The sequence below is a fragment of the Rhizobium sp. ERR 1071 genome (assembly GCF_007828675.1).
Lineage (GTDB): Bacteria > Pseudomonadota > Alphaproteobacteria > Rhizobiales > Rhizobiaceae > Rhizobium > Rhizobium dioscoreae.
The window spans coordinates 851239-906690 of the sequence record NZ_VITM01000001.1; the positions used below are offsets into that span (position 1 = coordinate 851239).

The window sequence follows — 55452 nt, forward strand, 5'->3', positions numbered from 1 at the left end:
ATTGGTCATGACGCGTTTGGGGAGCGCCGCCCCAAAACCGCGGACTATTGAACGGATCATTCTGCGTATACCCCGTCTCTCATGCCGCTTCCGGCCCGATAGGGGGCAGCCGTTTGGCATGATATCTCTTCAAATCGTTTTCGATTTTCTGCGTGAGCCCATTCTTGGCCATATCGTAGCCGACATCGATGGCAGCTGCGAAGGCTTCGACATTCGCACCGCCATGGCTCTTAATGACGATGCCGTTCAGGCCAAGGAAGACGCCGCCATTGACTTTGCTGGGATCGAGCTTTTCGCGCAGCAGGTCGAAGGCGCCCTTGGCAAAGACATAACCGATGCGTGCAAGCAGCGTGCGCGACATGGCGGCGCGCAGATAGGCGCCGATCTGCTTTGCCGTGCCTTCGGCCGCCTTCAGCGCGATATTGCCGGAGAAGCCTTCCGTGACGACGACGTCGACCGTGCCCTTGCCGATATCATCGCCCTCGACGAAACCGGAATATTCAAGCGATTCGAGATTGGCTTCGCGAATGAGGCGGCCGGCGTCCTTGACTTCCTCCTGCCCCTTGATTTCCTCGACGCCGACGTTCAGCAAGCCGACGGTGGGGCGCTCGATCTCGAAGAGCGCGCGTGCCATGGCGCCGCCCATCAGGGCAAAGTCGAGCAATTGCTGGGCATCGGCGCCGATCGTGGCGCCGACATCAAGCACGATGCTTTCGCCACGCAGCGTCGGCCAGATCGCCGCGATTGCCGGGCGTTCGATATTGGCCATGGTGCGGAGGCAAAATTTCGCCATCGCCATCAGCGCGCCGGTATTGCCGGCGGACACGACGACATCAGCATCGCCCGTCTTCACCGCCTCGATCGAGCGCCACATGCTGGAGACGTAGCGGCCGCGGCGAAGCGCCTGGCTCGGCTTTTCATCCATGCTGATGGCAACCTCGCATTCGTGAAAGACCGATTTTTCGCGAAGCTTGGGATATTTGGCGAGGACCGCCTCGCAGCGTTCTTTCTGTCCGTACATGACGAATGTGATATCGGGATGCCTATCCAGCGCCTTGGCCGCGCCGGGAACAACAACCTCAGGGCCGAAGTCGCCACCCATTAGGTCAAGAGAAATTCTGATCACGCGTCCCTAGTCCTTTTTCTTCGCCGCGACGGGCGAATTTGGCGTCAAAATACCGTTTTCTCCCCCGGTTACAACTGAATTGTGCTCGAACGGCACCGGGGCCTATTCCTTTTTCCAGTCTTTCAGAACAGCGAAGGGCGACGGTTTTCTGTCATCTTCGCCCGTGTCTTCAATATGCGCTTCGAATTCGACGCCAGGCTTGCGCGGATAGGGATCAATGGCGAGAGCGGCAAATTCCGCAACGACCGCGCCGGCATCAATCGTGTCACCGGTAAAGGTCTCCGGAAGATCCGGACCATCGGGATCAAGTATCATTTCTCCGGCATCCACAGAGGGCGCACGCGCCAGTTTGGAATCCTCGGGCACGAAGATGTGCTCGAAGTCCTCGTCGATATCAGATTCGACCGGCTCGAGTGTGACAACGCAAGCCTGAACGATCTTTGCCTTCACATTGCCCTTGATGCGCACGCCGTCGCGCTTCCAGCGAGAAATCTTGAGGTCGGCTTCGAGCTTGCCGACCGAGAGAACATCCCAGAGAGCAGCGAGCCCGGCCAGTTCGCGATCGTCAGCCTCGAGGTGCACATCCACCGGATTGGCGGAGATATGCCCCACCTTCACCGGATAGGAGAACGGCGTTTCATCGGAGTCGTGTCTTTTCATTTTTATCTCCTAACGGCCCGTTGGCCGACTTTATCTGGCACTGGCAGCGTCGCCGAGCCCGTAGCGATCTGATTTTCGGTTATGGTCGCCAAGTGCGCTTCTGCGATCATCATCCAATCGGCCAGCGAACGCATGGATGCCGCATTTTCATTCGCCTTGGGATAGATGTTGCGCTGTAGCGCCGCGGCAAGCGCGGTGCGATCATCGCTATCCATGGCACCCGCATAGCTTTCGAGCCGTCCATAAAACATGCCGGCCAGCTTCTTCATGCGCTTCGGCACGCTGTTGTCGCCTATACCGAGCTCGCGGATCGAATAATCGATATCCTCGAAGAAGGCATCCACGATTTCCTGCGCCAGTTCCTGGCCGCTTGTTGCCGAAGACCGCGTACGGCGAAAGAACAGGATCATCATGACAGACAGCAATTCGAAGCGCCCCATCACCGTATCAGGCACCTCGTAGTCCGTATAGAAAACCGGCTGCCGCGCCATGGATGTCAGGATCTCATACTGCCTGACCACGATGATCTGATTGTGATTTCTTTTACGGAAGAGCCCAAAAATCATGAAAATTCCCGGAATTGGCTCCCTCAGAGCGCGCCGTTTTTGCTTGGCCTTGTTGCATCCACGCAAAAGCTGGTTTACCGAAGCAAGCGCGAATTGCAATGCCGTTTGTGCCCGCTTCGAGGCTCCAGCCCTTACCGTCGTCACGTTGTGCATGATCGGTGACGAAGAGTGCCGAACAACATGATTGTGCCTTTTGCCATCGCGGAAAGGCCACAATGATGTGCACAGCAAGGTCATATCGGCCGTCCGGCCATCGGATTGATTCATTAGGGGAGATGAGATGTCGTTGACCAGACGGTATTTCAAGTCTGACATTACTTTCAGCAGCGCTGCCGCCATCGCCCTGGTGATTGCGACCATGGGCCTTTCGGGATGCAAGACCAGTGAGGTCATGAACAACGGCTACATCTTCGACCCGCAGTCGCTGGCGCTCGCGCCGGTCGGTTCGAGCCGCGAACAGGTCCTGCTGTCGCTCGGCACGCCTTCCACCACCGCAACCTTCGATGGCGAGGTCTTCTACTACATCTCCCAGAAGCGTACGCGCGCCGTCGCCTTCATGAAGCCGAAGCTGGTCGACCAGAACATTCTGGCGATCTATTTCGACAAGGACGGCGTGGTGAAGCAGGAAGCCAACTACACGCTGAAGGACGGCAAGGTCTTCGACATGATCAGCCGCACGACCCCGACCGGTGGTCGCGACATCACCTTCCTGCAGCAGATCCTCCAGGGCAGCGGCAGCGGCGTCAACGGCGCAAGGAACTTCCTCAACAACCTTAACCCGGGCCAATAAGATCGGGACGGTATCTCAACGAAAAACCCGCGGGGCGCTGCGCCCCGCGGGTTTTCTTTTTGCGTTCGGTCTGCTTCGCTTAGCCGGCGAGAATCGCAAGTAACAGCAGGGCGACGATATTGGTGATCTTGATCGCCGGATTGACGGCCGGACCCGCCGTATCCTTGTAGGGATCGCCGACGGTGTCGCCCGTCACCGATGCCTTGTGAGCTTCCGAGCCCTTCATGTGGCGCGTGCCGTCCTTGTCGACGAAACCGTCCTCGAAGCTCTTCTTGGCGTTATCCCAGGCGCCGCCGCCCGACGTCATCGAGATGGCGACGAAGAGGCCGTTGATGATCACGCCGAGCAGCGAGGCGCCGAGAGCGGCAAAGGCAGAGGCCTTGGAGCCGGACAGCAGCAGGACGCCGAAATAGACGACGACAGGCGCCAGAACCGGCAGCAGCGACGGGATGATCATTTCCCGAATGGCAGCCTTGGTCAACAAATCGACGGCGCGGCCATAGTCGGGACGCTCCGTGCCCTGCATGATGCCGGGCTTTTCACGAAACTGCCGGCGCACCTCTTCCACGATCGAACCGGCGGCACGACCGACGGCCGTCATGGCGATACCGCCGAAGAGATAGGGGATCAGACCGCCGAACAGCAGGCCGGCAACGACGTAGGGGTTTGAAAGCTCGAACGAAATCGTGCCTACATTGGCGAAATACGGGAACTTGTCGCCGTGCGCCGCGAAATATTGCAGGTCGTTCGAATAGGCGGCAAACAGCACGAGCGCACCGAGACCGGCCGAACCGATGGCATAACCCTTGGTGACGGCCTTGGTGGTGTTGCCGACCGCGTCCAGCGCATCGGTGGATTTGCGCACTTCCGGCGGAAGATGCGACATTTCCGCGATGCCGCCGGCATTGTCCGTCACCGGACCGAAGGCATCGAGCGCGACAATCATGCCGGCAAGGCCGAGCATGGCGGTAACAGCAATACCCGTGCCGAACAGGCCGCCGAGCTGGTAGGTGGCAATGATGCCGCCGACGATGACGATCGCCGGCAATGCCGTCGATTCCAGCGAGACGGCAAGGCCCTGAATGACGTTGGTGCCGTGACCGGTAACCGACGCCTGGGCGATGGAATTGACCGGCCGCTTGTTGGTGCCGGTGTAGTATTCGGTGATGACAACGATCAGCGCCGTGACGATGAGACCGACGATACCGCAGGTGAAGAGCTTCGTGCCGGTGATGTCGAAGCCGCCAACGGTGCCGATCGAACCCCAGCCTATGGTGAGCGAGGTGGCTGCGGCCAGACCGACGATCGACAGCACGCCGGTCGCGATGAGGCCCTTATAAAGAGCGCCCATGATCGAACCATTGACACCGAGCTTGACGAAGAAGGTACCGATGATCGAGGTGATGATGCAGGCGCCGCAGATCGCCAGCGGATAGACCATGGCAGAACCGAGGATCGGGGAGCCGGCGAAGAAAATGGCGGCCAGAACCATCGTGGCGACGACGGACACCGCATAAGTTTCGAACAGGTCGGCTGCCATGCCGGCGCAATCGCCGACATTGTCGCCGACATTGTCGGCGATCGTGGCGGGATTGCGCGGATCGTCTTCCGGGATGCCGGCCTCGACCTTGCCGACGAGGTCGCCGCCGACATCGGCCCCCTTGGTGAAGATACCGCCGCCAAGACGGGCGAAGATCGAAATCAGCGAGGCGCCAAAACCAAGGGCGACAAGCGCATCGATCACGTCACGCGAACCCGCTTCGTGACCGAGGATGCCGGTAAGCACATAGAAGTAGATGGAGACGCCGAGCAGGGCGAGACCTGCAACCAGCATGCCGGTGATGGCACCGGACTTGAACGCAATGTCGAGGCCTGCAGACAGGCTCTGCGACGAGGCTTGCGCGGTACGAACATTGGCGCGCACGGAGACATGCATGCCGATGAAACCTGCGGCGCCTGAGAGGATTGCGCCGATCAGGAAGCCGAAAGCGGCTTCGGCCGACAAGAGGAGCCAGGCCGCGATGAAAACAATGATCCCGACGATGGCGATGGTTCTATATTGGCGCGCCAGATAGGCTTGCGCTCCTTCACGAATATACCCGGCAATCTCCTGCATGCGGGCATTGCCCTGATCGGCAGCGAGCACCGACCGGGTTGCCCATACGGCATAGATGACCGAGAGCAGTCCGCATGCGATCACTCCTAAAAGAATCGACATTTCGCTTTTTCCCTCCAAAAAAGCCGGCGGTTTACTCCTCCCCCGGCCGCCTGCGACAACGATCGGTCCCCTCCTCCAGGAGATCGGCTGATGTGCAGTTGCGAGATTGATGGCGGGAAAACGTCGCGTCAAGACCGTCCGCAGGTAAAACACCCGCAGGAGGTTCAAAAGAATATTCGAAGATGAAATCAGGCGCGAACGAAGAAAACGAAAATGCGTTACATCGCGATCTGAACGTCCGGCGAAGCCTATTTCTTCGCTTCGCCGCGAACCTGCTTGGCGATTCGGTCGAGCACGGCATTCACGAGCTTCGGCTCGTCCTCCTCGAAGAAGGCATGCGCAATCTCGACATACTCGGTGACGATGACCGGGACCGGCACGTCCTTGCGGTCGATAAGCTCGAAAGTGCCGGCGCGCAGGATAGCGCGCACGGTGCTGTCGAGACGCGACAGCGCCCAGTCATCCTGAAGCGCGGAACCAATCAGCGGATCGAGCCGGGTCTGCTCACGCACGACGCCCGACACGATGGAGCGGAACCAGGATGCGTCGGCCTTCAGATAGGTCTCGCCATCCAGCTCCTGCCCGAGACGGTGGGCCTCGTATTCAGCCACCACCTCCAGAACGCCGGTTCCGCCGATATCCATCTGATAGAGCGCCTGAACCGCCGCAAGACGTGCGGCACCCCGCTGGTTGGCGGGCTTGGCCGGTCGCTCGTTATCCTGATTGCTCATCTATTATGCACCCAACTTCTCTTTCAGCGCGATCATGGTCAGCGCCGCACGGGCAGCGAAACCGCCCTTGTCCTTGTCCGAACGGCGCGCACGCGCCCATGCCTGCTCATCGTTCTCGACGGTGAGGATACCATTGCCGATCGCAAGAGATTCGCTGACGGCCAGGTCCATCAGAGCCCGCGAGGATTCATTGGCGACGATATCGAAATGATAGGTCTCGCCGCGGATAACCATGCCGAGAGCCACATAGCCGTCATAAACCACATTACCATTGTCGCCGCCATCGAGCGCCATGGCAATTGCCGCAGGGATCTCCAGCGCGCCGGGGACGGTAACGACGTCATAGGTCGCGCCTGCCTCATCGAGAGCGGCCTTGGCGCCGTCGAGCAGGGCATCGGCCATATCGTCATAGAAGCGAGCTTCGACGATAAGGATATGAGCGTTGGAAGAGCTGGTCATACATCACCTGCAATTTGAGAGGGCGCGGCACCTTGTTAGGCCCGGGTCAAATCACGGCGAGCCTCGCTTGGCAAGTGTTTTTCAATGGCGCGGGCCTGATTCCGACCCTATTTGGAAATGATCGGCGCACCGCGGAAATTGTGGCTTTCGCACACGCAACCGCTTCGGTAATAATTTGCAACCTGCGAGGGGGAGGTTCATGACAGAGAAATCCACACCCGCCATCAATGTCGGCGAGCTTGAACTGGAACATTGGCAGCAAGGCAGCTTCTTTGCCGGCAGCGACACGTCCTTCGGAGCGAAGCTCGGGCTGAAGCAGCTCGGCATCAGCTACAACGAGGTGCCCCCGGGCAAATCCGGCTGTCCATTTCACAATCATCATGTCGAGGAGGAGATGTTCGTCATTCTCGACGGCGAAGGCGAATACCGCTTCGGCGACCGGCGTATCACGGTCAGCAAGGGCGATGTTCTTGGAGCTCCGGCCGGCGGCCCGGAAACGGCACATCAGCTGATCAACATCGGCCCCAGCGTGCTCACCTATCTCGCCATTTCAACGAAGGCGCGGACCGAGATCGTGGAATATCCCGATTCCGGCAAGTTCCTGGCCAAAACCTATAGCGGCGGCAAGACGGCGTTCCGCGCCATCGGCCGCGCCGCTGCCACCAACCTCGACTACTGGGACGGCGAGCCCGGCGCCTCGGACGACTGACCATCACCAAAAACATTTTCGGCAAAGACCTGACCCGATGACCCACATTCCAACATTGACGACTGACCGGCTTCTGCTGCGCGGCCATACGCTTGATGATTTCGATGAATTCCTCGAGCTCTGGAAGCACAAGGAGATTGTCCGCTTCATCGGCGGCGAGATGCCGACACGCGAGCAGGTTTGGGCCCGACTGTTACGCTATGCCGGCCTATGGCATCATCTCGGCTTCGGTTTCTTTGCCGTCGAGGAACGCCAAAGCGGCCGGTTGATCGGCGAAGTGGGATTCCTCGACCTGCATCGCGACATGACGCCGATGACGGAAGGCACGCTGGAGGCCGGTTGGGGCATTACGCCGCCGATGCAGGGCAAGGGCTATGCTACGGAAGCCATGAATGCGGCGATTGCCTGGGCGGACAGACCGTTCGCAGGCCGTCGCATGACCTGCATCGTGGATTTCGAGAACCTGCCGTCGATACGGGTTGCCGAAAAGATCGGCTTCCGCCGTATCGGCGAACTCGTGCTCAAGGACAGGTCCAACGTCCTATTCGAACGTTAGGCGTTGCGGGGAGAACTATCATGCCGGCTCTGCAGGACAGGTTTTCCGTCCGACCTTACGAACCGGATGACGCCGAAGCCACGATCAATATTTTCCTGAGAGCCATTCGCGAGGTGGCGTCCAAGGACTACAACCCGGCCCAGATCGCTGCCTGGGCGAAAGTCGATGATGCAGAAAAATGGGCACAATATCGAGCGAGCCGGCCGACCTGGCTTGCGATGGACGGTTCGAAACCCATCGGCTTTACCGATCTGAAATCGGATGGTTGCCTGGATATGATGTTCGTTTCGCCCGATTATCAGGGAAAAGGCGTCGCCAGCCTGTTGCTTGCAACCGTCGAAAATGCGGCCCGTGAACAGGGTCTTCAACGGATCTTCACGGAAGCGAGCCTGACGGCCCGCCCCTTCTTCGAACGCAAGGGCTTTGTCGTCGTGACCGCGCAACAGGTAGAAAAGCGCGGCCAGATCTTCTCGAACTTCCTGATGGAAAAAATGCTCGCGTAAGTCGCCGAGGCGCGGCCGGCGCCCTGCCGCAGCGAGCCTGTAACACTCAGTCCTCACGGACGACAGGGAATTCCGCCAGACGAGCGGCGTAGCGGGCCATGGTGTCGACTTCGAAATTGACGAAATCGCCAGCCTTGCGCTCGCCCCAGGTGGTGACCTCCAGGGAGTGGCGGATCAGGAGAACATCGAATTCCGTACCCTCGACGGCATTGACCGTGAGCGAGGTGCCATCAAGCGCGACCGAGCCCTTCGGCGCCACGAATCTTGCGAGATGCTCCGGCGCGCGCAGGCGGAAGCGGGTGGCCTCGCCTTCTGATGTCACCGATAGGATTTCCGCCTTGCCGTCGATATGGCCTGACACGATGTGGCCGCCAAGCTCGTCGCCGATCTTCAGGGAACGCTCGAGATTGATCTTAGCCCCGGGCTCCCAGCTGCCGATGGTCGTCAGGCGGAGAGCCTCTTCCCAAGCCTCGACCTCGAACCAGCGTCCATTGCTGCCCTCTTCCGGCAATCCGGTCACCGTCAGGCAGACGCCTGCGTGCGAGATGGATGCGCCCATGTCGATCGTCGCCGGATCGTAATTGGTGGCAACGCGCAGCTTGATGCCTTCCTGCATCGGGGAAATGGATTCGACCGTGCCGACGTCGGTGACAATTCCGGTAAACATCAAAAACCTCTCTCGTATTCGTCGCAGAGATCGTCGCCGAAGCGGCTCTCGCCGACATGCATAAAATTAGCTGGGATATTGGACTTGAGGACCGGCGATTCAATACCGCCCTCGCCGATATCGGCCGGCCCCCGGAACAGCAGAATGCGATCGACGAGCCCGGCGTCGAGAAAGCGCTGCGCCGTCCTGGCGCCACCTTCCACCAGCAGGGACGAGATGCCGCGCGTACCCAGCGCCTCCAGCAGCTCTCCCGGCTCGCTGGAATTGGATTGCAACACCTCGACGCCAGCAGCATCGAGCGCCGCGCGCCGTCCGAGGAACGCAGCATCGGTATGGTCATCGAAGGACGGCGGATGGCCGGCAACTGCGATCACCGGATACTGCCGGGCCGTCCGGACCAGCTTGCTGCCGAGGGGCAGCCGCAGTTCGCCATCGATGACGATACGGAGCGGCGAACGATCCTCCAGGCCGGGAAGCCGGCAAATCAACTCCGGATCATCTGATATCGCCGTGCCTATGCCGACGAGAATGGCGTCGCTTTCGGCGCGCAGCATCTGGACCTGCGCGCGCGCGATATCGCCGGTAATGCGCACCTGTCCCTCGCCCGACTTGCCGATCATGCCATCGGCGGAAACGGCAAGCTTGAGAGTCACATAGGGCCGGTTTCTCGTCTGGCGCATGAGATAGCCGGCGAGAGACCGCCTGCCTTCCGCCTCTAGAATGCCGGCGTCGACCTCGATGCCCGCATCGCGCAGCATGGCGATGCCACGCCCGGAAACGCGCTGGTCGGGATCAGTGACGCTGATGACGACGCGTGCCACGCCATAGGTAATCAGCGCCTCGGCGCAGGGCGGTGTCTTGCCGTAGTGAGAACAGGGTTCCAGCGTCACATAGGCGGTAGCGCCCCGCGCCGCCTCCCCCGCCTCGGCCAGAGCCTGAGGTTCGGCATGCGGCCGCCCGCCAAGCGCTGTCACAGCGCTGCCCAAGACTACGCCATCTTTGACGATGATGCAGCCGACGGACGGATTGGTGGAGGTCAGTCCCAGATGCCGGCGCGACAGGCGGATGGCCGCGGCCATGAAACGCTCGTCTTCAGGCCGCAACACCATGGTCAAGGGTCCAGCGGATCGCGGGCGATCTTGGCGTTGATCTCGTCGATCACGTGCTCGAAATCCTCCGCATGCGAAAAATCGCGGTAGACGGAGGCGTAGCGCACGAAGGCGACGTCATCGAGACTTTTCAACGCTTCCAGCACCTGCAGACCGATCTGCTCGGAGCTGATTTCGGTTTCGCCCGAGCTTTCGAGGCGGCGGACGATACCAGACACGGCACGCTCGATCCGGTCACGATCGACCGGACGCTTGCGTAGCGCGATCTCGAAGGAGCGCACCAGCTTGTCACGATCGAACGGCACCTTGCGGCCTGTCTTTTTGATAACCATGAGCTCGCGCAGCTGCACGCGCTCGAAGGTGGTGAAGCGGCCGCCGCAATCCGGACAAATGCGCCGACGGCGGATGGACGTATTGTCCTCCGCCGGGCGCGAGTCCTTGACCTGGGTATCTTCTGAGCCGCAGTAAGGGCAGCGCATGCGCTCTCCTTAGCCCATGTAGCCGTACATCGGGAAGCGGTCGGTGAGCTTGACCACCTTCTCACGCACGGCAGCCTCGACGGCAGCATTGCCTTCGTCGGAATTGGCAATCTTCAGGCCATCGAGCACTTCGATGATCAGATTGCCGATCTCGCGGAATTCGGCTTCCTTGAAGCCGCGCGTCGTGCCGGCCGGCGTGCCGAGGCGAACACCTGAGGTGACGAAGGGCTTTTCCGGGTCGAACGGAATGCCGTTCTTGTTGCAGGTGACGTAAGCGCGGCCGAGAGCTGCCTCGGCGCGCTTGCCGGTGGCATTCTTCTTGCGCAGATCAACCAGCATCAGGTGGTTGTCGGTGCCGCCAGAGACGACGTCGACGCCGCCGGAAATCAGCGTTTCAGCCAGAGCCTTGGCGTTCTTGACGATCTGGGCGGCATAGTCCTTGAAATCGGGTTGCAGCGCTTCGCCGAGGGCAACGGCCTTGGCGGCGATGACGTGCATCAGCGGGCCACCCTGGAGACCAGGGAAGACGGCCGAGTTGAACTTCTTCGCCAGATCCTCGTCATTGGTGAGGATCATGCCGCCGCGCGGGCCGCGGAGCGACTTGTGCGTGGTCGTGGTGGCAACATGGCAATGCGGGAACGGCGACGGATGCTGTCCGCCGGCGACGAGACCGGCAATGTGGGCCATGTCGACCATCAGATAGGCGCCGACGCTGTCGGCGATCTCGCGGAAGCGTTTCCAGTCCCATATACGGGAATAGGCTGTGCCGCCTGCAATGATGAGCTTCGGCTTGTGCTCTTCGGCCTTGCGCTGCACTTCATCCATGTCGAGCAGGTTATCGCCTTCGCGCACGCCGTAGGACACGACGTTGAACCACTTGCCGGACATGTTGACCGGCGAACCATGCGTCAGATGACCACCCGAATTCAGGTCGAGGCCCATAAAGGTATCGCCCGGCTGCAGAAGCGCGAGGAAGACGGCCTGGTTCATCTGCGAACCGGAGTTCGGCTGAACGTTGGCGAAGTTGACGCCGAACAGCTTCTTGGCGCGCTCGATGGCGAGTTCTTCGGCGATATCGACGAACTGGCAGCCGCCGTAGTAGCGCTTGCCCGGATATCCCTCGGCATATTTGTTGGTCATGATCGAGCCCTGCGCTTCCAGAACGGCGCGCGAGACGATGTTTTCCGAGGCGATCAGTTCGATTTCGTGCCGCTGGCGACCGAGTTCCTTGCCGATCGCGCCAAAGATTTCCGGATCGGTGTCGGCAAGCGAGCGATTGAAGAAGGGTTCGGTGGACGCGTTGGTCATCGTGAAAGCTCCTGAACGGGCCGGAACGGCAATGCAGACGGTATTAGCGCCCGGGTCGCCGGAGAGCAATACGACCAGCGACATTTGCTGGGCAAACTACGATAGCTGACACCGACACACGAAAAAGCCGCGTCCGAAAACGCGGCTTCGATAAGAATTGCAATTGGAATGCCGATTATTGAACCGGCTGCTCCATGCCCTCAGTCGTATTGAGCGCCAACTGGGAATTGCCGTCGAGATTATAGATGTCGTCACGGAACTGGACGATGCCGTCGCGGGCGCTCCAGGCCGAAATATAAACGAAATAGACAGGCACTTCGGTCGCCAGCTTGATCGGCGTGTTGACGCGGGTGGAAATGACCTGCTCGATGTGCTGACGCGGCCAGCCTGGCGTTTCAGCCAGCAGCCAGGTTGCGAGGTCGCGTACGTTCTGGACGCGCACGCAGCCCGAGCTGTCGAAACGCATTAGCTTGTTGAAGAGGCCCTGCTCGGGCGTATCGTGCATGTATTCGTTATTGGGATTATAGAAGTTGATCTTCGTGGATGCCATGGCATTCGTCTTGCCCGGGTCCTGACGGAACATCAGGTCCGGCGCCTTGTCCGAATTCCAGTCGATCGTCTCGGGGGCCACTTCCTGGCCCTTGCCGTCGAGAAGGCGAATGTTGTTCTTCGTCAGGTAGGTCGGGTCCTTGCGCATCAAGGGCACGATGTCCTTGACGACGATGGAGCGCGGCGCCGTCCAGTACGGGTTGAGGATGACCTCATAGATCTTCGAATTGATGATGTGCGTCGGCCGCGATTCACGGCCCACGATCGCCTGGTGGCGCAATGCCACTTGGCCATCCTCGACGGCTTCGACACGTGTCGCCGGGATGTTGACCATGACGTGACGACGGCCGAGGTCGGACGGGAACGTCTGGAGGCGAACAAGATTGGTGTTGAGCTGCTGCAGGCGAACATTGGCGGGGATGTTCATCGCCTTCAGCGTGAAATCGCCCAGGACGCCATCTGCCGGCAGTCCGTGACGGGCCTGGAAGCGCTTGACCGCACCGTCGACATAAGAGTCGAAGGCAGAGGAGATACCAGCCTCACGCGGCAGGTCGCCGGTGATCATCAAATGCTGGCGCAGCGACTGTACCGCCGGATCGGTCACACCGAGCTGCAGCGGCTGCTGGCTTGTCGGATTGATCTGCGGCCATCCGCCGTTGGCGGCAATACTCTGATATTGCGCGATCGCCTGCTGAATATTCGATACGGAATCTGGCCCGAGAATTGGCGTGTTCGACTGAACAGCAGCGGCGGTGCGCGCCGCAGCCTTGGCGTCGAACTGATCATCCCAATTGCCGCGAGAACGGTCGTTGATCAGCGCTTCCAGTGGGGTCGCGTTTTGCGCGAGAGCCGGAGCAGCCAGTGCAGCAGCGCCAAGAGTTGCAGCCGACCGCAGGAAAGCGCGGCGCGAAAAGGGTTCAATTCCGTTTTTCTTCGACATATCCTAACCGTTCAACGCTGCGATCCAATCATGCGCAGCCTAGAGAGGAAGCAGTAAATAGCGCAAGCTTGCGCCAAGTAACGTGGCTCAGTATCAATCCGTTCCCTTAATGCACCACCAAAAACTTGGCCACGAACTATCACAATATCGCGAAGCCAAGACCTTCAGGTCGGAAGATCGTATTTCGAGAACGCTGCCTGCAGTCGATTTCCGCTGTCATAGCAATATGGCCAATTCGTGTCTCACGGCATGAAACTTGCTTTGCCGCGCGAGTGCGAAAGAAAAGCCAAACTGCATTTGCTAAAATACCACAGCTGCGCGTGGTTCATAGCGTGTCCTGATCTTGCGTCAATGGCTTAGCCGCCCGGGACGTTACATGTGACGGAAGGTGAAGCGCGGACGTGGCAAAAAACGCACAACGGCCGAACCGTCAACGCGTTCAAGCCGGACACGCAGGGAACGTGTCCAGCTTGCTTTGACTGGAAGGCCCTGGGATCTGTCCCTGCCCGCTACTTACAGGCGATAGAGGATCTGATCGTTCCAGAAGCGGTCCAGACGCTGCAGGAGCTTGTTCATCTGGGTGAACTCGTCCGTGCCGATGCCGCCGACCTTGTCGATCGAGCCGATATGGCGCTCATAGAGCTTGGCGACGGTTTCGGCGATATCCTGGCCGGTTTCCGTCAGGCTGATGCGGACCGAGCGACGGTCGATGCGCGAGCGCTGATGGTTGATGAAGCCCAGGTCGACCAGCTTCTTGACGTTATAGGAAACGTTGGAGCCGAGGTAGAAACCGCGGGAGCGCAGTTCGCCGGCCGTCAGCTCGGAATTACCGATATTGAAAAGGAGAAGTGCCTGTACGGCGTTGACATCGTCGCGACCCTGGCGGTCGAACTCGTCCTTGATAACATCAAGCAGGCGGCGGTGCAGACGCTCGACCAGGTGAAGGGATTCCATGTAGAGGGCCCGGATGTCATCAACCTGCTGATCCCGAGCGTTTGCAACTGCCTGCGGCTTGATTTTCGTGTTCATCATGACTTGGCCTCACTCTGTTTTGTTTGGCGGTGTCGTTTTCTTCCCGCCTTGAGTGAGACCCTATCGAATACACATAAAATTCTACTTAAACTGCAGGCTTAACAGCACCTTACCAGGAAGTGTTGCTGTCTCAGGGTAAATCAACCATTACCTGCTGCCGACGACGCCGGCGTTTCTCCTGCCACAGCAGGACGCGGAAAGCGCAATAAATCACCGCGACACAGGCATGCAAGATCATGATCAGCGGATTGGATCCGAATATCTCCGGCCAGACGCCATACATCAGCCCCTGCCCGCCTGCAGCCAGCACCCACATGACCGGCCCCCAGGAAACTGTAAGCCATAATCCAAGGGCTGCGACCGGAAAAACCACGGCAAGCCCGGCACCCGCGACCTTCCATGGCAGCGCCAGCAGATCGAAGCGGGCATGACCATCCAGCGAGTAGCCGACCAGCATCGCCCAATATTGCAGGCCAAGCCAGAAGCAGGCGATTGCGATCAGCCGCAGGAACAGCACGAACAGGATGTCCGTCAGCGTATTCTTGGGTACGGTCGAAGAATCAGGTTCCATGCGCGAACAATACGTAGGAGGCACGTGCCTCGCCAGAATATAATGGCTGCGGCCTTTCGCCTTGTTTTGAATCCTGGGGACGGCGTGATAGGTACGCGCCCCATAGAGAATGCCATAAATAGACGAAGAAGGATGGCGGCATCATGGAGAACAAGACGCATCTCGTTGACGAGATCACCGGTCATCGGCGCATGCGGCGCAACCGCAAGGCCGATTGGACGCGCCGTCTCGTGCAGGAAAACCGGCTGACGGTCGACGATCTGATCTGGCCGATCTTCGTGATCCCAGGCACCGGCATCGTCGAGCCCATCCCGGCCATGCCCGGCGTCAACCGCATGACCGTGGACAAAGCTGTGGAAGCGGCCAAGGAGGCAGCCGATCTCGGCATTCCCGCGCTCGCGACATTCCCCAACATCGAGATGGAACTGCGCGACGAGACCGGCTCCAACAGTCTCGAGAAGAATAATCTCATCAATCTCGCCACGGCCGCAATCAAGAAGGCCGTGCCGAACATTGGCGTCATCACAGACGTCGCGCTCGACCCTTTCACCAGCCACGGGCATGACGGCATCCTTCGCGGCAACGAGATCGTCAATGACGAGACGGTCGAACAGGTGGCGCGTGCCGCAGTCTACCAAGCGGATGCCGGAGCAGACATCATCGCGCCTTCGGAAATGATGGATGGCCGCATCGGCGTGATCCGCCAGGCACTCGATGCAGCCGGCCACCAGAGCGTCGGCATCATGAGCTATGCGACGAAATTCAGCTCTGCCTTCTACGGCCCCTACCGCGAGGCGATCTCGACCGGTGGCCTGCTGAAGGGCGACAAGAAGACCTATTATATCGACCCCGCCAACGGCACCGAGGCCGTGCGCGACGCGACGCTCGACGTCGAGGAAGGCGCCGACATGCTGATGGTCAAGCCCGGCCTACCCTATCTCGACATCTGCTGGCGGCTGAAGGAAGCCTTCGGCCTTCCGACCTTCGCCTATCAGGTCTCGGGCGAATACGCTATGATCAAGGCTGCCGCGACCAACGGCTGGATCGACGGCGAGAAGGTAATGCTCGAAACCCTGCTCGCCTTCAAGCGCGCCGGCTGCGATGGCATCCTCACCTATTTCGCTGTCGAGGTGGCGAGACATCTGGCGAAGAAATAACGTCACGCCGCTCTCTTATTGTATTTGCTGAAGCCGATACCATATGTTCGGCAAATGTTTCCTCGCCGCGACTTTTGCGTGCCCTACCGGTCGCACAAAAGTCGCAGAGGGATCTTTAACTGGCATTGGCCCCTTGCGGATCTGAAGAATTGACGGGGGCTAGTGCGAAGGAGCAAAACGATGAGCCTGAACCCAAGCCCGCTCTATGCAGCACCGGATGACTGGCGCGCCTATAGTGGCGTGCTGAGCCGGCGCATCTTCGCCTTCATCGTTGACTACATCATCGTCGCGCTGCTGTGCATTCCCGCGGCCGTACTGCTGTTCTTCGTTTCAATCCTGACACTGGGGCTCGGCTTCTTCCTTTATCCGGTGCTGTTCGTTCTCGTTGCCGGCCTCTACTTCGGGTGGACGCTTGGCGGCCCCTATCAGGCGTCGCTCGGCATGCGCGCCATGGGCCTCACCATGGTTCGAGTCGACGGCCGGCGCATGGATTTCCTGACCGCGATCGTCCATCTGGCCCTGTTCTGGATCCTGAACTCCGTCCTGACGCCGCTTATCCTGCTGGTAGGTCTCTTCACCGACCGCAGCCGGCTTGTGCATGACCTACTGCTCGGCACGGTCATCGCCCGGACGGCCTAAAACAACGCATAAGCATAGGGCACCCCACGATTTCCCACGGGCCATGGCGCGCGCGGGAGATATTTCTGTGCATGGTCAATTAGGAAACTTCGATCTTTAGCGAAGGACGTAGTTGACGTTTTCTAAACTTGGGCCATGCTTGTAGAAAACGGGTGCCGAGAGAAAGGTCAATCAACGGCAGATGAACACGCAGTCGACGCCATCTCCGCAGTTTTATCTGACGGCACCGGCTTCCTGCCCGTACCTGCCGCACGAAATGGAACGCAAGGTCTTTACGCACCTTGTTGGTCCGCGCGCCGCCGAGATGAACGATATTCTGACCCAGGGCGGCTTCAGGCGCTCGCAGAACATCGCCTATCGTCCCGCCTGCGAATCCTGCAGGGCCTGCATATCGGTACGCATCCTCGCCCAGGAATTCGAGCCCACCCGATCGATGAAACGGGTACTGACCGCCAACAACGACATCATCGCCACCGAATTTCCGGCGCAGCCCTCCAGCGAGCAATATTCGCTCTTCCGTCGCTATCTCGATTATCGTCATCAGCAAGGCGGCATGTCCGACATGACCGTCCTCGATTATGCGATCATGGTCGAGGACACACATGTGAACACGCGCATCATCGAATATCGCCGCCGCGAAGAGGGTTCGGGGCTGGAACAGCGCCCGAAGGGCGAACTGCTGGCCGCCGCCCTGACCGACGTCATGAGCGACGGGCTGTCCATGGTCTATTCCTATTTCAATCCCGATCTCGATGCGCGGTCGCTCGGCACGTTCATGATTCTGGACCACATCAAGCGGACGAAGGCCCTGGGGCTGCCGCACGTCTATCTCGGCTATTGGGTCAAGGGCTCGCGCAAGATGGACTACAAGACGCGCTTCCAGCCTCAGGAGCATCTCACCCCACGCGGATGGGAGCGCTTCGATCCGGCCGCCGACGGCGACAAAGAAATCGTCCGCTGAATGTTCTCCCAGCTTTCGGACCACAAGAAGGGCCTGCTGCTGACGACGCTCGGCGGCCTGGCGCTGTCGATGGATATTCCCTTGATCCGGCTTTCCAGCGGCGAAGTCTGGTCGGTGCTGTCGGCACGCAGCCTTGCGACCATCGTCGTGGCACTCGCAGCTCTTTTCGTCATCCGCCGGGTCACAGGCTCGTTGCAAGGCGTACTGCCGGGCTGGCTTGGAATTCCCGTTGGCTTCTTCTACGGGCTGACCACCATCACCTTCCTGCTTGCCGTCTATTATACGAAGGCGGCGAATGTGGTCTTCATCATCGCGCTCAACCCAATGTTCACCGCGCTGCTGTCTTGGATTTTCCTGAAAGAGCGACCTGCCGTGTCCACCTTCATCACCATGGCAGTGATGATCCTCGGTGTTGGCCTGATCGTCGGCGACGGCATGGAGGCTGGGCACCTGCTTGGCGATGCCCTTTCGGTGATCGCATCGCTTTCCATCGCCTGTGCGATCACGATTAGCCGCGCCTCGGGGCGGGATATGGGCTTTGCTTCCTTGCTGGCAGCGATCATCCCAGCCGCCGTCGGCCTCTATCACGTGGCTCCCTCCGGCTTTTCCATCGCCCATCCCGGCTGGATCCTTTTTGACGGCGCCGTACTGATGCCGCTTTCCTTCTGGTGCCTTGCGACGGGCACACGCTTTCTCTCAGCGCCGGAAGTGGCGATGTTCTATCTGCTCGAAACGATCCTCGCGCCGATCTGGGTCTGGATGATCTTCTCGGAGGCGCCGACCACCATGACACTGGCCGGCGGCGCGATATTGATCCTGGCGCTGGCCGCACACTCGCTCTGGCAGGCGCGGGTCAAGGCTAGAGCAGCGATCACCGCGCAAAGCCTTGCGCATTGAAACAACAGTCGGCCAATGTTATAACTGAGTTATTACATTGGAGTTGAGACATGAATGTCACCATCCGCAAAATCGGCAATTCCGAAGGCGTGATTATTCCGAAGGAAGTCCTTCACAGACTCGGCTTGAAGAACGGCGATGCATTGGAAATACGCGAAGTAAACGGCAACATCGAGTTGGTGCCGGAGCGTGCCGATCTCGCCGAGCAACTGCGGGCTGCGCGGCTTGGCATGCAAAAATATCGCGCTGCTCTGCGTGAACTTGCAAAATGATCGAATACAAATGGCTCTCCCGCGAAGCCATCGAGATCATGCACGAGGAACAACTCGCCGAGCATGGTGGCTTATTGGGTTTAAAGGATGAAAATGCTTTGGAAGCGGCGTTGGCTCGTCCGCTCAACAAAGCTGTCTATGGCGAAAATGACCTATTCGCTTTGGCCGCCGCCTATCTTTACGGTCCGTTACGGAACCATCCTTTTTCCGACGGGAACAAAAGAACTGGTTACCTGGCGGCGTTCACATTTCTCTACATCCATGGCTATCTGATTGAAGCCGACGATGGGATGATCGTGACGTTTGTATTGGGTGTCGCGGCCGGGGAAATCGATGAAATAGGTGCGACTCAATTCCTGAAAGATTTCAGCGTTCCGCTGGCCGGGTGACGGGCTGCCGTATCCGTTATCCCCGGCCCTTCGCTAGCGCTCAGGGCGTTCGTCGCTGTAATCGACCCATGGGTCGATTGCTCGGACTTTGCCTGACCGCTCCTCACCCCGAAAACCTGCCGCTTCTGGGGAAGCCCTTCGGGACGGCACGGCCGGCGCCGGCGCGGTCGCCCAACCATTCCACCAACTCATCCTTGCTCTTGGTGAAGGTGCGGCCGGCGCTGTCTTCCCAGGTCAGGCCATCTGCGATCGCGAAGCATCTGATATCGGCGATGCCGCCATCCTTGTAGCGCTGCAGGCGCACGCCCTTGCCGCGCGACATTTCCGGCACCTGCGAAAGCGGGAAGATCACCATCTTGCGGTTCTCGCCAACCACGGCGACATGGTCGCCCGAAACCGGAACCAGAAGCTTGGTCTCGTCGGGATAAGAGACGTTCATGATCTGCTTGCCCTTGCGGGTGTTTGCGACCAGTTCCGCCTCGGCAACGATGAAGCCGTTACCTGCCGTCGATGCGATTATCTGCTTGCGCTGCGGATCATGGACGAAGGCGGTCAGCACATCCTGATCGTTTTCCATGTCGATCATGATGCGCAGCGGCTCGCCATGGCCGCGGCCGCCCGGCAGCTTGTCGCCTCCGAGCGTATAGGCCTTGCCGCCGGTCGTAATGATGAGGATCTTGTCCGTGGTCTGCGCCGGGAACGCAACCTTGAGACCGTCACCCTCCTTGAAGGTCAGCGACGAGGTATCGGAAATGTGGCCCTTGAGAGCACGAATCCAGCCCTTTTCCGAAACGACGACGGTAATCGGCTCCTTCTCGATCATCGCCTGCTGGATGGCCGCATCATCGGCTTCGGGCGCTTCGGCAAACTGCGTGCGGCGCCGACCAATGTCAGTGGCCTTGGCGAATTTCTTCTTCACCTCGCCGATTTCCCAGGCAACCGTCTGCCACTGCTTCTCGTCCGAAGCGAGCAATGCCTCGATGTCGGCTTTCTCCTTCGTCAGGCCGTCGAACTCCTTGCGGATTTCGAACTCCTCCAGCTTGCGCAAGGAGCGCAGCCGCATGTTGAGGATCGCCTCGACCTGATTGTCCGTGAGGCCGAAACGCTCCATCATCACAGGCTTCGGCTCATCCTCCTCGCGGATGATGGCGATGACCTCGTCGATATTGAGATAAGCGACCAGCAAGCCGCCGAGAATTTCGAGGCGCTTTTCGATGGCCGCCAGACGGAAGCGCGAACGGCGCAGCAGGACTTCCCGGCGGTGATCCAGCCATTCCTTCAGCACTTCGTTCAGCGCCATGACCTTGGGAATGCGGCCCATGGACAGAACGTTCATGTTGAGCGGGAACCGGCTCTCAAGCTCGGTGAGCTTGAACATCGACTCCATCAGGATCGTCGCGTCGACTGTGCGGCTCTTCGGCACGAGAACGACGCGGATATCTTCGGCGGATTCGTCACGGATGTCCTCGAGCAGCGGCAGCTTGCGCGCCAGAAGCAGTTCGGCGATCTTTTCGATCAGCCGCGACTTCTGCACCTGGAACGGAATTTCCGTGATGACAATCTGGTAGCCGCCGCGACCGAGATCCTCGATCTCCCACTTGGACCGGACACGGAAACCGCCGCGGCCGGTCTTATAACTTTCTATGATGCTCTGCCGATCATCGATAATGATGCCGCCGGTCGGAAAGTCGGGACCTGGAATATACAGTTCCACCAGCTTCTCGACCGTCGCATCGCGATCCTTGATCAGATGCAGGGCGGCGTCGCAAAGCTCGTGAGCATTGTGCGGCGGGATAGAGGTCGCCATGCCGACGGCAATGCCAGAAGAGCCGTTGGCGAGCAGATTGGGAAAAGCCCCAGGCAGAACGATCGGCTCGGAATTCGACTCGTCATAGGTGTCACGGAAATCCACTGCATCCTGGTCGATACCCTCGAGCAGCAGCTCGGAAACCGCCGTCATCTTGGATTCGGTGTAGCGCATCGCGGCCGGGCTATCGCCGTCGATATTGCCGAAATTGCCCTGGCCGTTGACCAGCGTGTAGCGCTGCGAGAAATCCTGCGCCAGGCGCGCCAGCGCATCGTAGATCGATTGGTCGCCATGCGGGTGATAGTTACCCATCACCTCGCCGACAATCTTGGCGCATTTGCGGAAGGCAGCGTTCGGGCGGAGCCCCATCTCGCTCATCGCATAGACGATACGGCGATGCACCGGCTTCAGCCCGTCGCGGACGTCCGGAAGCGCGCGTTGCGTAATCGTCGACAAGGCATAGGCCAGGTAACGCTCTTCGAGCGCGGCCTTCAGATCGACCGGAAGGATGTTGTCGTCGCCGTCACCGGGCGGCGGTGTCAGATTTTTTCCCATGGCCCTTGACTATAAGAGATGACGATTCACAGCAAGAAATCAGCCGAAAGCACCTGTGGATGAAGGCGTTTCAGGCACATTGCAGGGTGGCTATCGATACATTTTTGCTGCACTCGCACTCTACATTCATTGTCGTTGGATTTTCACAGAAAGATCAATATAAGTCAGCGCAGTACACGCTCAATCTGTACGTCCCCGCCAATACCACCGGCTCAACGAGGAACGCCATCATGACTTTCTATCGGACCACGCGGCTGATGCTGTGCAGTGCCGCCACCCTGTCTTTCGCCAGCTCCGCCTTTGCGCTCGACGGCAACGATCTGCTGAAGAAGATCAACGACGTCTATAGCCAGCAGGGCGGTTCGATTGCCGCTAGCAGCATCGATGTCGACGGCAGCACAGTGACGCTGAAGGGTGCAAGCGTCAAGGCGGCCGGCATGGAAGACAGCATTCCGCTGGGCGATATCACCCTTGATGGCGTCGAGGAAAACAATGGCGGCTACACGATCGAAGAAATCGATTTTGCGGATGTCGATTTCAAAAAGGACGGTGCCTCCGTTTCCGCCACCGATCTCAAGCTGAGCGGCGTAGAGATCCCGGCCGACGCAAGCAAGGGCGACCTGAGCTCGCTGCTCTACTACAAGAGCGCTCATGCCGGCGCCGTGTCCGTAACGAAGGACGATACCGAGGTGTTCTCGATCGAGGGCGCCGACGCCAACATGAAGAGGCGTGACGACAAGTCGGGCCTCGACTTCGACGCCAAGATCAACGGCATCAAGGCCGATCTCAGCAAGGTCGACGATGCGAAGACAAAGGAAGCGATCGATGCGCTGAAGCTGCAGCAGATCGACGGTACCGTCTCCATGAAGGGCAGCTGGGAAATCGGCCCCGGCACGATCGACATCAGCGAATACTCCTTTGACTTCAGGGACATCGGCAAGCTGAACCTCGCCTTCAGCATTTCCGGCTATACGCCCGCCTTCGCCAAGTCGATGCAGGATGCGCTGAAGACGGTTCGCGCCAATCCGAACCAGCAGGAAGCGCAGCAGTCCGCCGGCCTCGCCATGCTCGGCCTGCTGCAGCAGCTCACCTTCAACAGCGCCCAGATCCGCTTCGACGACGCGTCGATTACGGCACGCGCGCTCGACTTCGCCGGCAAGCAGCAGGGCGTTACCGGCAAGCAGCTCGCCGACACGCTGAAGGCAATGACGCCGATCATGATGGCGCAGCTCAACGTTCCGGAGCTCCAGAATGCCGTCTCCGCAGCGGTCAGCGCCTATCTCGACAATCCGAAGAGCCTGACGGTCACGGCTGCTCCCGGCAAGCCGGTGCCTGTGCCGATGATCATCGGCGCTGCCATGGGCGCGCCGACGACGATCCCGCAGGTCATCGGCCTCAAGGTTTCCTCGAACGACTAATCGGTCATTTCCAAAACCATTCCGGAACCCGGCGATCTCGGTCGCCGGGTTTTTCTTTGCCTCGGCTCAGGCTTCCTGCCGCACTTGATAGGTTTTCAGTTCGTTGAGCGCATGAGACAAGAGGGCGAGCAATTCGTCCGTGGTTGCGCCGTCGCGGGCCTGAACGGACATGCCCTGCACGATCGCGCCCAGAAAACGCGCCAGCGACCGAGCGTCCGCGTCCGGCCGCATATCCCCCTCCGCAATCCCGCGCTCGATGCGGGCGGTGAAGATATCCAGCGTCTGCAGACGCATCGATGCGACATGATGGGCGATCGGCTCGTTCTCCTCTGCGCAATTCAGCACCGCGGTGGATATCATGCAGCCTTTCGGGTGTTCCGGCGCCGTGAAGATCTTGGCGGAGTTCGTCAGAAAGCGCTCGAAGGCAGTCACGGTATTCACCTTGTCCTGGAAGGGATTGCCGGGTTCCGGACGGGGCATGCGCCGATATTGATCCAGCGTCTCGCGATAGAGCTCGGCCTTCGAACCGAAGGCGGCATAAAGGCTTTGCGGCGTAATGCCCATGGCGGCCGTCAGGTCGGCAATGGAGGAACCGTCGTAGCCGTGCTTCCAGAAAGTATCTCGCGCGGCGGCAAGAACCGTTTCCCGATCGAAAGCGGGCGGCCGCCCACGCTTGCGTGGCGAAGAATTTTCCTTCTCTTCAATATTTTTCACAATGGTCACTCTAGAATTATTTCCCGACTTGGTTTATTCAGGAATGGTCATTGTGATTATATAAGGTTTTTCCCCATGAGTCTTCCACTGGAAAATTCCGTTCCTCTCACCGACGGCAGCCTCGCTGAAGGCGTCGATGCTGCAATCGATTCCGCGCTGGCCGACAAAAGGCTGGTCGGGACCGTCGTTCTGATCGCTCAGGACGGAGAATTGGTCTACACCCGCGCCGCCGGTCTGGCGGATCGCGAAAACAAAGTCGCAATGCGGGAAGACGCTATTTTCCGCCTTGCTTCCGTCACCAAACCGATCGTCACCATTGCCGCCATGCGGCTCGTCGAACAGGGCCGCATCGGTCTCGACGATCCGATCACCAAATGGCTCCCGGATTTCCGGCCGCGTCTGCCCGATGGCGGCGAAGCCGTTATCCGTATTCGACATCTTCTCACCCATACCTCCGGGTTGGGTTACACATTCGCCGAGGCGCAAGACGGCCCCTATCACACGGCTGGCGTATCCGACGGGCTGGACACACCGGGTCGTTCGCTGGCAGACAATCTCCAGCGCCTCGCCAGCGCACCCCTTCTCTTTGCACCTGGTGAAAGTTGGCAGTATTCGCTGGCGATGGATGTCCTTGGCGGCATCATCGAGAAGGAAACCGGCGGCCCGCTCGGTGATGCGGTTGCCGATCTTGTCATGAAGCCGCTCGGCCTTTCCGACACGGGCTTCTACGTGCGCGACCGTAGCCGCCTGGCAGACGCCTATGTGAATGATGCTCCCGAGCCGCAACGGATGGGGGAAGAGGCTCTCGTCCCGATTTTCGACGGCACGATCCGCTTTTCACCCGACAGGATATTCGACCCCGCTTCCTACCACTCCGGTGGCGCCGGCATGGCCGGAACGGCAAGCGATATCCTTGCCATTCTGGACACGATCAGAAAGGGCGGAGCTCCGCTGCTGTCGGTCGATACGGTGAAGGCCATGATGACAGATCAGGCAGGTGGTCACATGCAGGCCCAGCAGGCCGGCTTCGGTTTCGGCTACGGCTGGTCCGTCGTCCTCGATCCCGTCGTCGCTCAGGTCCCCTTCTCGGCTGGCACGATCAAATGGGGCGGTGTCTATGGGCACAGCTGGTTCGTCGATGCCCAAAAGGGCCTGACGGTGGTCGCGCTGACGAATACAGCGCTCGAAGGCATGTGGGGGCAATTCACGATCGACCTGGCGAAAGCGGTCTATGCCGCAATCTAACTGATATCAGCAGACAAGCAAAAACCCGGCGATTGCGGTCGCCGGGTTTTGTATTTTGTCAAACTTTGGAGAACTTAGTCCTTCTTGACCGGCGGCACCGGGCGGATCGCCAGTTCGCGCAGCTGCGTCGGCGTTGCGGCCGAAGGAGCGCCCATCAGCAGATCCTGCGCCTGCTGGTTCATCGGGAAGAGCGAGATCTCGCGCAGGTTCTTGGCACCGACCAGCAGCATGACGATACGGTCGATACCGAAGGCAGCACCACCATGCGGAGGCGCGCCATACTGGAAGGCGCGATAAAGACCGCCGAAGCGCTCTTCGACGTCCGTCTGGCTAAGGCCGACCTTTTCGAAGGCGGCGACCATGGTTTCCGGCGACTGGTTACGGATTGAGCCCGAAGCGATTTCGAAGCCGTTGCAAACGGCGTCGTACTGGAACGCCTTGATCGTCAGGGGATCCTGGTTCTGCAGCGCCTCGAGACCACCCTGCGGCATCGAGAACGGGTTGTGCGCGAAGTCGATCTTCTTTTCTTCCTCGCTCCATTCGAAGAACGGGAAGTCGACGATCCAGCACAGCTCGAAGCGATCGCGATCGATCAGGTTCAGTTCGTCGGCGGCACGGTTACGGGCTTCACCGGCAAACTTGTAGAACTTGGATGGATCGCCGGCGACGAAGAAGCAGGCATCGCCATCATCGAGGCCGAGCTGGGTACGGATCGCATCCGTGCGCTCTTCGCCGATGTTCTTGGCGAGCGGGCCGGCACCTTCGAGCTTTTCGCCTTCCTTGCGCCAGAAGATATAGCCGAGGCCCGGCTGGCCCTGGCTCTGTGCCCAGGCGTTCATGCGGTCGCAGAATGCGCGCGAACCGCCGGTCTTGGCCGGGATGGCCCAGACTTCGACCTTCGGGTTGGAAGCGATCATGTTGGCGAAGACCTTGAAGCCGGAGCCGGCAAAATGCTCGGTAACGGCTTCCATGACGATCGGGTTACGCAGGTCCGGCTTGTCGGAGCCATACTTGCGGATGGCGACGTCATAGGGGATGCGCGGCCATTCCTTGGTGACCGGCTTACCGTCTGCAAACTCTTCGAAGACCTGGGTCATCAGCGGACCCATGGTGTTCCAGACGTCTTCCTGCGTTACGAAGCTCATTTCGAGATCGAGCTGATAGAATTCGCCAGGCAGACGGTCGGCACGCGGGTCTTCATCGCGGAAGCACGGCGCGATCTGGAAGTAGCGGTCGAAACCGGCAACCATCAGCAGCTGCTTATACTGCTGCGGCGCCTGCGGCAGCGCGTAGAAGGTGCCAGGATGGATACGGCTCGGTACGAGAAAGTCGCGCGCGCCTTCCGGCGACGATGCCGTCAGGATCGGGGTCGTATATTCGGTAAAGCCCACTTCGCCCATGTGGCGGCGCATGGAGGAGATGATCTGCGTGCGCTTGACGATGTTCTTGTGCAGCGTTTCGCGGCGCAGATCGAGGAAGCGATACTTCAGGCGCACGTCTTCCGGATAGTCCGGCTCGCCGAAAACAGGCAACGGCAGCTCCTTGGCGGCGGAGAGCACTTCGATCTCCTGAGCATAAAGCTCGATCTCGCCGGTCGGCATGTTCTTGTTGACGGTGTCTTCCGTACGGGCCTTGACCAGGCCGTCGATGCGGATGACCCACTCGCCACGAACGGTTTCGGCGAGCTTGAATGCCGGAGAATCAGGGTCGGCAACGACCTGGGTGATGCCGTAGTGATCGCGCAGGTCGATGAACAGCACGCCGCCATGATCTCGGACGCGATGAACCCAGCCGGCAATACGAACGGTCGAACCGACGTCGGACTTGCGCAGGGCGGCGCATGTGTGGCTGCGATAGCGATGCATAGTATATATCCTGGGCTTGGCGGGCGGTGGCGCAAGGACATGCAAACCCCTCGCCCGCCGACGAGAAAATCGGGCGGAAAAGCGCATGGTGCGCCTGATTTGTCAAGGCTCGAACGCATGGCTTGTCTCGCCCCCGGCGGGCGAGAAAGCAAAAACTTAGACTTAGATGAGGGCTCGCCCCTCTTCTAAGTCTTAGTTTTTGCAAGAGAGGGGGTAGGTAGGGGTGCACCCAATCTTTGAATTATACGAGCGAGAAGAGGACCCCCGCTCTTGCAATTTCAATGACTTAGAAATTGCGCTGCGCTTTGGAAAGCGTCGCAGCTCCCAGTTCGCAATTCCTAAACCATTGAAATTGCTTTCTCGCCCGCCAAGGGCGAGATAGACCTGCACCAGCTTCATCCTCCTGTTCATTCTCCGCTATTTTTCAGCTCTGCCAGAATCGTCAGGCAGACTCCCTCAAGATTTGTTGTGACCTCATGGTTCCAGACTCGCATTATACGAAAGCCCTGCTTCGAGAAATGTGCGTCTCTCGCTAGATCCCCGATGCTTTCGGCGTGTTGGGCACCGTCGACCTCGACAATGAGCCGCGCCTCGAAACATACGAAATCGAGAATGTAACCATCGATCGGAACCTGTCGCTTAAATTTGAATCCCTCAAGCTGGCTTCGACGCAAGGCCTGCCAAAGCATGTTTTCAGCCTTGGTGGCATCACTGCGCATTGTTTTCGCGAATTGGCGCAGTCGAGCCGGTACGTCGCGGCGCATGCGCCCTCCTGTTTTGGCGATTGCGTCCAGGAAAGCATACGGCTCTATCGAGATCCAGCATGACGATAAACATATCGACAGCCGCAAGTAGCTGCTGCGGCAGTTTGGCTACCTCGATGCTATTGCTGAACATTGCGGTCAACTTTAAACAGACATCCATATATCTTCGCCCCCGGAGCCCGACATGCCGATCCTTACCCGCCGCAATCTTTTGAAAGCTTCAGCCGTTGCGGGCGCTTATGGCGTTGGTATCGGGATCGCCGGGAAGTTTGCGGGCAAGGCGGCGGCCGCCGAGCCACTCACGCTGAAGACGGCCAAGATCGAGGCAAACCTTACCGACGGCGGCAAAACCAAGAACGTGCTCACCTATGGGGACGCCGGCATGCCGCCGGTCGTGCGCATGAAGAAGGGCGAAGCTTTCGCTGCCCGGCTCGTCAATGGCATAGACGAGCCGACGACCATTCACTGGCACGGCATTCGTCTGCCCAACAATATGGACGGCGTGCCCTTCCTCACCCAGCCCTACGTCTATACCGGTGATCATTTCGATTATGCCTTCATGCCGCCCGATGCCGGCACCTTCTGGTATCATCCGCATTGCAATACGCTGGAGCAGATGGGCCACGGCATGACCGGCGTCATCGTGGTCGAGAACCCCAAGGATCCCGCCTTCGATTCGGAAGTAGTGCTCAATCTGCGCGATTGGCGGATCGGCAGCGACGGCCAGTTCATCGCGCAATTCAAGCCGCGGGATGCGGCCAAGTCCGGCACCTACGGCACGGTGCGAACTGCCAATTGGCAGCAGGAGCCGCAATATGACGCGCCTTCCGGCGGGCTGGTGCGGCTGCGCATTGCCATCACCGACGTCACGCGCATCTATTCCTTCCGCATGGACGGCGCCGAGGCGACTGTGATCGCGATCGACGGCAATCCCGTGCCGCAGCGCTTTCCGCTCGATCTTTTGCAGCTCGGACCGGGACAGCGGCTGGAGCTTGCGGTGCGCATGCCCGACAGCGAAGGCGCGGTCGTCAAGCTCGAGGACATCAAAGGGACCAATCCGAAGGTGCTGGCGACGCTACGCGCCGTGGGCGCATCATTGAAGCGAGACATGCGCGATCTGGCGCCGCTTGAAGACAATCCCGTGCAGAAGGCAGATCTCGGTTCCGCCACCCATATTCCGCTGATCCTGAGCTCGACGGCGGAGAATACCGCCGACAACAGCATTTGCGGCTCGCTCGGCTACAGTTTCTGGGCGATCAACAAGGTGCCGTGGCCGGGCGATACGCCCGATCCGACCGCGCCGCTTGCCGAACTCAAGCTCGGCAAGAGCTATATCATAGACATGGAAAACGTCACGCCGCACAGCCATCCGATCCACTTGCACGGAATGAGCTTTACCGTCATCTCCTCTTCGACGCGGCAGGTGCAGCCCTTCGTCTCCGATACCTATCTGATCCAGCCGGATGAAAAGGTGCAGCTTGCCTTCGTCGCCGACAATCCCGGCGACTGGCTGCTGCATTGCCATATCATCGAACACCAGAAGACGGGCATGACGAGTTACGTGCGGGTGGCCTAGCCGGTTGCAAGCCTCTTCAATTTCCAGTGGCTTTGGTCAAAGCCCTCTCTGTTTCCGGCAATTTCAGCGAAAAGCGAAATGCGGCAAGGGCTTTGTCCGCGAAAGTATTGACATATCCGGCTGAAAGGAGAAGGAAGTTAAGAAAGTATTTTACCATTGAATGTGTTGATATGATCGAAACTACCGCCCAATTGGAGGCGGCCTGCCAAGAGCTGGCCAAGTCGGAATTCATCACCATCGATACGGAATTCCTGCGAGAAACGACCTTCTGGCCGGAGCTGTGTTTGATACAGATGGCAAGCCCCACCACCGAAGTGCTGGTGGATCCGCTGGCCAAGGGGCTGGATCTGGCACCCTTCTTCGAACTGATGGCCAATCCATCGGTTTTGAAGGTGTTTCATGCTGCGCGCCAGGACATCGAAATCATTTTCCATCGCGGCAATCTCATTCCGCATCCGATCTTCGATACCCAAGTTGCGGCGATGGTCTGCGGCTTCGGCGATTCGGTTTCCTACGATCAGCTCGTCAGCCGCATCAAGAATGTCCATATCGACAAATCTTCGCGCTTTACCGACTGGAGCCGGCGCCCGCTCTCGGAAAAGCAGCTCGACTATGCACTCGCCGACGTGACGCATCTGCGCGACGTCTATCTCTCGCTCAAGGAGCAATTACAGCGCGAAGGGCGCGCCTCCTGGCTGCAGGAGGAGATGGCGATCCTCGAAGCGCGAGAGACCTACGACCTGCATCCGGACGATGCATGGCAGCGGTTGAAGATGCGGCTACGCAAGCCGCAGGAGCTGGCCGTCCTCAAGTTCGTGGCCGCCTGGCGCGAACGCGAGGCGCGCGCCCGCAACGTTCCGCGCGCCCGCGTGCTGAAGGATGACGCGATCTATGAGATTGCGCAGCAGCAGCCGAAGGATACCGAAGCGCTGGCGCGTCTGCGCACCATTCCGAAGGGGTGGGAGCGCTCTGCCGCCGGCACGGCGGTGCTTGAAGCGATCAACGCGGCGCTGGCGCTGCCGAAGGCAGAAATGCCGCATCCGCCGCGCCACCAGCAGGCTCCCGAGGGCACGGCAGCGGCTTCCGAACTGTTGAAGGTCCTTTTGAAGCTGATTGCGGAAAAGCATGGCGTTGCGCCGAAGGTCATCGCCAATAGCGACGATCTCGACAAGATCGCCGCTGAGGGCGAGAAGGCCGATGTTGCGGCTCTGACCGGCTGGCGGCGCGATCTTTTCGGCGAGACTGCCCTGCAGCTGATCCAGGGCCAAGTGGCCCTGCGCTTCGTCGGCAAGCGGATCGAGACCGTCGCCCTCTAGCAGCGACATTCTCCTTTCCCGACGCCTTGCGATTGCGTATGATTCGCGCATCGAGATACCGGCTGCCATCACGATTGCGCCGCAAATCTCGTGAAATGAACGTCTTGTGTAATCGTTCTATTCGATGACGTTCCAGTTTGCCGGCGCAATCCCGCGTCGATGACAGGCGTCGCTTCTCGGCGGAAAAGTGAATGGGCATCTTCCATTCGATGCGCAACTGGATCCTGACATCGCTATTCGTCGCTTCGACGGGCGTCATCTACGGCAAGCTATTCTTCCCACAGGCGCCGATGTACATCGGTGCAGTCTTTGCGCTGTTCTGCGGCATGCCGCTGCTGGTCTTCGAACGCCGCATGATCCTGCCGCGGCTGAACGACTGGATGCATCGGCTGCCGACGCCGGCTTTCATCCTTTCGGCCCTGGTCGTCGATTTCCTGCTGATGAGCGCCGGCTACGCCATGGCGGGCAGTATCATGAAGCTTCTGGGGCTGGTCGATGGCTCCTGGGAAGATCTTACGCTGCTGAAGATAGACGTCTATCTTTATGCTGTCGTCGTCACCGCCATTGTCATTTTCATCGGCCGCGTGCGGGAATTGCTTGGGCGCGACGTCTTCTCCAGCCTGTTGACCGGCCGCTACCGCAATCCGGTGCAGGAGGAGCGCGTCTTTCTGTTCATCGATCTCGTCGGCTCGACTGCTTTTGCCGAGGAACATGGCGACCTGAAAACGCAGGAATTCCTCGGTGCGGTATTCGGTTCCATGGCCGAGCCGGTACGGCGGCATAAGGGCGCGATCGACGACTATATCGGCGATGCCGCCATCATCACCTGGCCGCTCCAACGGGGCGTCAAGAATGCCAATTGCGTGCGCTGCGTATTCAATATCCTCGACGATATCGAAAAAAACGCCGAAACATGGCTGAAATCCTATGGCAGGGTACCGCGTTTGCGGGCCGCTCTCCACGGCGGCAGCATCGTGACGGCGGAAATCGGCGTCGACCACCACAAGATCGCCTATTTCGGCGACACGGTGAACACGACCGCAAGGCTGGAGTCTCTCTGCAAAACGCTGGAGCGTCAGGTGCTGATTTCAAGCGACCTTGCCAGAAGGATGGAGCTTCCCGAAGGGGTCATCAAGGAAGAGCTCGGTGAACATGCCGTTCGCGGCCGCGATCAGCACCTTGGCGTCATCGCCCTTCACGCGCAGGACCAGCAGGCGCTGAAGACCATTCGCAATATATCGTGAGCAATACACATCGCTAGCTGCAGTCCGATATTGATGCACGCCAGGGCTTCACAGCCTATGGGTTGTCCACAGTCACCAAATCTTCACCTGAGCGTTAATTCACCGACATGGCTCCCCTGTTAAGCGGGATTGTTTTCACCACTTCTCGCCAACAAGGTGACATAATGACCCGAATCCTTTCCGCTTCCACGGCACTTTTCATTCTGCTTGCCGCCTCGGCGCAAGCAGACGAGCAGCAATTCAAGGCAAAGCTCGTCGGCCAGGCGATCCTGCCGGCCAACACCATCACTGCCGCCCCAGCCGATGCGGCAGATTTCTTGAAAACGTCAGGCAAATTCACCACGCCGGATCGCAAGCGCACCGACGCTCTCGGCACCGTGCCGGGCAAGGATGGCGCCCGCGTCACCGACCTGAAGCTGCCCTTCGCCGGCCAGCCGATTCAGGGCTTCTCCGGCATCAAGACCATGCCCGACGGCACCTTCTGGACGCTCTCCGACAATGGCTTCGGCTCCAAGCAGAACTCTTCCGACGCGATGCTTTTCCTGCATCAGCTGAAATTCGACTGGGACGGGGGCAAGGTCGAGGTCGTCAAGAATCTGTTCCTGTCCGACCCGAACAAGAAGGCCCCCTTCCCGATCGTTATGGAAGGCGCCGACAAGCGTTACCTGACAGGCGCCGACTTCGACATCGAATCGATCCAACCTGTTGCCGATGGCTTCTGGATCGGCGATGAATTCGGCCCTTACCTGCTGAAATTCGACACGAACGGCCAGCTGACCGACGTCTTCGCAACGACGCTCGACGGCAAGCCGGTCCTGTCTCCTGACAATCCGCTGATCCAGCTGCCCGGCAACCCCACGCAGAAGATGCCGGCCTTCAACCTGAAGCGCTCCGGCGGCTTCGAGGGCCTCGCCATGTCGAAGGACGGCTCCAAGCTCTACGGTCTGCTGGAAGGCCCGATCTACAAGGATGACGGCCAGATGGAGAGCGTCGACGGCAAGACGGCCATCCGTGTCATCGAATTCGATGTTGCGTCGAAGAGCTGGACCGGCCGCAGCTGGCTCTATCTCTTCGCGGACAAGGGTGTGTCGATCGGCGATTTCAACATGCTCGACGAGACGACGGCCCTGGTCATCGAACGCGACAACGGCGCCGGCACGAAGGACAAGGCCTGCGCCGATCCCAAGCAGCCGAAGCCGGATTGCTTCGAGGCTCCGGTCGAGCTGAAGCGCGTCTATAAGATCGAGTTCAGCGACGCCAATGTCGGCAAGTCCGTTCGCAAGATCGGCTATATCGATCTGCTGCGCATCGAAGATCCCGATCACAAGCGTCGCCAGGGCGGCGGCGAAGGCTTTTACGACATGCCCTTCGTCACGATCGAGAATGTCGATCGCGTCGATGCCACACATATCGTCATCGGCAATGACAATAATCTGCCCTTCTCGGCAGGCCGTGCCGTCGATAAGGCTGACGACAACGAGTTCAGCCTTCTTGAAGTGGGCGATTTCCTGAACGCGAAATAAGTCGCGGCGAAACGGCCTCTCCCTGGTTTGCGGGGAGAGGCTTCAAAAAACCTATTCGAAGCGGAAGGCCAAGCGGCGGTTCGTAAGCTTGCCGAGCTGCTGCAGGCGCCCATCCAGTCGCTCGCCCGCAAAATCGTGATACTCGGCGGGGACGACGAATTCGAGGTCTAGATCCGGATTTGTCGAACGGCGGAACGACAGGTTGCGGACAATACCGGGCATTGACGCCGAGAAGAGATAGACGACACGCAACAGGCCGCCGAGCAGCTTGGCCCGCTCGATGTAGAGCGGCGTCGCGATCGTTGCCAGCGGCTCGGTCGCTCCATCGTCGTTCAAACCCTCGAAGCGATAGTAGTTGGCAAGTGCGATGAAGGCGCGGCCGGCATGGGTGATGCCGACGAAGGAGGTGTGGGCGATGATGTTCAGCGCCTGCAGGCCGCGATAATCGGGATGGGCGCGCCAGCTGATGTCGGCAAGCAGGCAGGCTGCCTGGCGATAGCGGCTCTCTTCTTCGGTCTCGGTGATACCGAAAAAGGGCATCATCCGCCCCGTCCAATCGGCAAGCTCGCGGGCATGTTCCGGCGAACGCGCACGCAGGATGGCAAGCTCGCCGGCTGCGGTGAGCAACGGATCGCTGTTGCGCTCCGCCTCCGTCAGCAGCGAATAGAGATAACCTTCACGAACGCCCTGAGCGGAGAAGGAGATGACGGACGGCTTCATAGCGGTCAGTACTTCGCGCATGGCGACCGCGCCGAAAGGCAGCAGCGAACGACGATGCTTGGAAACCGCCTGCAGAGCGGGGTCCTTCGAATCCTTCGATTCGACGATCTGATCCAGAAAGCGGATCATCTCATCGAGCGGCACTTCATAGCCCTGCATCATGTGCAGCGGATATTTGCGGATTTCCATGTGCAGCTTGGCCACGCTTCGCCATGTGCCGCCAACTGCGTAGAATGTCCGGCCCTCGCCCTTGCTCAGGAGCTTCGCGGTCTTGACATGCTTGCGCGCGAAGCTGCGCGCCTTCTCAATCGAGCCGCCAGCATATTCGGAGAGGCGCAGGCCGCCAAGCGGCAGCGTGATGCCCTTGCCGATCTCCCGGTCCTTGATGTCGATCAGCTCCAGCGAGCCGCCACCAAGATCTCCGGCAATGCCATCGGGATGGTAAAAACCGCTGATAATGCCAAGCGCGGAAAAGCGTGCCTCTTCTTCGCCAGACAGCACGCGCACCTTGCGCTGGAGGATGGCTTCTGCCTGATGGATGAACTGCGGACCATTGCTGGCCTCACGCGCTGCGGCTGTCGCCAGCACGTAGATGGTGGATGCGCGCGCCTGATCGGAGAGCGCCTTGAAGCGATGCAGCGCGGCAAGCGCCCGCGCCACGCTTTCCTCGTCCATCTTCCCCGTCAGCGCTATGCCCTTGCCGAGGCCGCACAGCACTTTTTCGTTGAAGAGGATGGTTGGCGACCGCGAATGGCCTTCATAAACGACAAGGCGGACCGAGTTCGACCCGATATCGACAACGGAGACAGGGGCGATGCCCGGAAGACGCCCCTGGGCTTCTGATTCAACCATGCAGGTCCAATTTATTTGTTGCGGCCCGACAGCAGCCCAGCGATGAGTTTCGGTGCGCTGGATTTCAAGGCTTCACCACGGCCGGACAGGCTGGGATTGGTCATGAAATACTGCTGTGCATTGAATGGCTCTTTTCCCTGACGCACTTCCATGCGCCGTGAAGTCCCGTCCGGCAATATCTCGTAGCTTTGCTGATTGTCAATGATATTGCCCAGCATGATCTGTGAAAGCACCTGTTCATGCACGGTCTTGTTGGTGAGCGGCACGAGCGTTTCGACACGGCGGTCGAGGTTTCTCGGCATCATGTCGGCCGAGCCGATATAGACCAGCGCCTTGTCCGACGGCAGGCCGTGACCGTCGCCGAAGCAGAAGATGCGGCTGTGCTCAAGGAAGCGGCCGACGATGGATTTGACGCGGATCCTTTCCGAAAGCCCGGGAATCTGCGGACGCAGGCAGCAAATGCCGCGCACGACAAGCTCGATATCGACGCCGGCGTTGCTGGCGCGATACAGAGCGTCGATGATTTCGGGATCGACGAGCGAATTCATCTTCATCCAGATCGCCGCCGGACGGCCGTTCCTAGCATGTTCGATCTCGCCTTCGATATGCTGAAGGATGCGCGGACGCAGCGTATAGGGCGAAACGGCGATCTTCATGCCCTGTTCCGGCTCACCGTAACCGGTAATGAAGTTGAAGATGTTCGCCATGTCATGGGCGATCGTCGGATCACAGGTGAAGTAGGAAAGATCGGTGTAAATCTTGGCGGTAACCGGATGATAGTTGCCGGTGCCGAGATGGCAATAGGTCCGCAACTTGCCATCTTCGCGGCGCACGACCATGGACATCTTCGAATGCGTCTTAAGCTCGATGAAGCCGAAGACGACCTGCACGCCGGCGCGCTCCAGATCGCGCGCCCAGCGGATGTTGGCTTCTTCGTCAAATCGAGCCTTCAGTTCCACCAACGCGGTAACTGATTTGCCGAGATCGGCTGCATCGATCAGCGCACGGACGATGGGGCTGTCATTTGACGTGCGGTAAAGCGTCTGTTTTATCGCCAGAACATCAGGATCCCTAGCAGCCTGGAGAAGGAACTGGACCACCACGTCGAAGGATTCATAGGGGTGGTGGACGACCATGTCCTTTTCACGGATCGCGGCGAAGCAATCGCCGGCATGTTCGCGGACGCGCTCAGGAAATCGGGCATTGTAGGGCTCGAAACGCAGATCGTCGCGCGGCGCCTTGCAGATTTCGGAAAGCGTGTTGAGCGCGAGAAGGCCGGGCAGAACCGCGATGCGGTTTCCCGGAACGTTCAGCGACTCCACCACGAACTGGCGAAGCTCGAGCGGCATTTCGGAGTCCGTCTCGATGCGGATCACGGAACCGCGGCGGCGACGCTTCAGCGCGGTTTCGAAGAAGCGCACCAGATCTTCGGCCTCTTCCTCGACTTCGATATCGCTGTCTCGAATAATGCGGAAGGTACCGGAGCCCTGCACTTCGTAACCCGGATAAAGCCGGTGGATGAAGATGTTCACCACATCTTCGAGCGTGATGTAGCGGATGACGTTGCTGGCGTCAGGCAGGCGCACGAAACGATCGAGCGCCGGCGGCAGGCGCAACAGCGCCGTCATCGGCTCGCGGCCATTCATGCTCTTCAGCTGCAGCGCGATCGAGAAGCCGAGGTTCGGAATGAACGGGAACGGATGGGCCGGATCGATGGAGAGCGGCGTCAGGACCGGGAAGATCGCCTGTTCGAATTCGGTATGGAGCCACTGTCGGTCGGCATCGGAAAGGGCGGCCGGGCGTACGATCAGAATATCTTCCTTGGCGAGATATTGCTGCAGGACGGCGAGCGAAGCCTGCTGCTCCATCTGCAGATTGTCGATCTCGCGCAGGATATCATCGAGCTGTTCGGCCGGCGTCTTGCCATCTGGGGTGCGCACGAGAATCTTCTGGCGGACCTGGCCCTCAAGACCGGCAACGCGCACCATGAAGAACTCATCGAGGTTCGCGGCGGAAATCGAAAGGAAGCGGACGCGTTCCAGCAGCGGATGGGCGGTGTTCAGCGTCTCTTCAAGGACGCGGCGGTTGAACTGCAGCCAGGAGAACTCGCGGTTGATGAAGCGCTCGGGGCTGGTCAGCAATTCGCTGACCGCAGGTGCGGTCTCTGGATTTTCCTGGTTGGCGTCCTGATGTTCCGTGAGTGCCGAGTCCATGTTCCACCTACCCTCTTTCCAATCCTGTGCCACGTATATCAGTTTGACGACGGAACTGTGACAGTCGATGTCAGCTCAATCCGGCTGACCGGAGCCACCCAGTTCGTTCAAGACCTCGGCTGCCAACAGGCGCGTGATCCTTGTTCCTCGCGCCAATGCCAGCCGGTCCAGCCTGTCGACGATCAGCTGCGCTGCGTTCAGGGAACGCTCCATGCGATTGACGATATAGAGGACGAGTTTGTCATCGATATAAAGCTGGCGATCGGCGAATAGCTTGACGATCACCTGCGACAGCAATTCCTCGTCCGGCTCACCGATCTCGACCACCGTCGCCGCCTTCAGGCGCGAGCGCAGGTCGGGCAGCGTCACCGGCCACGACATCGGCCAGAGCCGGCTCGTCATCAGAAGACTGGTGCCGTTTTCGCGCACACTGTTGATGACATGAAAAAGCTCGGTATCGTCAAAACCGAGGCGATCCACGTCTTCGAAAATGACGGGGCCGTTCGCCGCTGCAACTGCCGCAGCGGAGCCGGCCACCGGGTGAATGTGGACTGCCCCACATCGCTCTGCCCAGATGCTGGCAAGATGCGATTTGCCCGACCCGACAGGACCGGCCAGGATCACCACCGGCGACGGCCAGTGCGGCCAGGAATCGACGATCTTCACCGCCGCGCTCAAGGGATCGGCGACGAGCAGATCGTCGCGCCCGTTTGCGGGATCATGCGTAAAGGCCAAGGGCAGCTGCTCGGCGGCCTTGCGCCTTAGATCAGCGTTCTTTGCGTCGGTCATGTCTAGCTATTCTCGGTCTTGCCGGCCTTGGCTCTGCGCGCCTTGCCCGCTTCCGAGCGTCCATAATAGAGATCGCTCTGAAGGTAGCGCGAAAGGGCGAAGCGGACAAGAACGCCGCAGGCGGCAGCGGCCGGGACCGCTATCAGCAGCCCGACAAAGCCGAAAAGCGCACCAAAGGCAAAAAGGGCGAACATCAGCCAGACCGGATGGAGGCCCACGCTTTCGCCGACAAGCTTCGGCTGCAGCACATTGCCTTCCAGAAACTGGCCGGTGAAGAAGACGACGAGCGTCAGGCCGACCCAGAGATAATCCGGCCAGAACTGAACCAGTGCGACGCCGACGGCCAGAACGAGGCCGACCATCGAGCCGACATAGGGAATGAAGCTGATCATGCCGGCGAAGAGGCCGATCAGCAGACCGAAATTCAGGCCAACCAGCGAGAGACCGACGCCGTAATAGACGCCGAGAATAATGCAGAGCGAACCCTGCCCTCGAATGAAGCCGGCGATTGCCTGGTCGATCTCGCGAGCGATCTGGCGAACGGTGGCGACATGATCGCGCGGGATCCAGTCGTCCACCTTGGCGACCATCCGATCCCAGTCGAGCAGCATATAGAAGGCGACGACGGGTGTGACGACCATCAGCGAGATGATGTTGACCAGCGCCTTGCCAGAGCTCCAGAGCTGCGCGAACAGGCCGCCGACGAAGCTCAAACCTTCGGACATGATGCTGGAGAAATTGTCCTTGATCGCGCCGAGCTGGTTGCGGATCCAATCCGGCAGCACCATCGTCTGCGCCTTGGCGATCAGCTGCTGGATCTGCTGCACATAGGTCGGAATGTGCTGAATGAAATCGTTGAACTGATTGACGATGATCGGGATGAAGATCGTCAGCGCCAGCGCGAAGATCAGTATGAAGGAGACCAGGATTACCACCGTCGCCATCAGGCGGCTGAGGCCGATCCGCTCCAGCCGGTCGGCGACCGGATCGAGAAAATAGGCTACCGCCATGCCAGCGATAAACGGCAGCAGGATCGTGCTGAAGATATAGATAAAGGCGATGAAGACGACGAGCACGATCACCCAGAAGGTGACTTGACGCTTGAGGCTCGCCCCGCTGACCTTTTGCTCCATCGTCTTCCCCGTTGTTTCGCGCCCGTTTGCCGTGTGCTTAGGACATAGGATGATGCCGCAATTATGGTCAAGCCTGCGGCCGGAAATCTGCCTTGAGCAATGGGAAGCGGGGAAAATCGAAGGGTTTGCGGCGCTTGCGCCTTGCATAAAGGCCCCTATCATGCAATGGCGAGCCGATCAAAGCCCTGTCATAATGGACGGGCGGCCATCGGAGGCGGAAGCATGAGCCAGTCTGGAAAAAACGGTCTGACCTATAGCGACGCGGGCGTCGATATCGATGCCGGCAACCTGCTGGTCGAAAAGATCAAGCCTGCCGTCCGTTCGACGCGCCGGCCGGGTGCCGATGGTGAAATCGGCGGCTTCGGCGGCCTGTTCGATCTCAAGGCCGCCGGCTTTATCGATCCGGTGCTGGTGGCTGCCAATGACGGCGTCGGAACCAAGCTGAAAATCGCGATCGATGCCAACTATCACGACACTGTCGGCATCGATCTCGTTGCCATGTGCGTGAACGATCTGGTCGTCCAGGGCGCTGAGCCGCTCTTTTTCCTAGATTACTTTGCCACCGGCAAGCTCGACCCGGATCAAGGTGCGGCGATCGTGGGCGGCATCGCGGCCGGCTGCCGTGATGCAGGCTGTGCGCTGATCGGCGGCGAGACCGCGGAAATGCCAGGCATGTATTCCCATGGCGATTACGATCTGGCGGGCTTTGCCGTCGGTGCGGCCGAGCGCGGCCAGCTGCTGCCCTCGGGCGACATTGCCGAAGGCGACATCATTCTCGGCCTCGCTTCGTCAGGCGTTCATTCCAACGGCTTCTCGCTGGTGCGCAAGATCGTCGAGCTTTCCGGTCTTGGCTGGGATGCACCGGCTCCCTTCGCCGAAGGCAAGGCGCTGGGCGAAGCGCTGCTGACACCGACGCGCATCTATGTGAAGCCGCTGCTCAACGCCATCCGCGAAACCCACGCCCTGAAGGCACTTGCACACATCACCGGCGGCGGCTTTCCGGAGAATATTCCGCGCGTACTGCCGAAGCATCTGGCTGCTGAAATCGATCTTGCCGCGGTGAAGGTGCCGCCGGTCTTCTCCTGGCTTGCCAAGACGGGCGGCGTCGAAGCGAAGGAAATGCTGCGCACCTTCAACTGCGGCATCGGCATGATCGTGGTCGTTGCTGCCGAGAACGTTGAGCCCGTGAAGGCCGTGCTTGAGGCAGAAGGCGAAGCCGTCGTTACGCTCGGCCGCATGGTCGCTCGCGAAGAAGGCGCTCCCGGCACCGTCTACAAGGGCACGCTCGCTCTATGACCACGCCGCGCAAACGCGTCGTCGTCTTCATCTCGGGCGGCGGCTCCAACATGCTGGCTCTTCTGAAGGCCACGAAGGCAGCGGACTACCCGGCAGAGATCGTCGGTGTCATCTCCGACAAGGCGGATGCCGGTGGTCTCGCGAAGGCTGCGGCGGAAGGCATTGCGACCTTCGCTTTCGTCCGCAAGGAATTTCCCAGCAAGGAAGCCCATGAAGAGGCGATCCTTTCGCAGCTGGAAGCCCTCTCGCCCGATATCATCTGCCTTGCCGGCTATATGCGGCTGCTCTCCGGCCGCTTCATCCAGGCCTACAAGGGCCGGATCATCAACATCCATCCCTCTCTGCTGCCGCTTTTCCCAGGCCTGCATACGCATCAGCGCGCCATTGACGCGGGCATGCGCATTGCCGGCTGCACCGTGCATTTCGTCACCGAAGGCATGGACGAAGGTCCTGTCGTCGGCCAGGCTGCCGTGCCCGTCTTAACCGACGATACCGCCGGCAGCCTTGCCGCCCGCGTGCTCACGGTCGAGCATCAGCTCTATCCGCAATCGCTGCGGCTGCTGGCGGAAGGCAAGGTCAGGATGGAAGATGGCAAGGCCGTGAGCTTTGGCAAGGCGACTGCTGTCGATGAGCGGCAGATTTTGTCACTGCTTGGAGACGCGGAATAATTACGCAACTCTGGCTTCGAACAGCCCCTCATCCGCCCTTCGGGCACCTTCTCCCCAAGGGGAGAAGGTGGAAGTGCTTCGGATGCTGCCTTTTCAATAACGAAGCTAATCTCGTCCGGGACTGTGTAACTCCATTAGAAGGTGGAAACGTCACCCTCTTAGCGAGATACTTTTGTCGAGCTGGTGCGTCTAGCAAAAACCCCTTCTCCCCTCGGAGAGAAGGTGCCCAAAGGGCGGATGAGGGGGATGCCAGATGCCTCCCTCAAGCCGCCATTGCCATCAGCGGATGCAGCGTGCCGTCGCTATAGACGATGCGGCCGCCGCGGAAGGTGGCGCGGATGCGGTGAACCGAGCCGGGCTCGACGGCGACCAGATCGGCAAGCTGGCCGACAGCGATTTCGCCGCGATCCGTCAGGCCGGCGGAACGGGCGGCGTTGGCGGTTGCCGTCGCAACGGCCGCCGGCAGACCGCCAGCGACAACATCAGCAATCTTGAAAATAGCCGGCACGAAGGCGGCCGGGTGATAATCGGCCGCGATGATGCCGAGTAGACCGGATCGCGCCGCATCCAGCGCGCTGAGATTGCCGGACATGGACTGGCCGCGCAGCGCGTTTGGTGCGCCCATTAGTGTCCAGAGACCGCGGCGGCAGGCTTCCTCCGCCGCCGGTCCGGTCACCGGAAATTCGCTGATCGTCACGCCGAGATCGTGCATCGCCGCCACCTTCTCGGGGCTGTCGTCATCATGCGAGGCGAGCGACAGCTTGTGCTTCAGCGCAAGGTCGACCACTTCATGGAGCTTGCGCTCGATCTCAGGATCCTCGCGCTGCGCAATGCGCTTTGCCACGACCTCCTCGGCCGCCTCACGCGACATGGACCGGCGCTCGGACATGCTGCGGATGTAGCTTTCGATGTCGTTGTACTGCCCCTGCCCCGGTGTATGGTCGGTGAGCGAAACCATATCGACGGAGCCCTCTTCCAGGAGCCGCTCCAGGGTCGGAGCCGCGCCGAGATTGGTGATTTCGTAGCGTGCGTGGACACGATGGTCGATCAGAAGCTCGTCCCGCAGGCTGCCGATGCCACGGATCACTGCCGAAGTGGTTTCGAGCGAACGGACGTGGCCGTAGACGCTTTCGGTCGCAAAGGAGAGCGCCGCGAAAGCGGTGGTGACGCCAGCGGCCGCCAGCTTCTTGTCCAGCTCGTGAATGCCGAAATCGATCGGCATCATCGCATTCGGCCGCGGCGCGATTTCGCGCTCCACCATGTCGCAATGCAGATCGACGAAGCCTGGCATCAGCAAGCGGCCGCCGCCATCAAACGTCGGCTGCTCCACCGGCTCCGAGCGGATTTCGGCAATCACGCCGTCTTCGATGCGCACGGCGCCTCTCTCGACGACTTCATTGGGAAGAACGAGCGTGAAATTGCTGAGCCACATCGGCTTTCTCCTGAAACAGCGTCCATGATCGAAGGAGGCTCGGAAACATTCGAATGTTTCCGGCCAGCACGCCCCGGTAAGCTCGATTCGTGACATTGTGATGAATGGCGAGCAGAGTTTTTACAAAGCTCCCGCTCACCCGTTAGTCTATCTCAAGCTGGCGACATTCAAAGCCGCCCATTGCAGTAGCATGATCGTCTTGGCGTCATAGATATCGCCCTTCTCGATCATCGCCATTGCATCGGACAGGCGAACTTCCAGCCCCTCGATATCCTCATGCTCCTCCGCAAGGCCGCCACCATCGGCTACACGGTCGGACGTATCGATCACCGCGGCGAAGAAATGGATAACCTCGGTCGAGGAACCGGGCGACGTCATCGATTTGAAGAGGAAGCGGACGTCGCGCACGCGAAAGCCGGTCTCTTCCATGGCTTCGCGGCGGATCGCGGCCTCCGGATCGTCACCATCGAGCAGGCCGGCGGGCACCTCGATCATCCGGTCGGGAAGACCGACAAGATGGGACGGAAGACGGTATTGCCGGACGAGTATCACCGTTTCGCGCTTTGGATCATAAAGCAGGATGCAGGCCGCCGGCGTGCGGTGATAGACCTCGCGCTTCAGGCGATGCTTTTCGCCCTGCGAATCCGTGTAGTCGACCTCAAATGTGCTCAGCCGCGTCCATTGATCCGCCAGCGTCCTTTCGCTGACGATTTCGGCTTTCGCCTTTTCGAATTCACTCATGCCATATCCTTGCGGAGCCATACCTTGTTGTCGTGGACAGCCGCGCCGCCATATGGCGCGACCGGATCGGCGCCGGTGAGCACATTGATGCCCTCACCATCGACGTGAGCCTTGTTCGGCCAGAGGCCCTCGGCGATCAGCACGCCCGGCTTCACTTCCGCTGTCACGCGCGCATGCAGGCGGATATTGCCGCGTGTATTGCCGATGCGAACCAGCTCGCCATGAACAATATCAAGCCGTTCGGCATCGGCCGGGTTGACCATCACCTCGGGACGCCCTTCCTTCTGGCGCGACGTCTTCGTTTCCGCGAAACTGGAATTCAGGAAGTTGCGCGATGGCGAGGTCGCGAGCCGGAACGGATGCTCGGGATCGGCCACCTCGATCACATCGACCTGATCCGGAAACTCCGGCAGCTCGACATGCGGCCCGAGCAATCCGACCGATGCTGGCGGACGGTTCGGCGCCGGCTGGTTGGTCCAATCGGGGCGAAAGCGGAACTTGCCGTCGGGATGGGCAAAACCCTTGATAAAATGGGCCTCCTCGAAATCCGGCTGGCGATCGAACCATTTGTGTTCGAGGAAATAATCATAGTCCGGCAGACCGCTTCTGGACAGAACCCGGTCGATCATCTCGCGAGCGGAGAAGCCGAAGCCGGGGCAATCCGCAACGCCGAGGCGTTTGGCGAGCTCCTCGATTACAAAGAGATTGCTGCGCACGGTTGGCGGCGGCTCGACAAGCTTCGGCCCGAGAAGGATGTGGTTCTGGCCACCGGCGCGATAGATGTCGTCATGCTCGACGAACATGGTGGCGGGGATGACGATATCGGCCATGTCAGCCGTATCGGTCATGAACTGCTCGTGCACAGCGACGAAGAGATCGGAACGGGCGAAGCCGCGTTTCACCAGCCGCTGCTCTGGCGCGATATTCACCGGATTGGTGTTCTGGATCAGCATGGCGGTCACGGGACCGCGATGACGCAGCGCCACGGCATCACCGGTCAAGGCGCGGCCGATCTGCGACTGGTCGATCATGCGGATATCCATATCCTTCATGGCGCGGCCGGTCAGCTCGCTCGCATCCATGCGGAAGATATCGCTGTTCGAATGGAAGGCGCCGCCGCCCTCATATTGCCAAGAGCCGAGCACCGTCGCGATCGACGCTGCCGCGTGCATGGCGATCGCGCCATTGCGCTGACGGGTAAAGCCGTAGCCGAGCCGGAAATAGGTCTTCTTCGTCGTCCCCACGAGTTTGGCGAAGGCTTCGATCTCATCGACCGAGAGGCCGGTTATGGCCGCGGCCCATGCCGGGGTTTTCGATTTCAGGTGTTCTTCCAGGCCGGCGGGATCGTCGGCATATTTGGCCATGTAATCGCGGTCGGCATAGCCGTCACGGAAGGCGATGTGCATGACGGCGCAGGCAAGCGCCGCATCCGTGCCCGGCTTGACGATCAGAGCCATGTCGGCCTGCTTCATCGTCGGATTGTCATAGATATCGACGACGACGATCTTGGCGCCGCGTTCCTTGCGGGATTTCACCGCATGGGTCATGACGTTGACTTGGGTGGCAACCGCATTGGTGCCCCAGATGACGACGCAATCAGTACGGCCCATCTCGCGCGGATCGGGGCCACGCAACACGCCCGTCGCCATGGTGAAGCCGGTCCAGGCCGGATTGGTGCAGATCGATGAGAAGAAACCGGAATAGCGCTTGGCATGGCGCAGCCGCTCGATGGAATCGCGCTGCACCCAGCCCATCGTACCGGCATAGAAATAGGGCCAGATCGCCTCGCTGCCGTCCTTCGCTTCAGCCTTGATGAAGGCTTCGGCGATTTCGTCCAGCGCATCGTCCCAGGAGAGCTCCTGCCAGCGCCCCTCACCCTTGGCGCCGGCACGGCGGAGCGGTTTCATCAGACGATCGGGGTGATAAAGCCGTTCGGCATAGCGGGCGACCTTGGCGCAGATGACGCCGGCGGTATAGGAATGATCGTTGGCGCCGCGAACCCGGCCGATTCTGCCGTCTTCAGTCAGATCGACCTCCAGCGCGCAGGTGGAGGGACAGTCATGCGGACAGGCTGTGTGCCCGATGCGCGATTTGGCTTGGATAGGGGTCGCAATGTTCATGAGGTTTGTATATTTCAAGCGGAGACCGGCCACTAGAGACAATCCGGCCCATCTCAACAATTCATGCGGACTTCACCGACAATGAACTATCGGCACATCTACCACGCGGGCAATTTTGCCGATGTCTTGAAACACGCAATCCTCGCCCGCCTCGTCCGCTACATGCAGAACAAGGACAAGGCCTTTCGCGTTCTCGATACCCATGCCGGCATCGGGCTTTACGATCTCTCCTCCGAAGAAGCGCAGAAGACCGGCGAATGGCGAGATGGTATCGGCAAGGTGCTGGAGGCGGAATTGGTGCCGCAAGTGGCGGACCTGCTGGAGCCCTATCTTGCCACCATCCGCGAGCTGAACCCCGAGGGCGGCGTCAGGCTCTATCCCGGCTCGCCGAAGCTTGCCCGCATGCTGTTTCGCCCGCAAGACCGGCTTTCGGCGATGGAACTGCATCCGGATGATTTCCAGCGGCTACACCGCCTCTTCGAAGGCGATCACCATGCCCGCGTTACCGAGCTGGACGGCTGGCTGGCGCTCGGCGCTCATCTGCCGCCAAAGGAGAAGCGCGGCATCGTGCTCGTCGACCCGCCTTTCGAAGAGGAAGGCGAATATGAGCGGCTGATCGAAGGCTTGGCCAAAGCCTGGCGCCGCTTTCCCGGCGGCACCTATTGCCTTTGGTATCCGATCAAGAAGGATGCGCCGATCAAGCCGTTTCACGAGGCACTGCAGGCGCTCGAAATTCCGAAGATGCTCTGCGCGGAGTTGATCGTCAAAAGCGATCGCAGTTTCACCGGGCTCACAGGCTCCGGTCTCATCATCGTCAATCCGCCTTTCACGCTGAAGGACGAGTTGCATGCGCTGCTGCCGGCCCTGAAGGATATTCTGGCGCAGGACCGCTTCGCCTCGCAGCGGGCCTTCTGGCTGCGTGGCGAACATTGAGACTATTCACATCCATATCCCGCAGGTGATTTCATGAGACTTCTTTGCTCGTCCACCTCCCCCTTTTCCAGCAAGGTGCGCATGGCGGCACGCCATCTCGGCATCAAGCTGGAAGAAATTCATGTCGACACAAATGCCGGGCCGACTCTGCTGATCGACAACAATCCGCTCGGCAAGATCCCGACATTGCTGACCGGCGACGGCGAGGCGATTTTCGACAGCCGCGCCATCATGCATTATTTCGATCGTCACGAGGGCGGGCTCTATCCATCGAAGAAGGGCAAGCGCACCGAAATCGAAGTTCTGGAGGCGCTGATCGACGGCACCAACGAGTGCCTGCTGTCGATCGTCTACGAGCGCCGCCTTCGCGAGCCCGAGAAGCAGCATCAGCCCTGGATCGACCGGCAGTGGACGAAGGTCAGCCGCGCCCTCACCCATCTCGACGCCGAGCCGCCGAAGATCGGCAAGAAGCTGCATGCGGGTCATTTCGCGCTTGCCTCCCTTGTCGGCTATCTGCAGCTCCGCTTCGAAGGGCAGTGGGAAGCGGACCATGCGGGATTGATAGACTGGGCGCGCAAATTCGAGAAGCATTTCCCCGATTTTCCAGCGATGAAGCCGCAGGTCTAACGCTGTTCGGCTCAGCTCTGGCGAGCAGTCTCGGCCTTTACAAAATCGATAAAGGCGCGCAAAGCCGTCGGCAGCTGCCGGCGGCTCGGATAATAGAGGAAGAAGCCGGGATAATAGGGGCACCAGTCCTCCAGCACGCGGATCAGCCGGCCATCCCGCAAAGCCGGCAGCGCGTGATCCTCGAACAAGAAGGCTAGACCGGAACCATTGATAGCGGCATCCAGCATGATGTCGAGATCGCAAAGCGTCAGCGGCCCCTGCACATCGATCTCCAGCTCGATGCCTCCTCGCTCGAACTCCCAGCGATAATAGGTGCCGCTCGCAAAACGGTAGCGGATACAGGGGTGGTCCTTCAGATCATGAGGTGTGACCGGTTTAGGGAAACGCTGAAAATATTCCGGCGAGCCGACGATCGCCGTGCGCTGACGAGGGCCAATAGGAATAGCGATCATGTCGGCCGCGATGCTTTCTCCGAACCGTATGCCGGCATCGAAACCGGCGGAAACCGTGTCCACGAGCGCATCGTCCACGACGATTTCCATTTCGATGGCCGGATAAGCCCTCAAGAACCGTGACACGATTGGCAGCAGCACCATCCTGGCGGCGGGGCGCGGGGCGTTGATGCGCAGCTTGCCGTAGGGCTGGCCGCGGAATTTATCGAGATCTTCGAGAGCATCGTCGATATCGAGGAAAGCGGGGCGGATGCGATCGAACAGGCGCTCTCCGGCCTCCGTCAACCCGACACCGCGCGTGGTGCGATTAACCAGCCGCACATCCAACCTCTCCTCGATCGCGCGCAACGAATGGCTGAGCGCTGAAGGCGTCACGCCGAGCTCCACCGCCGCCTTGCGAAAACTGCGGTGTTGGGCAATCGCCAGGAAGATAGCCAGATCGGTCGAACGGATACGCCGCATTGATGAGAATTTCTCAGCACTTTATGGAAGAGAAAGTAGATTATCTCAACGATGCCATCAAGCTACCTTTCTCCTGCAAGCGAATTCCACCCCTGGAATTGCCAACCCACGAAGGAGAAAATCATGCGTGTTTGGTTCATCACGGGCGCATCCCGCGGCTTTGGCGCCCTCATCGCCCAAGAAGCCCTCGCCGCCGGCGACGCCGTTGTCGCTACGGCCCGCAATCCCGCCGGTCTGGCAGAGAAGTTCGGCAACCATCCGAGCCTCCTGCCCGTCGCCCTCGACGTCTCGAACGAAGCGCAGGCTCATGAGGCCGCCGCGGCCGCCGTCAAGCGCTTCGGAAAGATCGATATCCTTGTCAACAATGCCGGTTACGGGCTGCTCGGCGCCGTGGAAGAAGCAACGGCCGAGGAGATCGAGAAGCTCTATGCCACCAACGTCTTTGGCCTGCTGAAGGTGACGCGCGCCATCCTGCCGCATATGCGCCGGCAGCGCTCGGGCCATGTCATCAACATGTCCTCGGTCGGAGGCTATCAGAGCCATGCCGGCTGGGGCGTCTACTGCTCGACAAAGTTCGCGGTCGAAGGCCTATCGGAGGCAATGGCGGCGGAACTCAAGCCGCTTGGCATCAAGGTCACGGTTGTCGAACCCGGCTTCTTCCGCACCGACTTCCTTGATGAGAGCTCGCTTGCCGTCAGCCCGAGCTCGATTGCCGACTACAGGGACACGCCGGCCGGCGTCATGCGCGATTTCGCCGCCGGTCACAATCACGCCCAGCCCGGCGATCCCAACCGCCTTGCAAAATCGATGATCACGCTTGCCCATTCGGCGAACCCACCGCTGCGCATGCCCTTCGGCTCGGATACAATTGGCGCGATCGAGGCCAAGAACGAGTATGTCGCCAAGGAACTGGCCGACTGGCGCGAACTGGCCGTCTCGACTGACTTCCCGACGGATGCCGCCTAAATATTCAGAGGCATAACGCAAAAAAGCCGGGGCAAAACCCCGGCTTTTTCTTCAGGCTTAAGCCTTTGGGTAATCAGAACTTGACGCCGATACCGACCTTGACGCTCTGTTCGTCGTAGCCGCGAGAGAACCGACCGGAGTCGAGGTCGAAGTTCTTCTTGCCGTAGTCCGTGTAACGGTACTCGAGGCGAGCCGTGATGTTGTTGGTGATGAAGGTTTCAGCACCTGCACCGACCGTGTAACCAACAGCCGTCTTGCTGTCAGACGAGGTGTCGTCGGAGAGCTTGTTCTGGCCGAGTGCCAGACCGGCCGTGCCGTACAGCATGAACGGGTTGAAGTCGTAACCGAGGCGACCGCGAACCGAGCCGTTGACACCGTTCTTGGCGGTCAGGCCGTTGCGGGTGCTGTCGGCGCCGGAGTAGCCGAGGTCAGCTTCGATACCATATACGATCTGGCCCTGCTGCCAGTTGTAGCCGGTGAAGGCCTGGCCGCCCCAGGCGTAAGCGTCGCCGTTGCGGTTGAAGTGACCGGCGTTCCAGTCGCCAGCGCCACCGATGTAGAAGCCGGACCAGTTGTTGACGGCCGGAGCTGCTTCCTGGGCGACGGGCGGCTGCGGAATCTGCTCAACAGCGTCAGCAGCCTGAGCTGCGGTGTAGCCGCCGAGAGCGAAAGCGGAGACCATGAGGGTCGTGATAAGAGTACGCATACTTTTCTCCTTTCAGTCCCGTGTGCCCCGCTTACTGTCCTTGACTTCGAAGCGCCACGAGCAATTAAAACATATCCCTCCCGGATCGAGGTTGAAATTGGAATGCAAATGAGGAATTGGAAGAGCCAAAATATGATATCATTGTGGCACAGACGTGGCTGAATTTCGATGTTGCTTCATCGCAACAGAGGAATTGTTAACCCTAATCATCGGTTAAACTATGTATACTTATTTTAAACTAAATATATCTCAAGTTTTACATAAGAAACCCCAAAGCGCATCATTCGCTCATGCATCTTTTCATATGGTGTATCGACGCCCTATATGAGCATCGATTGGGTAACGACGAGCAAAAGGCGATCTCTTGAGCCAGGAAAAACTACGTACGGCGCTGATAACCGGCGCTTCCAAAAGAATAGGCCTGGCAATTGCCGAGGATTTGTCGGCTAATGGCTTCGCCGTAGCGTTGCATGCCAATCAGTCCCTCGCCGAAGCCGAGGAAATTGCGGCGAAATTGCGGCAAATGGGCCGGAGAGCCATTGCGATCAAGGCGGATCTGCAGAATTTGGGCGAGACTTCAACCCTTGTCGAAAGGGTTGCGGATACCCTCGGCCCGCTCGATCTTCTGGTGAATAATGCCTCAGCCTTCCTCGGCGATTCCGCCGATCATTTTGACGAAGAAGCCTTCGAGGCACATTTCGCAATCCATGTGCGGGCGCCGTCGATTCTGGCTGCCGATTTCGTCCGGCAGCTTCCCGAACCGCATCCGGGCCTGATCGTCAACATGGTCGATCAGCGGGTCTGGGCACTCAATCCGCGCTTCTATTCCTATACACTGTCGAAAGCCGCCCTCTGGACGGCGACTCAGACGATGGCGCAGAGCTTTGCGCCGCGTATCCGCGTCAACGCGATCGGCCCAGGCCCGACGGTGCGCAGCGTGCGGCAGACCGAAGAGGACTTTCAAGCGCAGATCGACGGCCTCATATTAAAGGCGGCGCCCGGGCTCGAAGAATTCGGCCGGACCATCCGCTTTCTTTTTGACACGCCCTCGATCACGGGCCAAATGATAGCGCTCGATGGCGGCCAGCACCTTGCCTGGGAAACGCCAGACGTGTCGGAGAGTGCAGAATGAATGGAAGAAAGCTGCCTGACGGCGGCGTTCTCTATGACGAATCAGAGGATATCGAAGACGACATCGAGGTGGAAGGCGATGCCGCAGCCTCCCCTATTGCGCCTGTCGACTGGAACGAAGGCGGAAAGAACGAGACGGGACTGCGCGGCGCCGAGCTGATCGCCGAATTCGTCAAGCGGCTGCCCAACAATCCCGGCGTCTACCGCATGTTCAACGAGGCCGGCGACGTGCTTTACGTCGGCAAGGCCAGGAACCTGAAGAAGCGCGTTTCCAACTATGCCTTGGGCAAGGTGCACTCCAACCGCATCGCCCGCATGGTGCGCGAAACCGCCAATATGGAATTCGTGACCACGCGGACGGAGACGGAAGCGCTGCTGCTGGAAGCGAATCTCATCAAGCGCTTGCGTCCGCGCTTTAACGTTCTGCTGCGCGACGACAAATCCTTTCCCTATATTCTGATTACGGGCGATCATCGCGCGCCGGCGATCTTCAAGCATCGCGGCGCCCGCGCCCGCAAGGGCGACTATTTCGGCCCCTTCGCTTCGGCGGGCGCCGTCGGGCGCACCATCAATTCACTGCAGCGCGCCTTCCTGATCCGGACCTGCACCGATAGCGTCTTCGAGACGCGCACGCGGCCCTGTCTGCTCTATCAGATCAAGCGCTGTTCCGGCCCCTGCACGCATGAGATCAGCGATGCAGGCTATGCTGAACTGGTACAGGAGGCGAAGGACTTCCTTTCCGGCAAGAGCCAGAACGTCAAGGCGCATATGGCCGAGGCGATGAATGCTGCCGCCGAAGATCTGGATTTCGAACGCGCCGCCATTTTCCGCGACCGTCTGGCGGCGCTCTCGCATGTGCAGAGCCATCAGGGCATCAACCCGGCCGGCGTCGAGGAAGCCGATGTCTTCGCCATCCACCACGAGGGCGGCATTTCCTGCATCCAGGTCTTCTTCTTCCGAACCGGACAGAACTGGGGCAACCGTGCCTATTTCCCGAAGGCCGATCCATCGCTCTCGGGTGCTGAAGTGCTGAACGCTTTCCTCGCGCAATTCTATGACGACAAGCCTGTACCGCGGCAGATCCTGCTGTCGGAGACCATCGAGGAAATCGAACTGCTGGCAGCGGCCCTCAGCGAGAAGGCCGGTCATAAGGTTACGATCCTCGTGCCGCAACGCGGCGAGAAGCGCGATCTGGTCGAACATGTCATTGCCAATGCGCGTGAGGCGCATGGCCGCAAGCTGGCGGAAACCGCCTCGCAATCGCGGCTGCTCGAAGGCTTCAAGGAAACGTTCAAGCTTCCCTACACGCCGCAGCGCATCGAGATTTACGACAACTCTCACATCATGGGCACGAATGCGGTCGGCGGCATGGTCGTGGCCGGGCCGGAAGGCTTCGTCAAAAACCAGTACCGCAAGTTCAACATCAAATCGACCGACATCACGCCGGGCGACGACTTCGGCATGATGCGCGAAGTCATGACCCGCCGTTTCTCTCGTCTCCTGAAGGAGGAAGGCAAGCCCGACCGCAGCGGCGAGACCGACGCCAGCGTCGATGCCGCCGATCGCGCCTTCCCCGCCTGGCCCGATGTCGTCCTCATCGACGGCGGCCAAGGGCAAATGACGGCCGTGCGCGCCATTCTCGATGAGCTCGGGATCACCGACAGTGTCATCGCCATCGGCGTCGCCAAGGGCGTCGACCGCGAAGCCGGGCGTGAGCGTTTCTTCGCCCCTTCGCGCGAAAGCTTCTCGCTCCCGCCGCGCGATCCCGTGCTCTATTTCATCCAGCGCATGCGCGACGAGGCGCACCGCTTCGCAATCGGCTCGCATCGCGCCCGGCGCAAGAAGGAGATGGTGAAGAACCCGCTCGACGAGATCGGTGGCATCGGCCCTTCGCGCAAGCGCGCGCTTCTCCAGCATTTCGGCACCGCGAAGGCCGTGTCGCGCGCCGCACTTTCCGACCTGATGGCAGTCGAGGGCATTTCCGAAGCGGTGGCGCGTCAGGTCTATAACCATTTCCACGAGGACGCCGCGAAATAGGGAAAGCTCGTCGCAAATTCCACGCAATAGCGGTGAAAAAACAGAAACAATATTGACGATAAACTGACCAACCCATCATCTAGGGTGTGACCACCAAAAAGTGCGGAGCGGTTTTTGGGATCACACTCCATCAGACGACTTCAGCGGGATGGGATCAACAGTGCCCAATCCGGTTCGGTCGAGACAACAGAAACGAAACGATTTCCATGGCTTCGCGCGCTTACAGCATCCCCAATCTGCTCACCTACGGCCGCATTATCTGCGTACCCCTGATCGTTCTTTGCTTCTTCATCGAGGGTAAGCTGGAGGGCTCCGATTTTGCGCGCTGGGTCGCGCTCTGGATCTTCATCATCGCCTCGATCACCGATTTCCTCGACGGCTATCTCGCGCGCATCTGGAACCAGACCTCGAATATCGGCCGAATGCTCGATCCGATCGCCGACAAACTGCTGGTCTCCGCGATCCTGCTTCTAGTCGCCGCCGACGGCACCATTGCCGGCTGGTCGCTCTGGGCCGCCATCATCATCCTTTGCCGCGAAATCCTGGTTTCGGGCCTGCGTGAGTATCTGGCGGCGTTGAAGGTCAGCGTTCCCGTGACGCGCATCGCAAAATGGAAGACGACGGCCCAGCTCGTCGCCATCGCCTTCCTTCTGGCTGGGCCGGCGGGCGACAAGGTGCTACCCTATACCACAGAAATGGGCATCGTCCTGCTCTGGGTCGCAGCGCTTTTGACCATCTATACCGGCTATGATTATTTCCGGGCCGGGCTGAAGCATGTCGTGGATGAAGAATGATGACGAAACTCGTCTATTTCGCCTGGGTGCGCGAGCGGATCGGCAAAGCGGAAGAGGAGATTTCCCTGCCCGCCGATGTCGTCACCGTCGGCGATCTCCTGAGTCATTTGAAGGGCTTGGGCGAGGAATACGAGGCGGCACTTCAATTCCCCCAGGCGATCCGCGTCGCTATCAACATGGAACATGCGGAGCACGATGAGCCGATCGCCGGAGCGCGGGAGATCGGGCTCTTCCCGCCGATGACGGGGGGGTGAGGAGCGATCGGGCGAAGCCCGAGCAATCGATCCAGTGAATCGATTGCAGCGACGAACGCCCTGAGCCTTAGCGAAGGGTCGGGAGGCACCTCAGCATGTTTGCGAAGCCGATCAAGGAAATTGCGATGATTTCACCATTCGTCAAAGTCCAGCGCGAGGATTTCGATCTCCAGGCGGAGATCGATCGGCTAGCCGCCGGGCGGCGCGATATCGGCGCTGTCGTGACCTTCTCGGGCCTCTGCCGTGATGAAGGGGGCGCGCTCGGTGCCCTCGAACTCGAACATTATCCCGGCATGGCGGAAGCGGAGATCACCCGCATCGCCAATCTCGCCATCGAGCGTTTCGAGCTTCTCGCCCTGACCGCCATCCATCGCTTTGGCAAGATCGCGCCCGGCGAGAACATCGTGCTCGTCATTGCCGCGGCACCGCATCGGCAGGCCGCCTTCGACGGCGCCAATTTCGTCATGGATTTTCTGAAGACCTCCGCTCCCTTCTGGAAGAAGGAGCACGGCAAGGATGGTACCGAAGGCGGCTGGGTTTCGGCCAAGGATGCCGACGATGCCGCGCGGGCAAAGTGGGCCGGCAACACGTAAGCTTCAAGGCACCACTCTTTCGCGCCGGCTCATAACCAGCAGCAGGACGAGCAGCGAGAAGATGACGAAGTCGCGCCACAGGAACGGGCCGTAGGCACCCCACATCGTCTCCGTCAAGCCAAGGAGCGCTGCCCCGCCCGCTGACTTCAGCGGATCGGAATAGCCGCCGACGGCCGCGATCATCAGCACCTTAAGCCCGAACATCAGCCCCGCCCCGAAATCCATCGTTCCATAGTAGGAAGTAGCCAGCAGGCCGCAGATGGTTGCGACGAAGGCTGACGCGACATAGGCAAGCAGGAAGACGCGGTTGGCACTGGCGCCGCAGAGCTCGGCAGCAAGGGAATCGTCCGTCACCGCCCGCCAGATACGCCCCCAGCCGGTGCATTTCAGCACATAGGCGCCCGCGAGGATGACAAGGATCATCAGGGCCGTATTGAGCAGCTGGATTTCCGTCAGCGTCACGCGGAAATCGCCGCTATCCCAGAAGACGACAGCATCGTTCAGGAAGGGTGGCAGCCAGATGCCACGCGTATTCGAGGCAAGCCGCGCCGTTTCCATCAGGATGATCATCATGCCGAGTGCCGCGACGATGACCGTATTCGGTGACTTGCGCGACAGCGGCAGCATGATGGCGCGGCCGACGAGGAAGCTGGTGCCGATCGTGTAACCGACGGCGACGACGGCACCGAAGGCAAAGGCGGCCGGCAGAACCAGATACATCTTGGTGTAGCCGACATCGGTAAAGAGCACGAGCATCTGGCCGGCAAAGGCAAACAGCGCGCCATAGGTGATATCGGCCCGCTTCATGACCCCGAAGGCAATGGAATAGCCGAAGGCCAGCGTCGCATACAGTGCAGCGAGCGGAACGGCATTCGCCAGTTGCTGCAGAAGATAAGCCATTCCATCTCTCCGAAAACGAGTAAATAGTAACTGGCAAAATGAATTTTACCAGTTATAATTTTCGCCATGAGTTTTTCCTGGACCCCACATCGCTTCTCCGGTGGCGCGCTCGCGCTCGATGTCGCCAACAGCGTAATCCTGCGCCATGACGACGGGCGTCGGATCGACCGCTTCGAGGCACCGGGACAGATGGATAGCTTTCCCAAGGCGGCATCGAATTTCTGCGCCGAACGCACACTCTTTGGCGACATCCTGCCGGTAAAGCGGGAAAACCGGGCCGACTTCATCGCATTGCGCGAGACGATCGATCGGTATTTC

At 59.8% G+C, this 55452-nt stretch carries 55 protein-coding genes (2 of these 55 cut by a window edge); 27 read left to right on the plus strand and 28 right to left on the minus strand.

Going from position 1 to position 55452, the window contains the following annotated elements:
* From FBZ99_RS04305 to FBZ99_RS33835, 4 genes are all read right to left on the minus strand, one after another.
* On the minus strand, positions 1-60 hold the 5' end (the start) of the coding sequence (locus FBZ99_RS04305; RefSeq protein ID WP_113329027.1) for a beta-ketoacyl-ACP synthase III. 912 nt of this gene lie to the left of the window's left edge; 60 of the gene's 972 nt are visible here — the first part of the coding sequence; it begins with the start codon at positions 58-60; its stop codon lies off the left edge, out of view.
* Positions 61-79: 19 nt separating this feature from the next.
* Positions 80-1126 (minus strand): phosphate acyltransferase PlsX, encoded by a 1047-nt coding sequence (gene plsX, locus FBZ99_RS04310; protein ID WP_113329028.1) that lies wholly within the window; start codon positions 1124-1126, stop codon positions 80-82.
* Positions 1127-1228: 102 nt separating this feature from the next.
* Entirely contained in the window at positions 1229-1786 is a 558-nt protein-coding gene (locus FBZ99_RS04315; RefSeq protein ID WP_095434461.1) for a YceD family protein, read from the minus strand.
* A 2-nt stretch (positions 1787-1788) separates the two neighbouring features.
* Positions 1789-2352 (minus strand): ubiquinol-cytochrome C chaperone family protein, encoded by a 564-nt coding sequence (locus FBZ99_RS33835; RefSeq protein WP_145631619.1) that lies wholly within the window; start codon positions 2350-2352, stop codon positions 1789-1791.
* A 280-nt stretch (positions 2353-2632) separates the two neighbouring features.
* On the opposite strand from FBZ99_RS33835, the gene FBZ99_RS04325 reads away from it, so the two are divergent.
* Positions 2633-3142, plus strand: a complete 510-nt coding sequence (locus FBZ99_RS04325) for an outer membrane protein assembly factor BamE (RefSeq protein WP_069616250.1) — start codon at positions 2633-2635, stop codon at positions 3140-3142.
* A 79-nt stretch (positions 3143-3221) separates the two neighbouring features.
* On the opposite strand, the gene FBZ99_RS04330 is transcribed toward FBZ99_RS04325, so the two are convergent.
* The 3 genes from FBZ99_RS04330 to FBZ99_RS04340 form a co-directional block, all read right to left on the minus strand.
* A complete protein-coding gene (locus tag FBZ99_RS04330; protein ID WP_113329029.1) occupies positions 3222-5360 on the minus strand; it encodes a sodium-translocating pyrophosphatase in 2139 nt (712 codons plus the stop codon).
* A gap of 248 nt (positions 5361-5608) precedes the next feature.
* Positions 5609-6091, minus strand: coding sequence for a transcription antitermination factor NusB (gene nusB / locus FBZ99_RS04335; RefSeq protein ID WP_047627120.1), 483 nt, complete (start codon positions 6089-6091; stop codon positions 5609-5611).
* Between the two features lie 3 nt (positions 6092-6094).
* Positions 6095-6550 (minus strand): 6,7-dimethyl-8-ribityllumazine synthase, encoded by a 456-nt coding sequence (locus tag FBZ99_RS04340; protein WP_069616248.1) that lies wholly within the window; start codon positions 6548-6550, stop codon positions 6095-6097.
* A 199-nt stretch (positions 6551-6749) separates the two neighbouring features.
* Between FBZ99_RS04340 and FBZ99_RS04345 the strand changes: the two genes are divergently transcribed.
* The 3 genes from FBZ99_RS04345 to FBZ99_RS04355 are packed head-to-tail and all read left to right on the plus strand — an operon-like array spanning position 6750 to position 8318.
* The gene (locus FBZ99_RS04345) at positions 6750-7259 is read left to right on the plus strand and encodes a cupin domain-containing protein (RefSeq protein WP_113329030.1); all 510 of its coding nucleotides are present in this window, start codon (positions 6750-6752) and stop codon (positions 7257-7259) included.
* 37 nt (positions 7260-7296) lie between these two features.
* Positions 7297-7815: a GNAT family N-acetyltransferase gene (locus FBZ99_RS04350; RefSeq protein WP_145631622.1), complete on the plus strand. Its 519-nt coding sequence runs from the start codon at positions 7297-7299 to the stop codon at positions 7813-7815.
* Positions 7816-7835: 20 nt separating this feature from the next.
* Complete coding sequence (locus tag FBZ99_RS04355; RefSeq protein ID WP_145631625.1) at positions 7836-8318, plus strand: GNAT family N-acetyltransferase; 483 nt, start codon at positions 7836-7838, stop codon at positions 8316-8318.
* 46 nt (positions 8319-8364) lie between these two features.
* Here FBZ99_RS04355 and FBZ99_RS04360 read toward each other — a convergent pair whose 3' ends face one another.
* The 7 genes from FBZ99_RS04360 to FBZ99_RS04390 all read right to left on the minus strand — a co-directional run bounded on the left by FBZ99_RS04360 (position 8365) and on the right by FBZ99_RS04390 (position 14973).
* Entirely contained in the window at positions 8365-8985 is a 621-nt protein-coding gene (locus FBZ99_RS04360; protein ID WP_145631627.1) for a riboflavin synthase, read from the minus strand.
* Positions 8985-10094, minus strand: a complete 1110-nt coding sequence (gene ribD, locus FBZ99_RS04365) for a bifunctional diaminohydroxyphosphoribosylaminopyrimidine deaminase/5-amino-6-(5-phosphoribosylamino)uracil reductase RibD (RefSeq protein WP_145631629.1) — start codon at positions 10092-10094, stop codon at positions 8985-8987. Before ribD ends, FBZ99_RS04360 begins: the two co-directional genes overlap by 1 nt.
* A 2-nt stretch (positions 10095-10096) precedes the next feature.
* Positions 10097-10573, minus strand: coding sequence for a transcriptional regulator NrdR (gene nrdR / locus FBZ99_RS04370; RefSeq protein WP_015339425.1), 477 nt, complete (start codon positions 10571-10573; stop codon positions 10097-10099).
* Between the two features lie 9 nt (positions 10574-10582).
* Positions 10583-11881 (minus strand): serine hydroxymethyltransferase, encoded by a 1299-nt coding sequence (glyA, locus tag FBZ99_RS04375; RefSeq protein ID WP_113329135.1) that lies wholly within the window; start codon positions 11879-11881, stop codon positions 10583-10585.
* A gap of 175 nt (positions 11882-12056) precedes the next feature.
* Positions 12057-13370, minus strand: coding sequence for a L,D-transpeptidase family protein (locus tag FBZ99_RS04380; protein ID WP_113329034.1), 1314 nt, complete (start codon positions 13368-13370; stop codon positions 12057-12059).
* A gap of 513 nt (positions 13371-13883) precedes the next feature.
* Positions 13884-14399 (minus strand): transcriptional regulator LdtR, encoded by a 516-nt coding sequence (gene ldtR, locus FBZ99_RS04385; protein WP_069616333.1) that lies wholly within the window; start codon positions 14397-14399, stop codon positions 13884-13886.
* A 133-nt stretch (positions 14400-14532) separates the two neighbouring features.
* Positions 14533-14973, minus strand: a complete 441-nt coding sequence (locus FBZ99_RS04390) for a DUF6163 family protein (protein ID WP_069616240.1) — start codon at positions 14971-14973, stop codon at positions 14533-14535.
* Positions 14974-15116: 143 nt separating this feature from the next.
* Between FBZ99_RS04390 and hemB the strand changes: the two genes are divergently transcribed.
* The 6 genes from hemB (at position 15117) to FBZ99_RS04420 (ending at position 19288) form a co-directional block, all read left to right on the plus strand.
* Positions 15117-16130: a porphobilinogen synthase gene (hemB, locus tag FBZ99_RS04395; RefSeq protein ID WP_145631631.1), complete on the plus strand. Its 1014-nt coding sequence runs from the start codon at positions 15117-15119 to the stop codon at positions 16128-16130.
* A 180-nt stretch (positions 16131-16310) separates the two neighbouring features.
* Positions 16311-16769 (plus strand): RDD family protein, encoded by a 459-nt coding sequence (locus FBZ99_RS04400; RefSeq protein ID WP_075852219.1) that lies wholly within the window; start codon positions 16311-16313, stop codon positions 16767-16769.
* Between the two features lie 181 nt (positions 16770-16950).
* Complete coding sequence (locus FBZ99_RS04405) at positions 16951-17730, plus strand: arginyltransferase (RefSeq protein WP_113329037.1); 780 nt, start codon at positions 16951-16953, stop codon at positions 17728-17730.
* Complete coding sequence (locus tag FBZ99_RS04410) at positions 17731-18627, plus strand: DMT family transporter (RefSeq protein ID WP_145631633.1); 897 nt, start codon at positions 17731-17733, stop codon at positions 18625-18627.
* Between the two features lie 50 nt (positions 18628-18677).
* Positions 18678-18899 (plus strand): AbrB/MazE/SpoVT family DNA-binding domain-containing protein, encoded by a 222-nt coding sequence (locus tag FBZ99_RS04415; RefSeq protein ID WP_113329039.1) that lies wholly within the window; start codon positions 18678-18680, stop codon positions 18897-18899.
* On the plus strand, positions 18896-19288 hold the full coding sequence (locus FBZ99_RS04420; protein WP_113354706.1) for a type II toxin-antitoxin system death-on-curing family toxin: 393 nt from the start codon (positions 18896-18898) through the stop codon (positions 19286-19288). Before FBZ99_RS04415 ends, FBZ99_RS04420 begins: the two co-directional genes overlap by 4 nt.
* Positions 19289-19391: 103 nt before the next feature.
* Here the strand turns inward: FBZ99_RS04420 and parC are convergent, their stop codons facing one another.
* On the minus strand, positions 19392-21650 hold the full coding sequence (gene parC, locus FBZ99_RS04425) for a DNA topoisomerase IV subunit A (RefSeq protein WP_069616234.1): 2259 nt from the start codon (positions 21648-21650) through the stop codon (positions 19392-19394).
* A 230-nt stretch (positions 21651-21880) separates the two neighbouring features.
* Here parC and FBZ99_RS04430 point away from each other — a divergent pair, with 230 nt between their 5' ends.
* On the plus strand, positions 21881-23068 hold the full coding sequence (locus FBZ99_RS04430) for a hypothetical protein (RefSeq protein WP_145320490.1): 1188 nt from the start codon (positions 21881-21883) through the stop codon (positions 23066-23068).
* A gap of 66 nt (positions 23069-23134) precedes the next feature.
* Here FBZ99_RS04430 and FBZ99_RS04435 read toward each other — a convergent pair whose 3' ends face one another.
* Positions 23135-23791: a TetR/AcrR family transcriptional regulator gene (locus FBZ99_RS04435; RefSeq protein ID WP_173002488.1), complete on the minus strand. Its 657-nt coding sequence runs from the start codon at positions 23789-23791 to the stop codon at positions 23135-23137.
* A 66-nt stretch (positions 23792-23857) separates the two neighbouring features.
* On the opposite strand from FBZ99_RS04435, the gene FBZ99_RS04440 reads away from it, so the two are divergent.
* Complete coding sequence (locus FBZ99_RS04440) at positions 23858-25027, plus strand: serine hydrolase domain-containing protein (RefSeq protein WP_145631635.1); 1170 nt, start codon at positions 23858-23860, stop codon at positions 25025-25027.
* 74 nt (positions 25028-25101) lie between these two features.
* Here FBZ99_RS04440 and aspS read toward each other — a convergent pair whose 3' ends face one another.
* Together aspS and FBZ99_RS04450 are read right to left on the minus strand one after the other, a co-directional pair.
* Positions 25102-26892 (minus strand): aspartate--tRNA ligase, encoded by a 1791-nt coding sequence (aspS, locus tag FBZ99_RS04445; protein WP_113329044.1) that lies wholly within the window; start codon positions 26890-26892, stop codon positions 25102-25104.
* 407 nt (positions 26893-27299) lie between these two features.
* The gene (locus tag FBZ99_RS04450) at positions 27300-27656 is read right to left on the minus strand and encodes an endonuclease domain-containing protein (protein ID WP_113329045.1); all 357 of its coding nucleotides are present in this window, start codon (positions 27654-27656) and stop codon (positions 27300-27302) included.
* Between the two features lie 184 nt (positions 27657-27840).
* Between FBZ99_RS04450 and FBZ99_RS04455 the strand changes: the two genes are divergently transcribed.
* The 4 genes from FBZ99_RS04455 (at position 27841) to FBZ99_RS04470 (ending at position 33315) form a co-directional block, all read left to right on the plus strand.
* Positions 27841-29232, plus strand: coding sequence for a multicopper oxidase family protein (locus tag FBZ99_RS04455; protein ID WP_113329046.1), 1392 nt, complete (start codon positions 27841-27843; stop codon positions 29230-29232).
* Positions 29233-29402: 170 nt separating this feature from the next.
* Positions 29403-30548 carry a ribonuclease D gene (gene rnd, locus FBZ99_RS04460; RefSeq protein WP_113329047.1) on the plus strand — a complete coding sequence of 382 codons (1146 nt, stop codon included), beginning with the start codon at positions 29403-29405 and terminating at the stop codon, positions 30546-30548.
* A 191-nt stretch (positions 30549-30739) separates the two neighbouring features.
* Positions 30740-31792, plus strand: a complete 1053-nt coding sequence (locus FBZ99_RS04465; RefSeq protein ID WP_145631638.1) for an adenylate/guanylate cyclase domain-containing protein — start codon at positions 30740-30742, stop codon at positions 31790-31792.
* A gap of 164 nt (positions 31793-31956) precedes the next feature.
* Positions 31957-33315: an esterase-like activity of phytase family protein gene (locus tag FBZ99_RS04470; protein ID WP_145631640.1), complete on the plus strand. Its 1359-nt coding sequence runs from the start codon at positions 31957-31959 to the stop codon at positions 33313-33315.
* Between the two features lie 51 nt (positions 33316-33366).
* On the opposite strand, the gene ppx is transcribed toward FBZ99_RS04470, so the two are convergent.
* The 4 genes from ppx to FBZ99_RS04490 form a co-directional block, all read right to left on the minus strand.
* On the minus strand, positions 33367-34887 hold the full coding sequence (ppx, locus tag FBZ99_RS04475; RefSeq protein ID WP_113329049.1) for an exopolyphosphatase: 1521 nt from the start codon (positions 34885-34887) through the stop codon (positions 33367-33369).
* A gap of 11 nt (positions 34888-34898) precedes the next feature.
* A complete protein-coding gene (locus FBZ99_RS04480) occupies positions 34899-37100 on the minus strand; it encodes an RNA degradosome polyphosphate kinase (protein WP_145320502.1) in 2202 nt (733 codons plus the stop codon).
* 75 nt (positions 37101-37175) lie between these two features.
* Positions 37176-37889, minus strand: a complete 714-nt coding sequence (gene hdaA / locus FBZ99_RS04485; RefSeq protein ID WP_113329051.1) for a DnaA regulatory inactivator HdaA — start codon at positions 37887-37889, stop codon at positions 37176-37178.
* 2 nt (positions 37890-37891) lie between these two features.
* Positions 37892-39022, minus strand: a complete 1131-nt coding sequence (locus FBZ99_RS04490) for an AI-2E family transporter (protein ID WP_113329052.1) — start codon at positions 39020-39022, stop codon at positions 37892-37894.
* A 222-nt stretch (positions 39023-39244) separates the two neighbouring features.
* Here FBZ99_RS04490 and purM point away from each other — a divergent pair, with 222 nt between their 5' ends.
* Entirely contained in the window at positions 39245-40318 is a 1074-nt protein-coding gene (gene purM / locus FBZ99_RS04495; protein ID WP_145631643.1) for a phosphoribosylformylglycinamidine cyclo-ligase, read from the plus strand.
* A complete protein-coding gene (gene purN, locus FBZ99_RS04500; protein ID WP_113354697.1) occupies positions 40315-40986 on the plus strand; it encodes a phosphoribosylglycinamide formyltransferase in 672 nt (223 codons plus the stop codon). Before purM ends, purN begins: the two co-directional genes overlap by 4 nt.
* 262 nt (positions 40987-41248) lie before the next feature.
* On the opposite strand, the gene FBZ99_RS04505 is transcribed toward purN, so the two are convergent.
* From FBZ99_RS04505 to FBZ99_RS04515, 3 genes are all read right to left on the minus strand, one after another.
* Positions 41249-42418: an alpha-D-ribose 1-methylphosphonate 5-triphosphate diphosphatase gene (locus FBZ99_RS04505; RefSeq protein WP_145631645.1), complete on the minus strand. Its 1170-nt coding sequence runs from the start codon at positions 42416-42418 to the stop codon at positions 41249-41251.
* Positions 42419-42565: 147 nt separating this feature from the next.
* Positions 42566-43159, minus strand: coding sequence for an NUDIX domain-containing protein (locus FBZ99_RS04510; RefSeq protein WP_145631647.1), 594 nt, complete (start codon positions 43157-43159; stop codon positions 42566-42568).
* The gene (locus FBZ99_RS04515) at positions 43156-45279 is read right to left on the minus strand and encodes a molybdopterin-containing oxidoreductase family protein (RefSeq protein WP_233789900.1); all 2124 of its coding nucleotides are present in this window, start codon (positions 45277-45279) and stop codon (positions 43156-43158) included. Before FBZ99_RS04515 ends, FBZ99_RS04510 begins: the two co-directional genes overlap by 4 nt.
* 81 nt (positions 45280-45360) lie before the next feature.
* Here FBZ99_RS04515 and FBZ99_RS04520 point away from each other — a divergent pair, with 81 nt between their 5' ends.
* Positions 45361-46212 (plus strand): 23S rRNA (adenine(2030)-N(6))-methyltransferase RlmJ, encoded by an 852-nt coding sequence (locus tag FBZ99_RS04520; RefSeq protein ID WP_145631652.1) that lies wholly within the window; start codon positions 45361-45363, stop codon positions 46210-46212.
* Positions 46213-46245: 33 nt separating this feature from the next.
* The gene (locus FBZ99_RS04525) at positions 46246-46839 is read left to right on the plus strand and encodes a glutathione S-transferase (protein ID WP_145631654.1); all 594 of its coding nucleotides are present in this window, start codon (positions 46246-46248) and stop codon (positions 46837-46839) included.
* A gap of 11 nt (positions 46840-46850) precedes the next feature.
* On the opposite strand, the gene FBZ99_RS04530 is transcribed toward FBZ99_RS04525, so the two are convergent.
* Positions 46851-47753 (minus strand): LysR family transcriptional regulator, encoded by a 903-nt coding sequence (locus tag FBZ99_RS04530; protein ID WP_113329060.1) that lies wholly within the window; start codon positions 47751-47753, stop codon positions 46851-46853.
* Positions 47754-47876: 123 nt separating this feature from the next.
* Between FBZ99_RS04530 and FBZ99_RS04535 the strand changes: the two genes are divergently transcribed.
* Complete coding sequence (locus FBZ99_RS04535; RefSeq protein ID WP_113329061.1) at positions 47877-48719, plus strand: oxidoreductase; 843 nt, start codon at positions 47877-47879, stop codon at positions 48717-48719.
* Between the two features lie 73 nt (positions 48720-48792).
* Here FBZ99_RS04535 and FBZ99_RS04540 read toward each other — a convergent pair whose 3' ends face one another.
* The gene (locus FBZ99_RS04540; RefSeq protein WP_113329062.1) at positions 48793-49425 is read right to left on the minus strand and encodes an outer membrane protein; all 633 of its coding nucleotides are present in this window, start codon (positions 49423-49425) and stop codon (positions 48793-48795) included.
* Between the two features lie 364 nt (positions 49426-49789).
* On the opposite strand from FBZ99_RS04540, the gene FBZ99_RS04545 reads away from it, so the two are divergent.
* The 5 genes from FBZ99_RS04545 (at position 49790) to FBZ99_RS04565 (ending at position 54234) form a co-directional block, all read left to right on the plus strand.
* A complete protein-coding gene (locus FBZ99_RS04545) occupies positions 49790-50557 on the plus strand; it encodes an SDR family oxidoreductase (RefSeq protein ID WP_113329063.1) in 768 nt (255 codons plus the stop codon).
* The gene (gene uvrC, locus FBZ99_RS04550) at positions 50554-52593 is read left to right on the plus strand and encodes an excinuclease ABC subunit UvrC (RefSeq protein WP_145631656.1); all 2040 of its coding nucleotides are present in this window, start codon (positions 50554-50556) and stop codon (positions 52591-52593) included. Before FBZ99_RS04545 ends, uvrC begins: the two co-directional genes overlap by 4 nt.
* A 206-nt stretch (positions 52594-52799) precedes the next feature.
* Positions 52800-53387 carry a CDP-diacylglycerol--glycerol-3-phosphate 3-phosphatidyltransferase gene (gene pgsA / locus FBZ99_RS04555; protein ID WP_069616214.1) on the plus strand — a complete coding sequence of 196 codons (588 nt, stop codon included), beginning with the start codon at positions 52800-52802 and terminating at the stop codon, positions 53385-53387.
* Positions 53387-53641 (plus strand): molybdopterin converting factor subunit 1, encoded by a 255-nt coding sequence (moaD, locus tag FBZ99_RS04560; RefSeq protein WP_069616328.1) that lies wholly within the window; start codon positions 53387-53389, stop codon positions 53639-53641. Before pgsA ends, moaD begins: the two co-directional genes overlap by 1 nt.
* Before the next feature lie 125 nt (positions 53642-53766).
* A complete protein-coding gene (locus FBZ99_RS04565) occupies positions 53767-54234 on the plus strand; it encodes a molybdenum cofactor biosynthesis protein MoaE (RefSeq protein ID WP_145631658.1) in 468 nt (155 codons plus the stop codon).
* Positions 54235-54237: 3 nt separating this feature from the next.
* On the opposite strand, the gene FBZ99_RS04570 is transcribed toward FBZ99_RS04565, so the two are convergent.
* Positions 54238-55134 carry a branched-chain amino acid ABC transporter permease gene (locus FBZ99_RS04570; RefSeq protein ID WP_113329065.1) on the minus strand — a complete coding sequence of 299 codons (897 nt, stop codon included), beginning with the start codon at positions 55132-55134 and terminating at the stop codon, positions 54238-54240.
* A 66-nt stretch (positions 55135-55200) separates the two neighbouring features.
* On the opposite strand from FBZ99_RS04570, the gene FBZ99_RS04575 reads away from it, so the two are divergent.
* On the plus strand, positions 55201-55452 hold the 5' portion of the coding sequence (locus FBZ99_RS04575) for a CGNR zinc finger domain-containing protein (RefSeq protein ID WP_113390092.1). The gene runs 297 nt beyond the window's last position; only the first 252 of its 549 coding nucleotides appear in the window; its start codon is at positions 55201-55203; its stop codon lies beyond the right edge, outside the window.

Excerpts from the sequence above, each read along its gene's own strand:
- FBZ99_RS04505 (WP_145631645.1), bottom strand. The coding sequence starts at position 42,418 with ATGTGGCTCAGCAATTTCACGCTCGTTCTTCCCAATGAAGTCGTCGAG.
- FBZ99_RS04345 (WP_113329030.1), top strand. The coding sequence starts at position 6,750 with ATGACAGAGAAATCCACACCCGCCATCAATGTCGGCGAGCTTGAACTG.
- FBZ99_RS04540 (WP_113329062.1), bottom strand. The coding sequence starts at position 49,425 with ATGCGTACTCTTATCACGACCCTCATGGTCTCCGCTTTCGCTCTCGGC.
- FBZ99_RS04400 (WP_075852219.1), top strand. The coding sequence starts at position 16,311 with ATGAGCCTGAACCCAAGCCCGCTCTATGCAGCACCGGATGACTGGCGC.
- FBZ99_RS04360 (WP_145631627.1), bottom strand. The coding sequence starts at position 8,985 with ATGTTTACCGGAATTGTCACCGACGTCGGCACGGTCGAATCCATTTCC.
- FBZ99_RS04330 (WP_113329029.1), bottom strand. The coding sequence starts at position 5,360 with ATGTCGATTCTTTTAGGAGTGATCGCATGCGGACTGCTCTCGGTCATC.
- FBZ99_RS04510 (WP_145631647.1), bottom strand. The coding sequence starts at position 43,159 with ATGAGTGAATTCGAAAAGGCGAAAGCCGAAATCGTCAGCGAAAGGACG.
- FBZ99_RS33835 (WP_145631619.1), bottom strand. The coding sequence starts at position 2,352 with ATGATTTTTGGGCTCTTCCGTAAAAGAAATCACAATCAGATCATCGTG.
- FBZ99_RS04325 (WP_069616250.1), top strand. The coding sequence starts at position 2,633 with ATGTCGTTGACCAGACGGTATTTCAAGTCTGACATTACTTTCAGCAGC.
- FBZ99_RS04520 (WP_145631652.1), top strand. The coding sequence starts at position 45,361 with ATGAACTATCGGCACATCTACCACGCGGGCAATTTTGCCGATGTCTTG.
- hemB (WP_145631631.1), top strand. The coding sequence starts at position 15,117 with ATGGAGAACAAGACGCATCTCGTTGACGAGATCACCGGTCATCGGCGC.
- ldtR (WP_069616333.1), bottom strand. The coding sequence starts at position 14,399 with ATGAACACGAAAATCAAGCCGCAGGCAGTTGCAAACGCTCGGGATCAG.
- FBZ99_RS04570 (WP_113329065.1), bottom strand. The coding sequence starts at position 55,134 with ATGGCTTATCTTCTGCAGCAACTGGCGAATGCCGTTCCGCTCGCTGCA.
- FBZ99_RS04380 (WP_113329034.1), bottom strand. The coding sequence starts at position 13,370 with ATGTCGAAGAAAAACGGAATTGAACCCTTTTCGCGCCGCGCTTTCCTG.
- FBZ99_RS04405 (WP_113329037.1), top strand. The coding sequence starts at position 16,951 with ATGAACACGCAGTCGACGCCATCTCCGCAGTTTTATCTGACGGCACCG.
- FBZ99_RS04440 (WP_145631635.1), top strand. The coding sequence starts at position 23,858 with ATGAGTCTTCCACTGGAAAATTCCGTTCCTCTCACCGACGGCAGCCTC.
- uvrC (WP_145631656.1), top strand. The coding sequence starts at position 50,554 with ATGAATGGAAGAAAGCTGCCTGACGGCGGCGTTCTCTATGACGAATCA.
- FBZ99_RS04515 (WP_233789900.1), bottom strand. The coding sequence starts at position 45,279 with ATGAACATTGCGACCCCTATCCAAGCCAAATCGCGCATCGGGCACACA.
- FBZ99_RS04535 (WP_113329061.1), top strand. The coding sequence starts at position 47,877 with ATGCGTGTTTGGTTCATCACGGGCGCATCCCGCGGCTTTGGCGCCCTC.
- FBZ99_RS04355 (WP_145631625.1), top strand. The coding sequence starts at position 7,836 with ATGCCGGCTCTGCAGGACAGGTTTTCCGTCCGACCTTACGAACCGGAT.
- FBZ99_RS04490 (WP_113329052.1), bottom strand. The coding sequence starts at position 39,022 with ATGGAGCAAAAGGTCAGCGGGGCGAGCCTCAAGCGTCAAGTCACCTTC.
- FBZ99_RS04340 (WP_069616248.1), bottom strand. The coding sequence starts at position 6,550 with ATGACCAGCTCTTCCAACGCTCATATCCTTATCGTCGAAGCTCGCTTC.
- purM (WP_145631643.1), top strand. The coding sequence starts at position 39,245 with ATGAGCCAGTCTGGAAAAAACGGTCTGACCTATAGCGACGCGGGCGTC.
- ribD (WP_145631629.1), bottom strand. The coding sequence starts at position 10,094 with ATGGTGTTGCGGCCTGAAGACGAGCGTTTCATGGCCGCGGCCATCCGC.
- FBZ99_RS04470 (WP_145631640.1), top strand. The coding sequence starts at position 31,957 with ATGACCCGAATCCTTTCCGCTTCCACGGCACTTTTCATTCTGCTTGCC.
- FBZ99_RS04430 (WP_145320490.1), top strand. The coding sequence starts at position 21,881 with ATGACTTTCTATCGGACCACGCGGCTGATGCTGTGCAGTGCCGCCACC.
- FBZ99_RS04410 (WP_145631633.1), top strand. The coding sequence starts at position 17,731 with ATGTTCTCCCAGCTTTCGGACCACAAGAAGGGCCTGCTGCTGACGACG.
- FBZ99_RS04415 (WP_113329039.1), top strand. The coding sequence starts at position 18,678 with ATGAATGTCACCATCCGCAAAATCGGCAATTCCGAAGGCGTGATTATT.
- FBZ99_RS04420 (WP_113354706.1), top strand. The coding sequence starts at position 18,896 with ATGATCGAATACAAATGGCTCTCCCGCGAAGCCATCGAGATCATGCAC.
- hdaA (WP_113329051.1), bottom strand. The coding sequence starts at position 37,889 with ATGACCGACGCAAAGAACGCTGATCTAAGGCGCAAGGCCGCCGAGCAG.
- nusB (WP_047627120.1), bottom strand. The coding sequence starts at position 6,091 with ATGAGCAATCAGGATAACGAGCGACCGGCCAAGCCCGCCAACCAGCGG.
- ppx (WP_113329049.1), bottom strand. The coding sequence starts at position 34,887 with ATGGTTGAATCAGAAGCCCAGGGGCGTCTTCCGGGCATCGCCCCTGTC.
- FBZ99_RS04455 (WP_113329046.1), top strand. The coding sequence starts at position 27,841 with ATGCCGATCCTTACCCGCCGCAATCTTTTGAAAGCTTCAGCCGTTGCG.
- aspS (WP_113329044.1), bottom strand. The coding sequence starts at position 26,892 with ATGCATCGCTATCGCAGCCACACATGCGCCGCCCTGCGCAAGTCCGAC.
- FBZ99_RS04450 (WP_113329045.1), bottom strand. The coding sequence starts at position 27,656 with ATGCGCCGCGACGTACCGGCTCGACTGCGCCAATTCGCGAAAACAATG.
- FBZ99_RS04350 (WP_145631622.1), top strand. The coding sequence starts at position 7,297 with ATGACCCACATTCCAACATTGACGACTGACCGGCTTCTGCTGCGCGGC.
- moaD (WP_069616328.1), top strand. The coding sequence starts at position 53,387 with ATGACGAAACTCGTCTATTTCGCCTGGGTGCGCGAGCGGATCGGCAAA.
- pgsA (WP_069616214.1), top strand. The coding sequence starts at position 52,800 with ATGGCTTCGCGCGCTTACAGCATCCCCAATCTGCTCACCTACGGCCGC.
- nrdR (WP_015339425.1), bottom strand. The coding sequence starts at position 10,573 with ATGCGCTGCCCTTACTGCGGCTCAGAAGATACCCAGGTCAAGGACTCG.
- FBZ99_RS04530 (WP_113329060.1), bottom strand. The coding sequence starts at position 47,753 with ATGCGGCGTATCCGTTCGACCGATCTGGCTATCTTCCTGGCGATTGCC.
- FBZ99_RS04465 (WP_145631638.1), top strand. The coding sequence starts at position 30,740 with ATGGGCATCTTCCATTCGATGCGCAACTGGATCCTGACATCGCTATTC.
- FBZ99_RS04525 (WP_145631654.1), top strand. The coding sequence starts at position 46,246 with ATGAGACTTCTTTGCTCGTCCACCTCCCCCTTTTCCAGCAAGGTGCGC.
- parC (WP_069616234.1), bottom strand. The coding sequence starts at position 21,650 with ATGGGAAAAAATCTGACACCGCCGCCCGGTGACGGCGACGACAACATC.
- glyA (WP_113329135.1), bottom strand. The coding sequence starts at position 11,881 with ATGACCAACGCGTCCACCGAACCCTTCTTCAATCGCTCGCTTGCCGAC.
- FBZ99_RS04565 (WP_145631658.1), top strand. The coding sequence starts at position 53,767 with ATGATTTCACCATTCGTCAAAGTCCAGCGCGAGGATTTCGATCTCCAG.
- FBZ99_RS04480 (WP_145320502.1), bottom strand. The coding sequence starts at position 37,100 with ATGGACTCGGCACTCACGGAACATCAGGACGCCAACCAGGAAAATCCA.
- FBZ99_RS04315 (WP_095434461.1), bottom strand. The coding sequence starts at position 1,786 with ATGAAAAGACACGACTCCGATGAAACGCCGTTCTCCTATCCGGTGAAG.
- FBZ99_RS04390 (WP_069616240.1), bottom strand. The coding sequence starts at position 14,973 with ATGGAACCTGATTCTTCGACCGTACCCAAGAATACGCTGACGGACATC.
- rnd (WP_113329047.1), top strand. The coding sequence starts at position 29,403 with ATGATCGAAACTACCGCCCAATTGGAGGCGGCCTGCCAAGAGCTGGCC.
- purN (WP_113354697.1), top strand. The coding sequence starts at position 40,315 with ATGACCACGCCGCGCAAACGCGTCGTCGTCTTCATCTCGGGCGGCGGC.